Source organism: Agrococcus sp. Ld7 (assembly GCF_045064095.1).
Classification (GTDB): domain Bacteria; phylum Actinomycetota; class Actinomycetes; order Actinomycetales; family Microbacteriaceae; genus Agrococcus.
Map to the genome: position 1 here is coordinate 1 of NZ_JBISGY010000009.1, position 54,719 is coordinate 54,719.

Here is a 54,719-nt window from a genome sequence, read left to right on the forward strand (position 1 = left end):
CGTCGACTACTACGACCACCGCAACCCCGACCAGATCAAACGACGCGCGCTCCGCAGCCTGCGCGGCCTCGGCTACGACGTCGACCTCACACCAGCAGCCGCATAGCTCACGTCACTTTCCTAGGAGACCCGCTCAGCGCCCGCAGGCCGCCCGTCGGTCGAGGAGCGGCCGCAGGCCGCGTCACGAGACCCGCTCAGCGCCCGCCCAGCAGCGGCAGCGCGAGGTCGACGCGGTCGGTGACGATGCCGTCGACGCCGAGGTCGAGCAGCTCCTGCATCTCTCGGGGATCGTTGATCGTCCACACGTGCACCTCCACGCCCGCGCGCTGGAACGCAGCGACCGAGCGCTCCGAGATGATCTCGACCCCCTTGGCCCTGCGCGGCACCTGCAGCGCAGCAACGGGCTCCAGGATCCTCGCGAGCCCACCGTGCAGGCCCAGCCGCTGCGCGGCGAGCGCCTGCACGACGATCCGCTGCGAGGCACCGGTCGCGACCTCCGGCAGCAGCTGCTGCGCTTGGCGCCGACGGCGCTCCGAGAAAGAGGTGAGCAGCACCCGGTCGACGGCCCTCGCCTCCACGACCGCGCGCACCGCGGGCACCACAGCGGCATCCGACTTCAGATCGATGTTCCATCTGGCATCCGGCAGCGCCAGCAGCGCCTCCCGCAGGCCGGGCACGTGCTCGTCCTGCCCGAGATCGATCTCGGCGAGGTCCTTCCAGAGCGTCTCCTCGATGACGACATCCCGACCGGCGACGCGATCGAGCGCTGGATCGTGTGCGAGCACGGCGACACCGTCGGCCGTCGCGTGGGCGTCGGTCTCCAGGAAGGTCGCCCCCGCGTCCACGGCCGCGATGAACGCCATCATCGTGTTCTCCGGTGCCCCCACGGCGAGCCCGCGGTGGGCGAGCGCGCGTGGGGGCCCCGTGCTCAGATAGGTCGTCACGCCTAGGAGTGCCGACCCTCGTCCGTGGGGCGTCCGTCGATGGGCGGCACGTCGACCTGATTCGGATCGATCTCGACATCCGGCGCCTCGGCCTTGGCCTCCCGCACGGTCTCGAGTGCCTCGTCGTAGGCGGCGCTCGGCGTCTCGTCGGCGAGCGATGTCGATGAGGAGACGTTGTCGGTGCGGCCCGAGTCCTTCGGGTCGATGCCGCTCGCCCGCAGCGTCTCCGCGATCGTCGGAACCTCCACGTCCGACACCGAGTCGGCCTGGAAGGTCTCGTCGAGGATCGACGGCTCCGCGCCGTCGGCCTTGCGCTTCTCGGAACCCTTTTGGAACGGCACCTCGGCACGTCCCTCGAAGAAGCCCTTGCCGACCTGCTGCAGCGCGTCGGTGAGCTCCGACGGAATGATCCACAGCTTGTTCGAGTCCCCCTCTGCCAGCTTCGGCAGCGTCTGCAGGTACTGGTAGGCGAGCAGCTTGTTGTCCGCGTCACCCTCGTGGATGGCGGCGAACACGCGCTCGATGGCCTCCGACTCGCCCTTGGCGAGCAGGACCTGAGCCTCGGCGTCACCCTTCGCACGCAGCACCTGGCCCTTGGCCTGGCCCTCGGCACGCAGGATCTCCGACTGGCGCAGACCCTCCGCCTCGAGGATCTGGGCCTGCTTCGAGCCCTCGGCGGTGAGGATCGCGGCGCGGCGGTCGCGCTCGGCGCGCATCTGCTTCTCCATCGAGTCCTGGATCGAGTGGGGCGGATCGATCGCCTTCAGCTCGACACGACCGACGCGCAGGCCCCACTTGCCGGTCGCCTGGTCGAGCACGTTGCGCAGCTGGCCGTTGATCGTGTCGCGGCTGGTGAGCGCCTCCTCGAGGTTCATGCCACCGACCACATTGCGGAGCGTCGTGGTCGTGAGCTGCTCGACCGCCGACAGGTAGTCGGCGATCTCGTAGGTGGCAGCGCGCGCGTCGGTGACCTGGAAGTAGACGACCGTGTCGATGGAGACCACCAGGTTGTCCTCGGTGATCACCGGCTGCGGCGGGAATGAGCGCACCTGCTCGCGCATGTCGACGTGGTACGAGACGCGGTCGATGAACGGCACGAGGAAGTTGAGGCCGGGCTGCAGCACCTTGTGGAAGCGACCGAGTCGCTCGACCACGCCGGTGAAGCCCTGCCGGATGATCCTGATCGACCTGAAGAGCGTGACGAGCACGAACAGGACGACGAGGATCACGAGGACGAGCAGGAATGCCCCGAGGATGAATTGTCCGTCGATCGGCATGAATGAGCTCCTTGCGCTAGCGCTGTGCGGGGACGACGATGGCCGTCGCCCCCTCGATGGATGTGACGACGATCCGCTCGCCGACGTCGGGGTCGCGAGGCTGCACGACGGGGGAGAGGCGCGCGGTCCAGACGTCGCCGTTGGCGAGCGTCACCTCGCCGGCGCCGCGCAGGAACGAGCGCGTCACCTCTCCATCCATGCCGAGCAGTGCTTCGATGCCCTGCTTGTTGACCTCGCCCGACTCGTGCAGACGGTTGAGCAGCTTCGGCCGCACCAGGAACAGCAGCATCAGCGCTGCAGCGGCGGCGACCAGCACCTGCACCCACCACGGCAGCCCGGTGATGCTGGAGACGAGGCCGACGACGGAGGAGAGCCCGATCATCAGGAACGTGAACTCGAGCGTCACCATCTCGATGATGAAGCACACGAGCGCGACGACGAGCCACACGATCCATGCGTATTCGACGAGATCCACGTCCTCAGCATATGGAGAAGCGGCTGTGCCCGAGCACAGACTCGCGCGGATCGTGCACCTCGCGCACAGTAGGGTCGTCGAGAACGAAGGAGCAACCGTGTCAGACACCTCCACTGCCCCCCTCGAGCCGGGCTCGCTCAGCGGGCGCACCGCGCTCGTCACCGGCTCCAGCCGAGGCATCGGCGCCGCGACGATCGATCTGCTGGCGCGTGCCGGTGCGGATGTCGTGGTCGCCTACCGTGCGAAGGCGCCGCGTGCGCAGAAGGTGGTCGCCGCCGCCGAGGAGCAGGGGGTCAGCGCCATCGCCGTGCAGGCCGACCTGACCGATGTCGCCAGCCTGCAGGCCATGTTCGAGGCGGCGAGCTCACGCTTCGGCGGTCTCGACATCCTGGTGATGAACGCGTCGGGCGGCATGGAGAGCGGCATGGGCGAGGACTACGCGATGCGACTCAATCGCGATGCGCAGGTGGCGCTGCTCGAGGCGGCGCTGCCCGTGCTCAACGACGGCGCGCGCGTGGTGTTCGTCACCAGCCACCAGGCGCACTTCATCCGCACCACGCCGACGATGCCCGAGTACGAGGCGGTCGCGCTGTCGAAGCGCGCGGGGGAGGACGCCCTGCGCGAGCGCATCCCGGCCATGACCGAGCGAGGCATCGAGTTCGTGGTCGTCTCCGGCGACATGATCGAGGGCACCATCACCGCGACGCTGCTCGAGCGCGCCAACCCCGGTGCCATCGCGAGCCGCCGCGAGGACGCCGGCAGGCTCTACAACGTGGAGGAGTTCGCGCTCGAGGTCGCGCGCGCTGCCGTCGAGCCCGTGCCCGCTGAGCACACCCGACTGGTCGGCGACATCGCTGGCTTCGGCGCCGCAGAGGGAGCCTCGGCCTGATGCGCGCGGAGGACATCGAGCATCTCGTCTCGCTCTCTCGCCCGGCCGTGCACCGCAGCGGTGCGTTCGCGGTGGTCGCGACGTCGCGCCCGAGCCTGCGCGCCAACCGGAACGTGGGACAGCTCTGGAGGGTCGATCTGCAGGACGGCGCGCGTCGCCGGCTCACCGGTGGCACCTCGGACCGCAGCCCGCAGCTGACGCCGGACGGCGCGACCGCGCTGTTCCTGCGCGCCGATGAGCACGACAAGCCGCAGGTCTGGGCCGTGCGCGTCGACGGCGGCGAGCCCGTGCAGGCGACGGCGCAGCCCGGGGGCGTCATGGAGTTCGCGGTGTCGCCACGGGGTGACCGCATCGCCTTCACCTCGGCGGTCGTCGAGCGCGGCCGCTACGGCTCGGTCGATGGCGTCTCCGCCTCGCAGGAGTCGCCGCGCCTCATCACGGGCAACCGCAGCCTGGCCAACGGCATCGGCAGCCTCATCGGCCGCCGCACGCACCTGTTCTCGGCAGTGCTGCCCGACCTGGACGCCGAGCCGCGCTACGCGCGAGCGGCGCAGCCGCACGACGACGAGACCGTGGGCGATGACGAGCCCATGGCGCCGGAGTCGGTGCAGCTCAGCCACGGCGACTTCGACCACGTCGCGCCCGCCTTCTCTCCCGACGGCGACCGCGTGCTGTGCATCACCGCACGGCACGACACCCGCGACGACGACCTCGTCAATGCGGTGGTCGAGTTCGACGCCACCGCTGCCGAGGGCGAGCCGCACATCGTGCTCTCCTCGCGCGCCGGTCTCAGCGTGGGCCAGGTGCTCGGCACGCCGGATGGCGGGTACGTGCTGCTCGCGAGCAAGCTGGGGGAGTCGGGTCGCGACTTCGTCGCGCGGTCGACGCAGCTGTTCGTGCTCGAGCACGCGGGTGCGCATCCTGAAGATGTCACGGATGAGGACACGGTGGATCTCGGCGAGCCCGGCAGCCACGCGACCGTCGTGGACGACGGCGTGCTGGTGCAGGAGCGTCGCCGAGGGCGCAACCGCCTCGTGCACGTCACCGGTGGCGGCTCCAAGGAGCTCATCGGCGGCGACTTCGAGGTCATCGGGCACGGCGTCGGCGACGGCGTCACGGTCGCGACCGTGCAGACCCCGACGTCGATGGGCGAGGTGGCGGTGCTCGACGAGCGCGGCCTCACGGTGCTGACCGACTTCGGCGCGCGGCTGGTCGACGCCGGCATCGTCGAACCCTCGGAGCACGAGTTCACCACTCGTGACGGCTCGGTCGTGCACGGCTGGGTGTGGGTGCCGGAGGGCGAGGGCCCGCATCCGGTGCTGCTGAACATCCACGGTGGGCCGTTCGCGCAGTACGGCGTCGGCGTGTTCGACGAGGCCCAGGTGGCGGTCGACGCCGGCTACGCGGTCGTGCAGTGCAACCCGCGCGGCTCGGCGGGCTACGGCCACGAGCACGGCGCGGCGATCAAGCAGGCGATGGGCACGGTCGACATGCACGACGTGCTCGACTTCCTGGACGCGAGCCTCGCGGCGCATCCGCAGCTCGACGCCGAGCGCATGGGCATCATGGGCGGCTCCTACGGCGGCTACCTCACGGCGTGGACGATCGCGCACGACCATCGCTTCACAGCAGCGGTCGTCGAGCGCGGGTTCCTCGACCCGGAGTCGTTCGTCGGTACGAGCGACATCGGCTGGTTCTTCTCCGGCGAGTACACCGGCACCGACGCGGAGGCCGTGCGCGCGCAGTCGCCGATGGCGCATGTCGACGCCGTGCGGACACCGACGCTCGTGGTGCACTCCGAGCAGGATTGGCGCTGCCCGCCGGAGCAGGGCCAGCGCTACTTCGCGGCACTGCAGCGCCACGGCGTCGAGTCGGCGCTGCTGCTGTTCCCGGGCGAGGACCACGAGCTGACGCGCGCGGGCCAGCCACGGCACCGGCTCGAGCGCTTCGAGCACATCCTGGCCTGGTGGGCGAAGCACCTGCCCACGCCGAAGAACCACGCCTAGCGAGCCGTGGACGACGACGCGCGACCCGAACGCATCCGCCGCTCGGCGCGCGTCGTCTGCGTCGACGACGAGGGTGCGGCGCTGCTGCTGCTGCACCGATGGTCGGCACCTGCGGTGCCGCCGCGCTGGCTGACGATTGGCGGAGGCATCGAGCCCGGCGAGACCGAGCGCACGGCCGCGCTGCGCGAGCTGATGGAGGAGACGGGGCAGCGCGCGGTCGACGGGGATCTGGTCGGGCCCGTGCGCCACCTGCGGCAGGCGACGCCGCCGGGGCACCGGTACGACCGGCTCGACATGACCACGTTCGTCTGGCGCACGCCCCGCTTCGCGCCGGATGCCGCCGGTCGGGAGCCCGGCGAGCAGCGGGCGATCGTGGATGAGCGGTGGTGGACGGCGGCAGAGATCGCCGCGAGCGATGCGCCCTTCGATCGCGAGGATGTCGCGGGCACGCTCGCGCTGCTGGCGCGCGAGGAACCGCTGCCCGGTGAGTGCGTGCGCGTGCGCGCAACGAAATGGGATGGCAGTCCGCACTGGCAGTACGACGCGATCGCGCTCGGTTCCGACGCCGCCGGGCACTGGCTGGGGGTGGACGGCGCGTCCACGACGTTCCGCCGACCCGGCCGCGAGCCGTTCGTCGGCGATGCGCGCAAGGTCACGCTCGTGCCCCGGCGACCGCTCGCCATGCTCGATGGCACCTGGGCGCTGCTGCACTGGTTCGACGGGCGGCAGCAGATCCTCTACGCCGACATCGCGACGCCCCCTGAGCTCAGCCGCCGGGCCGACGGCTGGTACCTGGAGTACTGCGACCTCGACCTGGACGTCGTGCGCGACCCGGGCCGGCTCGCCTGGATCGATGACGAGGGCGAGTTCGCCGAGCATGCCGCCTCGATGCAGTACCCGTCGTGGGTGCGGGAGCGAGCGCGCGCGACCGCAGATGCCCTGCTCGCGAGCACCCAGGCGGGCACGGCCCCCGGCGAGCACGCGCGGCACGGCTGGCTCGCGGCGCTCGATCGGCTGCTGCGCCGAGGCGACTGACGGCTGGCGGCCGTCAGGTCATCATCCCGCTGGCCTCGTCGACGGCGCGCACCACGGCATCCCGTCCGGCACGGTCGATGAGCCCCAAGCGGTGTGCGACGCGCGCTGCTTCGTCGTACGAGGAGTGGAACTGGATGCCCGCCTGCTCGAGCCTCGCTCGCTCGGGTCCCGTCACGGGCACGACCTCGTGGATCAGCACGGCGACGACGAACTCACTGCCGCGCTGCAGCATCTCGGCACCCACGTGCGCGTCGGCCTGCCCGCTGTCGCCCAGGAACACGAAGCGGCACTCAGGGAACAGCGCGCGCTCGCGCTCGAAGTTCTGGAGCTTGCGCGCCTTGATGGAAGCCTTCGTGAAGATGTTGAGGACCGAGCCACCCAGCACCGCGTGCGGCGGCAGGCCGAGCCCCGAGAGTGCATTGCGCGTGTACTGCTCGACCAGGCCCCTCGGGCCCTCCGGGCGAGCAGTCACGAAGGTGAGGTCACCGGGTCGCGACGGATGGGCCGCGCTGCCGTCGTCCAGTGCGTTGAGCAGCTCGACGACGCCCGGGTAGATCGTGCCGATCGGGTAGCGGCGCTCGTGCAGCATCGCCCGCAGCGTGTCGTCGATGTCGCACAGGATGCGCAGGTCGTTCGACGGCGCCGCGGCCGCCTCGGTCGCGATGTGCGCGAGCACGGCATCCCGGTCGGCGGGGGAGAGTCGCTCGTAGACCACGTGCTCGAGGTCGTGCCGGTCGCCGGTGGCGTTCAGCAGGTACTTCATGTCGCGGAACGGCTCGCCGGTGAGCGACAGCAGCATCGATCGGATCCCCGCGGAGACATCCGCGCTGGGGGGCAGCCGTCGCAGCGCGTGCACGACATCCGCTCGCATCTCGGGGCTGAGCTCCGCGGCGCGATCGATGCACAGCAGCTGCACGAGCTGCCTGCGCTCGTCGCGATGCCAGAGCCCGGTGAGCACGGTTCCTGCGATCGCCGAGACGGTGCCCGTGAGGTCGATGCGGCGCAGCACCGCCTCGAGCTCGCCCTGCGGGGTCGCCCGCAGCTGCTGCAGTGCGTCTCGAGGGTTCACGTCAGCGATTCTGTCACCCGCACCCTGAGCGCCGCGCGGTCGATGCGCGCGTCGAGACGAGCAACGCGTCCGGCGGCGTCACCGTCGATCTGCACCGGCAGCAGCCCGTCGACCCGGCCGAGCGTGACGCGCTCCGCGGTTCGATGCTCGAGGATTCCCTCAGCCCTCGCGATGCCCGCACCAGCGGCGGCGATGCGACCCCAGTGGGCGAGGCGGCGCGGGCTGACCACGGCGATGTGCAGCGTGCCGTCATCGAGCCGCGTGCCGGGCAGCACCTGGAAGCCGGCGGGGATGCGCGCCGCGTTGTGCACGAGCACGCTCCACGCATGCGTCGACTCCACGGCACCGCCGTCGAAGCGGCCGCGCACCGCGAAGCCGGGGCTCGTGAGCCGGTGCGCACCCAGCGCGACGTACCCGGCCCAGCCGAGACGGCGCTTGTCGCGCAGCGATCCCGCCTCGATCGCGAGCGCGTCATTGCCGATGCCCGCCACGACGAGGAACACGCGCTCGGGCTCTGAACCGTCACCGCCTCGCGTGAGGGTGACGCGACCGAGGTCGACGGAGGTCTCCGTGCCGCGCACGGCGGCGCGTGCGGCGGCACGGGGGTCGCGCAGCGGCAGCCCGAGGTTGCGAGCGAAGAGATTGGCTGTGCCGGCCGGCATGATGCCGAGCGGCACAGCGCCATGCGCGAGCTCGGCCGCCACGTCCCTGACGGTGCCGTCGCCGCCCACGACGATCACCGCATCCGCGCCGTCCGCGAGCGCCTGGCGGGCCTGTGGGCCGCCGGTCTCGGCGACCGTGGTGGGGATGACCCGCGCGTCGGCGCCGACACCGACCGCTTCGCGGAGCACGGCGTCAACCGCACGCTCGAAGCCGCGCGCGGTGGGGTTGCCGATGACGACGAGCGAGGCCACCAGGTCAGCGTAGCCGCGGTGCTCGCGGAGCAGCGCGTCAGGGCATCGCCGCGCGCAGCGAGAGGAACCCGGCGAGCCTCGCGACCTCGTCCCCGACCGCATCGGCCAGGCCTGCGCGCGGCTCGACATCCCAGTGGATGCGATGCACGCGCAGCACCCCGGACTCGCGATCTGACGTGGCATCGACCTTGCCGACGAGCGCATCGCCGTCGAGGATGGGCAGCGCGAACGCACCCCAGCGACGCTTCGCGGCGGGCGTGTACTGCTCGAGCGCGTAGTCGAACGGCCACAGCTGCCGCATGCGCGTGCGATCGGCGATCAGGCGGTCGAGCGGCGAGAGGAGCACGACGCGGCCCACGAAGCCCTCGGCGCTGGCGTCGGGATCCAGCCGCCAGAGCCCGCGCACGCCGTCGATGCGTACGGACTCGCCGACCTCGCCGAGGTGCGTCGCTCGAGCGATGCCGCAGGCGCGCAGCCAGCGCTGCCGCCAGGTGCGCCAGGCATCGACGAGCGTCGACGGCTCGACCGGTGGCAGCACGCGCTCGGCCAGATCCCAGACCCGCGCGGTGCCGACGCGTTCGGCGACCACAACCTCTCCGCGGATCTGGAGCAGCTCGAGCATCATCGCCACGTTGCGATCGGTGTTCCAGCCGCTCGATCTGAACGGCATATCTGCCGCGTCATCGATCTCCGACTGGGGGAGCGGGCCATCCTCCTGCAGCTGCCGCAGCACCCGATCGCGGAATCCCGCATTGGCATCGAGCCACGCCCGCGACGAGGCGTGGATCGACTCCGTGTCCCTGCCGATCGCCGTCAGCCACGGCAGATCGGTGGTCGCACGCAGTCCGATCGCCCATGCCTCCATGGGGTGGCGGTGCGGCCCGAGGTGCTCGACGAGCGTCAGCTCGCGCTCGACCGCGTCGCGCACCTCGCGATGCTCGAGCACCGGGATGCGGGTGTGCGCGATCTGCTCGGCGGAACGCGCCACGATGTCGGTCGGGTTGAGCGGCAGCAGCGTGAGCTGCTCGACGACCGCAGGCAGGTCACCGGCATCGCGCTCGGTCGACGGCGAATCCAGCCACTGTGCCCGCACCGCGATGCGCCGAGCGGCTTCGACCGAGATCGTGCGGGCGTCGCTGGTCGACATGCGGCGATGGTACGCCGTCGCGCTCGGCATCCGGCGGAGTGCCGCGCACATCTCATCTGCCCTCTGCAGCAGGCGGGGTGCCAGGATGCTGCCATGGGGGATGAGCTCCGCGTGGTGCCGGCGAACTGCGCGACGCCTGCCGACCTCGACGCGATCTTCGGCACCCGCGGCAACGGGCAGCGGTGCCGCTGCCAGCGCTACCGATTGGCGCGCGGCGAGACGTTCGCGGACGTGCCGGTCGAGGAGCGCGCACGGCGGCTGCTCGAACAGACCTCGGCAGGCGACATCGACGCATCGACCACCAGCGGTCTGGTCGCGTATCTCGGCGAGCGGCCGGTCGGGTGGGTCGCGGTCGCACCGCGCAGCGACCACCAGGGGCTCGTGCGCGAGTACGCGGTGCCGTGGCGGGGCCGGGACGAGGATCGGGCGGATGCGTCGGTGTGGGCCATCTCGTGCCTGTTCGTGCGTGCGGGGCACAGGAAGCAGGGCATCAGTCGCGAACTGGCCGCAGCGGCGGTGGCGTTCGCGCAGGAGCGCGGCGCACGGGCGGTGGAGGCATACCCGATCACGACGACTGCCGCGATCGACGAGGAGCGGCACGTGGGCACCGTGCCGATCTTCGAGGCCGCGGGCCTTTGCGAGGTGGCACATCCGACGAAGCGGCGGAAGGTGCTGCGCGCCGAGCTGACGGATCGGTGACTCGTCGGCTGCACCGCGCGGGCGCGGCACGGTGAGAGTGCCACACTTGGCGCATGTCTGACACGTCGCGCCGTCTCGAGACCCTCACCGTGACCGCGGGCCGTCCGCCGCACGTGCCGGGTGCTCCGCTGAACGAGCCCGTGACGTTCGCGAGTTCCTTCGTGGCCGGTGGCGACCTGGAGTACGCCCGCTACGGGAACCCGTCCTGGACGGCGCTCGAGGAAGCGCTGGGAGCGCTCGAGGGCGGCGAATGCATCTCGTTCGCGAGCGGCATGGCGGCGGTCAGCGCGGTGCTCGCGCAGGTGCCCGTCGGGGGAGCGGTCGTGGTGCCGCGGCACTCGTACCAGCACACGCTCGCGCTGCTCGACGACGGCGCGAGCGCCGGCCGCTACGAGGTGCGTCGCGTCGACGTGGCGGATGCGGCAGCTGTGGAGGCGGCGCTGCCGGGCGCGGCGATGGTATGGCTCGAATCGCCCACGAATCCCGCGCTCGAGATCGCCGACCTGCCGCGGTTGACCGCAGCGGCGCGTGCCGCCGGCGTCGTGAGCGTCGTCGACAGCACCTTCGCGTCACCGCTGCTGCAGCGGCCGCTCGAGCTGGGTGCCGACGTCGTGGTGCACTCGGCCACGAAGCTCATCGCCGGGCACAGCGACGTGGTGCTGGGTGCCGTCGTGACGGATCAGGCAGCGCTCGCGGCGCGCATCCGCCACCACCGCGGGCTCCACGGCGCGATCCCCGGCCCGATGGAGGCGTTCCTCACGCTGCGCGGACTGCGCACGCTCTCGGTGAGGCTCGGGCGCGCGGAGGCCAACGCTCGAGCGCTCGCGCGAAGGCTGGCGACGGCGTCGGGAGTGCTGGAGGTTCGCGACCCCGGGTTCGGCACGGTGCTCGCGATCGTGCTCGTCGATGCTGCTGCAGCGGACAAAGTGGTGCAGCGCGTGCGGCTGTGGATCCCCGCGACGAGCCTCGGGGGAGTGGAGTCGACGCTCGAGCGCCGGCGCCGCTGGGCCACCGAGGCTGCGACCATCCCGGAGGGGCTCATCCGCCTGTCGGTCGGGATCGAGCACATCGACGACCTCGCCGACGACCTGCTCGCTGCGCTGGCCTGAGCCAGCAGGGCACGGTTCAGCGGGCGATCACCGGAGACGCCTCCGGGCACTCCGCCTGCACCGCGGTCTTCGCGTCGGCGAGCGTCTCGTGCCTGCCGAGGCCTGCGCCCTCGCCGCCGACGGCGACGAAGCCGTCGAGGCTCTGCTCCACGAAGCCGAGGAAGCGCACACCCTGCGCATCGAGGCTCGACGCCACCCACAGATCGGCGCTCGGTGACGTCCACGTCACGCTCGACGGAGTCTCGACTGCCAAGGATGGAGCCTCGGTGATCAGCGTCTGCGACATGCGAGCTCCTGTGTTCGTTAGTTCGACGATCGAAATGTATCACGATCGAACGGTAGGGTGACACCGCTGCTGATGACGGACGCTGGAAGGGGTCGCGATGCACGCTTCGGCCGAGGGCGAGGCTCTGAGCTCGGGCTACTGGTATCCCGAGCACGAGGTGCCATCCAGCGTCGAGGTGCTGAACCTGCTGCGGCGGTACCGTGCCGCGGAATCGGCGATGCGCAAGCGCACGCGCTCGTCCATGGGGATGGGCGAGACCGATCTGCTGGCGCTGCGGCGGCTGCTGCAGGCGCAGCGCAGCGGTGAGGTGCTCCGTCAGCGCGATCTCGCGGCCGCGCTCCAGCTCGCATCGCCATCCGTGACGGCGCTGGTCGACCGGTTGGTGAAGAGCGGCCACGTGCGCCGAGAGCCGCATCCGGATGACCGCCGCGCCACGATCGTCGTGCCGACCGTGGAGACGGATGACGAGGTGCGAGCGACGCTCGGATCGATGCATCGCAGGATGATCGACGTCATCGACGGCATGGACGACGACGGGCGTCGAGCCGTCGCGAGCTTCCTCGGTGCGATGTCGTCCGCCATCGAGCAGATCGACGTGCACACCGCGGCTGAGGGATCACCGGCACCGCTGCACTGACGAGGCTGACGAGGCATCGCCGCCACAGGCAACGCAGTCCCTTCCTGACGCTTCTATATCGCCGATAATGCACATTATGTCGGAGTACTCGGCGAACCGCTCCTCGACCGCGCGCACCGGGCACAGACGGCTAGCGTTGAGTCTTCGCACAACGGCGGCCGATGTGAGGATCCCATTCATCCCGAAGGCGTCCACGAAAGAAGAGCTCGGCGTGGAAGACGCCCGCCTGCGGTTCACGGCTGACAGCAAGGGTGGGAGCGCCTTCCTGTTCGCTGGCGCAGCGTTCTGGCTCATCGGCGCTCTAGTCTCGCTCACGCTCCCAGCCATGCGGGTCGAGTGGATGCTCTACGCCGGGCTCGCCGTCCCGGTCCTCGGTCTGCTCATCGCCAGGCTGCAGGGTGCGAGACTCGGGGGCCATCCGGGATACGCGTCCCTAGTCGGGTTCGCAACGATCACGGAGCTCGCAGCACTTCCCACGATGTTCTACCTCCGCGGCGATCACCCTGAAGCGCTCCCCGGTGTCTTCCTCGTCGCAGACGGGGCCCATCTGCTGATCCTGATGTGGCTTCACCTGGACTACACCTACTTCTTGGCCGGTCTCGGCAAGGCGATCCTCGGCTCACTGTTCCTGTTCGGTGTGCTGTGGGATGGGTCCTACCCCTTGCAGATGCTCGCCGGCGGGGTGATCTCCTTGGTCGCGGCATGCTTCGTCTGGCGCGACAGTGGGCGCACGCTGGCGCTGTACCTTCGCGCAGCCGATGACGAACCGGCGCGGGGCGCCTAGTACGGCCACATCGCGCGGCCGGCCGGGCCAGCGTCCAGACGCTGTCGACACCCGCCGCGCAAGCAAGCAACGCGCCAGGCCCCGGGTCGTGCCACCGAGGCTCGCGGCGCACGACCCGGCCACGCTGACTTCAGTGACCCTTGCGCGGCTTCAGAAATGCCGTCTCGGTCTTCTCGCGCTTGGCTTCACGCTTTTCCTTCAGCGTCTGCTTCGGCAATTTCTTGGACTTGTCTCCCCGAGCTGCCTTTTCTCGCATTGCTCCCACGCTTCCCTTCTTCAGCTGGCGCAGTCACAGCGACCATAGCGGATTTCTGCCGAACCGGCTCGAGCTAGAATTCTGTATCGACAATGACTCCGCTTCCCGCCCTGGCTGGAACGCAGATCGAAGGGCATTGCAAGCGCATTCCTGTGCGAGAACGGCTACGCTGGGGGTACCAGGAGGATCGTGTCCGCATATGCACGAAGGGATTGATCAATTCGCGGAATCGCATGCTTCGTCGCCAAGTGCGAGAGATGCGCACCATTCCAGGGAAGGAGGTCCGGGTGTGCAATTCTGCGCAAGAGACGCGTGCAACGGCGCGCGAGCAGCGGCCGGTCTCTCGTGAATACGCCGAACGCATCGCGCAGTGGATCGGTGAGGGTGGAGCCATCGACCCAGCCGGCCCTCCGGCGCTCATCGACATCCCGCCTGTCGGAGGTGAGCCTGCGGGTTCCGATGTGACAGAGCAGTCGGATCGCTCGAGCTGATCATTCCCTGACGCCTCATGAGCCGGGCGCGAGAGCCGACGCTGCGGTCACCCGTCGCGAGAGCTCCGTGTCGGCCGCTGCGAGCCGCTCAACGGTCGTGAACACGAAGTGCTGCATCGCGGTGCTCGCCGCCGACGGCTGGACGTCGGCCCGGCGCGCGAGGTTGACCGTGCGGCACAGGCTCGGCCGCACCAGCCGAGCGCTGCGCAATCCTGGGCGGTCGACGACCACCATCGCCGGCACCACCGCCACACCGATCCCGCGCTCGACGAAGCGCAGGACCGCATCCATCTCAGCCCCCTCCACCGCGATCGCCGGCGTCAGCCCAGCCGCCGCGAACGCCGCATCGGTCGCGACGCGCAGATCGTAGCCGCGGTTGAAGGCCACCTGCGGCACCCGCGCGAGCTCCGCGAGGCTGACCTCGTGCTGCAGGTGATGCCCCTCCCCCGACACCACCACGAGTTCCTCCGACAGCAGCGGCACGACCTCGATGGCTGCGGGCACCGGACGCGCGTCGCGGGTGACGACGAGCGCCAGGTCGAGCGCGCCCTCCTGCAGCGCCTCCATCAGCAGCCCGGACCCGCCTTCGGTGATGTGCAGGTCGACGCCCGGGTGCGCGCCACGGAACGCAGCCAACACGTCGGCGACGAGCGAGACGCACAGTGTGGGTGGCGCGCCCAGGCGCACGCTCCCCCGCCGCAGGCCCGCGAGCTCATCGAGCTGCTCGTGCGCCACGCGCTCCTCTGCGAACATCCTGCGCGCGATGGGCAGCAGGAGCTCGCCCGCGGCGGTCAGCGCCGCGCCCGCGGCGCCGCGGCGGAACAACGGGGTGCCGAGTTCCGCCTCCAATGCCGCCACCTGGCGACTGAGGGATGGCTGCGCGATGAACAGCTGCTCCGCCGCGCGAGTGAAGGTGCCGGCGCGGGCGATCGCGTCAAACGCGCGCAGGTGCTCAAGCTTCATTGCCATGTCAATACGCTATCGGTAGCGCGGTAAATATGCATTGGACGTATCGCTCGCGGCTTCCTACGGTGGAAGCATGACCGCACACCGAGCTCCCGAACGCCTCATGTCCACGTCCGTCCTCGTGATCGGCACGGGTGGCGCCGGACTGCGTGCGTCGATCGAGCTCGCCGAGCGCGGCGTGCAGGTGCTCGCGGTGGGCAAGCGGCGCAAGCACGACGCGCACACGACGCTCGCCGCCGGCGGCATGAATGCCGCGCTCGGCACCATGGATCCCGAGGACTCCTGGGAGCAGCACGCGGCCGACACGCTGCGCGAGTCGTACTTCCTCGCCGACCCCGCCATCGTCGAGACCGTCGCGCGCAACGCGCCGCGCGCGATCGAGGAGCTCGAGGCCTGGGGCATGCCCTTCGCCCGCGAGGATGACGGCCGCATCTCGCAGCGCTTCTTCGGCGCGCACACGTACCGTCGCACCGCCTACGCGGGCGACTACACGGGCCTCGAGCTGCAGCGCACGCTCATGCGCCGTGCCTCCGAGCTGCAGGTGCAGATCACCGACACCGTCTACATCACCCGACTCCTGGTCGCCGACGGCACGATCTTCGGCGCTTACGGCTTCGACATCGTGGACGGCACACCGGTGCAGATCCACGCCGACGCCGTGATCCTGGCGGCCGGCGGCCACACGCGCATCTGGCGGCACACCTCCTCGCGCCGCGACGAGAACACCGGTGACTCGTTCCGGCTGGCCGCCCTCGCCGGCGCGAGAATCCGCGACGCCGAGCTCGTGCAGTTCCACCCCTCCGGGCTGCTGGAGCCGTCGGAGGCGGCCGGCACGCTGGTGTCGGAGGCCGCACGAGGCGAGGGCGGAATCCTCACGAACGCGCTGGGCGAGCGGTACATGCAGCGATACGACCCCGCGCGCATGGAGCTCTCGACGCGCGACCGCGTGGCGCTCGCGGGCTTCACCGAGATCGCGGAGGGTCGCGGCACCGAGAAGGGCGGCGTCTACCTGGATGTCTCGCACCTCCCCCGCGAGCGCATCCTGCAGCAGCTGCCGCGCGTGTACCGCACGCTCATCGACCTGCAGATGCTTGACATCACCACCACGAAGATGGAGATCGCGCCGACCGCCCACTACTCGATGGGCGGCGTGTGGGTCGCCCCGGATGACCACAGCACCGGCGTCGACGGGCTCTACGCGATCGGCGAGGCATCCTCCGGTCTGCACGGGGCCAACCGACTGGGCGGCAACTCGCTCATCGAGCTGCTCGTCTACGGTCGCATCACCGGTGCGCATGCCGCAGCGCACGTCGCCGCGCGCACCGACGTGCACCGCGACCCCGCCGCGGTCGCGGCGGCTCGCACCGAGATGGAGGCGTTCCTCGGAGCGCAGGGCACGGAGTCCGCCCGTCGTCTGCAGCGCGACCTGCGCAACCTCATGAGCGAGCACGCCGGCGTCGTGCGCAGCGGAACGGGCCTTCAGGAGGGCCTCGAGAAGCTCGCGGTGCTGGAGCAGCGAGCGCAGCACGTGACGGCGCATCCCGACATCGCGGGCTTCGACGACCTGGCGCACGCCTTCGACCTGCTGGGGTCGCTGCTGGCCGCGCGCGCCACGCTCGAATGCGCGCTCGAGCGCCGAGAGACTCGCGGCTGCCACAACCGCGCCGACTTCCCGGAGACGGATCCCGCCATGCAGGGCAACTTCCTGTGGTCACCGGGCGCGGGCGCCACCTTCGAAGCCCTCGCTCCCGCACCGGACAGCTTCCGCGCCCTCGCAGAGGTCGAGGTCGACGACTCGGCGGCGGGCAAGCTCGTCGAGTAGCGCTCGCGCCGGTCGCCGCAGCCGCCGCGCGTCCGACATCTCACAGCGTTCGCTGGCAGGCTTGCACCATGGCGCGGCCGACACTGCCGCCGTCGCACCTCAGGAAGGCACATCATGCACCTCATCGCCGCCGCAGCGCACGACTCGGGCGTTGCGCTCGACAACCCGTTCGCGCTCCTCATCCTCGTCTCGTCGGTCGCTGTGACCGCAGCGTTCCTCGCGCTGGTCGGCGGCTTCGCGCTCGTCGTGACGGGGCACGCCGAGTGACGGTCTCGCGCAGCCGCGCGTGAGCGGCCGAGGGACGCTCCGCACGCGGCTGCTCACCGCACTCTCCGGTGACCCCGAGGGCACTCCCGCGTGGGTGCGCGAGCTCGCCGAGGGTGATGACGCGGGGCACTTCGCCGAAGACGGCGCCGCATGGACCGCCCACGCGGGCATGGCGACCCTCGTCGCCGGCATCCGAGCGCTGCTGCTGCAGGCGCTCCACCCCGGTGCGATGGCCGGCGTGCACGACTGGTCGAGCTACCGACGCGATCCGCTCGGTCGGCTCGCCGGCACCGTGCGGTGGGTCGTCTGCGTCACCTACGGCTCGACCGAGCAGGCGCAGCGCGAGACCGCGCGGGTCGCGCGCTTCCACGCGCGGGTCGAGGGGAGCTACGTCGACGGCAGCGGCGACCAGCGCTCCTACAGCGCGGCCGATCCCGGGCTCGCCGACTGGGTGCACCTCGCGTTCACGGATGCGTTCCTCACCTGCCAGCAGACCTGGGGCCCGCGCGGACCAGCGGGCCGCATCCCCGGAGGGCCCGACGCGTACGTGTCCGAGTGGGCAGCGGCGGGCCGGCTGATGCGGGTCACCGACCCGCCCACCACCGCCGCGGAGCTCCGCCGTCGCATCGACGGCTACCGGGAGCGCGGCGAGCTGCGAGGCGACCAGCGCGTGCACGAGGTGGTCGCGTTCCTGCGGCAGCCACCGATGGGCGGCGCCGCGGGCGTCGGCTACCGGCTGCTGTTCGAGGCCGCGGTCGCGACGCTGCCGCGCCCGTATCGCCGCCTGCTCGGCGTCCGCCGCTCGGTGCTGCCCGTCGTGACTGCGACCCGCGTCGTGCTCGCGATCGCCGGCCGTGCGCTCGCCTCGGGTGACGGCCGGCCTGCGCACGCGTGGGCGCGGCAACGGCTGCGGCGGCTGCACGACAGCAGCGGCCGAGACCGCTCGTGACCGCCGAGCCCAGCCTGCTCCTCCGCCACCATTCCTGAGCAACCCCGCACCACAGACCTGGAGTCACCATGCCCCGCACCATCCTGCTCACCGGCGCCTCGGACGGCATCGGCGCAGCATCCGCACGCCAGCTCACGGAGCGTGGCCACCGGCTGCTGCTGGTCGGCCGCTCCCCCGAGAAGACCGCTGCCATTGCTCGCGAGATCGGCGCGCAGCACTTCATCGCGGACTACGCGCGGCTCGACGACGTGCGCAGGCTCGCCCGAGAGGTCGCAGAAGTGACCGACCGCATCGACGTGCTCGCCAACAACGCCGGTGCACTGCTCGGTCGACGCACGGTCACGGTCGACGGCAACGAGGCGACCCTGCAGGTCAACCACCTCGCCCCGTTCCTCCTCACCCAGCTGCTGCTGCCGCAGCTGCAGGCGGGGCAGGGCATCGTCGTCAACACCTCCAGCTCCGCGGCGCATCGGCTTGCCCGCTTCGAGATCGACGACCTGCAGTGCGAGCGCTCGTACGGTCCGAACCGCGCCTACGGCAACGCGAAGCTCGCGAACATCCTTCACGTGCGCGGCCTGCAGGCGCGCTACGGCAGTGACGGCATCAGCGCCGTCGCCTTCGACCCCGGCCTCGTGCGCACGAGCTTCGCCGTCGAGAGCACGAGCATCCTGCGCCTGGCCTATCGCACGCCGCTTGCGCGCCTGCTGCTCATCAGCCCCGAGCAGGGCGGCACGAACCTCACGTTCTTCGCCGATGGCACACCCTGCACGACCTGGCAGCCGGGCAGGTTCTACACCGAGCGCTCCCCCGCGTCACTCGCGCAGACGAATCCGCTCGTGCACGCCGACTGGCTCGTGGACGAGCTGTGGGAGCGCAGCGAGGCGCTCGTCGCCGAGCAGCGCTCAGCGATCTGACCGTGGATGGGGCGCGACCGCGAGCGTGAATCCCTGCGCTCGCAGTCGCTCGACGAGCACATCCCCCATCGCGACCGCCGGGGTCAGCACGCCGCCGGCCGTCGTGCACCGATCGCCGTCGACGGCGAGCGAGAGCCCCGCCTGCCCGAGCATCACCGCGGTGGCGGCGTACCCCGGATCGCCCTGCGCGGCGACGACGGCTCGATAGACGCGTCCGCTCGATGCGCGCGTCGTGGTCTCCAGCCGGAACGAGCCCGAACTGCGCCGCTGCTCCGAGGGGCCATCGCCGGGCGCCGGCAGCACGCGGTCGACGATGCTGCCGAGCCAGGGCGTCGCCATGACTGCTGCGCCGACCACCATCCCCGCGGCGATCGCCGCGGCGCGGATCCTTCCGCCAACGCGTCGGCCGGTCGGCAGCACCTCGCGATAGCGGAAGCGATCCCCGTAGCCACCGCCCAGCGCGTCGGAGCGCCGGACCACGCGCGTGTTGTACCCCGCCATGACGAAGGGAGCGTTCCACTCCCCCGTCTCCGCATCGAGGAACGGACGCCGCACGTCGGGCTGACCCGCTGCGATCGGGGCCCCACCGCTCAGCGCTGCCGGATCCGCGACGATGCGTCCGAGCGCCGGATCCGCACCGACCCTGCGCTGCTGCAGCCGCAGGGAGTCCACCGTGCCGCCGCTGACACCGCCGCGCGCGTGCCGCACCCGCATGGTGGTGTCCCCGAGCGCTCCCGCGCCGTCCGCCCGTGCCCGGCCGTGGAGCAGGTGCACGGCCAGATCCGACGGCACCGAGTCGAAGCCGCAGGAGACGACGATCCTGGCTCCGCTCGCGCGGGCCGTCTCGTGGCAGCGCTCGATGAGCTCGCGCACGAACAGCACCTCGCCGGTCAGGTCGGCGTAGTCGGTGCCCGCCGCCGCGCACGCGGATGCCAGCGGCACGCCGTGCCGCTGGTACGGGCCCACGGTCGTCAGGACCACGCGCGAGCGCTCCGCGAGCGCCCGCAGGGAGTCCTCGTCCTCACTGTCCGCGAGCAGCAGCGGCCAGGCTGCGGCACTCGGTCCGAGCCCGTCGCGCACCGCCTCCAGTCGCTCGCGCGAGCGCCCGGCGAGCCCGACACGCAGTCCGGTGGGCGCGGCCCGCACAAGATGCTCGGCCACCAGGCGGCCGACGAACCCGGTCGCACCGAAGAGGGTGAGGTCGAGGTCGCGTTCGTGTGCCATCGGGCCAGTGTGGCATCGCGCGATCGGCCGACCTCGACCGGCATCCTCACCGGGGGCTGATAGGAGTCGCGTCTATCGTCTGCCCATGATCTCCACGCGCTCCGCCCTCGCCACCGCAGCCCTCGTCGCTGCCGTGCTGCTCTCCGGCTGCACGGGCAGCAGCCCCGACGATGCCGCGCCTGCCGCCGACAGCGCCCCCGCCGAAACCGCCGCCCCGGGAGCCAGCGGCGAGACCGGCGCGGCAGAGACGCCCGCCGATGGCACGCGGACCACGCTGATGGCCGTCGTCGGCAGCGCCGACGATCCGGAGGCATACGCGATCGGCATCCTGGACGAGACCGGCGCCCTGCGCACCTCCGTGCCCGCGGGCGACTACTCGCTCACGTTCGTCGACCGCTCGCAGCTGCACAACTTCCACCTGATGGGCGAGGGCGTCGACGTCGCCACCGAGGTGCAGGGCACTGATGAGTCGACCGTAGAGGTCACGCTCGTGGCAGGCACCTACGAGTACGTCTGCGACCCCCACTCGGGCACCATGAGTGGCGTGCTCGAGGTCACCGGCTGATCGGTCAGCCCGCGACACTCACGCACCGACGCACGGGTCGACGGTCTCGAAGCCCATCTGCGTCGCCACCTCGAGCATGCGCGCATCGTGTGACGCGACGATGAGACCCTCGATGCCCGAGCGCAGCGCCGCCCCGAGGTGGATCGCGTCGAGCGTGCGAACGTGCGGCACGATCGCCTCCGCCTCCATCAGCACGGCGTGATCGACCGGGATCAGACCGATGAAGTCGAGCACCTCGTCGCGCACGGCGAACGGCACGAGCTCGCGCCGCGCGAGGCGAGTCAGCTCGGTCTTGATCAGCCGGGACGAAACCAGCTCGTGCGCCTCCGCGGCATCCTCGAACCAGGCCACGGCAGGCGCAGACTGGCGGAGCATCGCGTGACCGGCGACCGAGGTATCGACGTAGAACGCCGTCACCACGACCCCCGCAGATCGTCGAGGATCTCATCGATGGTCTCGGCCGAGCGCAGCTCGTGCGGTGGCAGGCTCGCGAGGTTCGGACGACCGGTGCGCTTCGGCGGAGTGATCTGCGTCGACGAGCCGACAGGCTCCACGCGCGCGATCGGCCGGTTGTGCGATGTGATGGTGTAGCTCTCCCCTGCCTCGACGTCGCGCAGCATCTGAGCAGGATTCTGACGGAGCTCTCGCACCGAGACAGTCCTCATGTCGCAAGTGTAGATCACTGGTCTACTTTCCGCTGGAGTCTGAACGCACGAACGCAGCGGATCGGTCTGCGCACCACTTCGGCAGCGCCGTGGAGCAGAGGTCACTCAGGCTGCGAGTGAGCGCATGATCCGGCTGCACGCGCCCTGCCTCGGCGAGGTACGCGAGCGCATGCGGGCGCTTGCCGTTCGCCCACAGCAGCCATGCGACCACGCACAGCAGCGACGGCCTGAAGGCGACGGGAGCATGCGCCGCAACCTCGCGGAACAGGGCGATCCCGCGCCCGACTCGCGCGCGATCGGGCTTCTCATCCGCGTGCCCACGGAAGCAACACCCCGCGGGCGTGCCCGGCACCGCATCGGCCACCGCCATGCCCGCGAAGAGCTCCTCGGCGGGGCGCCGACTCCTGGCGGCGTGACGCACGACCGGCACGAGGTCGTGCACGTGCGACGTCGCCGCATCCCAGCCGAACGCGATCTGCATCGCCATCTGCTCGGGCAGCGCCGGCCAGAGCGACAGGAACAGCAGCTGCGCGAGCATCTCCGGGTCGGGGCGGCGCGGGTCCTCGTCGAGGCAGGTCTCCACCAGACCCATCGAGATCGTCAGCGCCTCGCCGTGCCTGGGCACATCGAGCAGCACCACGGCCGATCCGTAGCGTGCGCTCGTCCGGATCGAGAGCTTCGGCAGCGCGTCGCGCATCGCCTCGAACTCGTCGAGCACCGCGTTCGTCGTCGCGTCGTCGACGCGCGGGAGGTGCACACGGCCGCCGTCCGGAGCCTGCTTGAGATCGTGAAGCATGCGCGCAGTCTCATCGAGTCGGGCGAGCGCCGCGGCGCGGTGCGGCTCACCTGTGGATGGCCGTGCGCGTCACCGGCGAATTGCGCCCTTCTCGCATGGCAATGAGCCGAGCATCGCCGGTGAGCAGCGGCGCAGCCGACCCACTGCAGCGACTCACGCCGCGTCGCCGGGCTGCACATCCACCTCGAGCACCGCCCAGCCCCTGGGCTGCAGCGTCAGCTCGCCCCGGCCCAGCTCGCACTCCCCCGCGACGGCGCGCGCCGCATCCGCCGATGGCATCGTCACGGGCTCGTCCTCGAGGTTGAGCGCCGTGATGAGCCCGTGCTCGCCGGTCGCGGTGCGCAGCACGATGGAGCCGTTCGCGACGTGCACGGCATCGGTGTGCGCGGTGGTGAGCCACGGGTTGCGACGCCGCAGCGCGAGCAGCTCGCGGTGCACGTCGAGCAGGTGCTGCGCGGCTGCCTCCAGCCCGTCGCGCGCGGGCGGCTCGTCCGGGAACTCGGGCCGCACGGCGTCGTCGCCGCCCTCGCGCTCCTCCTTCACGGCCTCCCAGCCGTACTCGTCGCCCGCGTAGATCGCCGGGGTGCCGGCGACCGTGCACAGCACGGCGAGGGCGTGCGGCACGAGGTCCGGCCCGATCGCGGAGGCGATGCGCGTCACATCGTGGTTGCCGAGGAAGGTGTAGGGCACGAACGAGCGCAGCAGCTCGTTGCTCCGACCGATGGCGTGCTCGAGCTCGAACAGGTTGCCGTCGGCGATGCCGTGCCACAGCCCCTGCCACAGCTCGTACTGGGTGACGGCGTCGATCGTGGAATCCTGCACGAACGCCGGGTAGTCGCCGTGGATCACCTCGCCGAGGAACCAGGCGTCGGGATGCCGCTCGCGCACGCGCGGCAGCACCGCCGCCCAGAACGCGGTCGGCACCGCGTACGCGGCATCGAGTCGCCAGCCGTCGGCGCCTCGACCGAGCCAATGGCGCATCACGTCGACCACGAGATCCTGCACCGCTGGCGAGTCGTGATCGAGCTCGACGAGCGCGCCGTGCCCCTCGAACACCTCGACCTCGCCGCTCTCGCCCAGCCGGAACCAGGCCGCCTCGGGCGCCCCCTGCGGGTCGGCGTGTGCCGCCTGGAAGGCCGGATGCTCGCGGCCCACGTGGTTGAAGACGCCGTCGAGCAGCACGCGGATGCCGCGCTCGTGCGCCGCCGAGATCAGCCGATCGAAGTCGTCGTCGTCCCCGAGCCTCGGATCGATGCGGAAGTGGTCGATCGTGTCGTAGCCGTGCGTGCTGCTGGCGAAGACCGGGCCGAGGGCGATGCCGTTGAGCCCCAGCTCGACCACGTGATCGAGCCACGCCTCGATGCGCGGCAGCCGGTGCACGACATCCGGCTCCTGCCACTCGCGGATCGGGGCGCCGGTGAACCCGAGCGGGTAGACGTGCCACCACATCGCGCTCGCGCTCCAGTGGTCGGTGCTCTGCTGATCGGTCATACCGACATCCTGCCGCCCTCGACGGTGCGGCGCGCGCCGACGCGGCAGACTGGAGCGATGACCACCCGCGTGCTGCTGCTGAGCGACACCCACCTGCCGGTGCGAGCGAGGGCGCTGCAGGAGCAGGTGTGGGGGTTGGCGGAGGCGGCGGATGTCGTTATCCACGCCGGCGACTGGGTGGACACCGCGCTGCTGGACGAGCTCAAGCAGCGCGCGCGAGAGCTGGTCGGCGTCGCCGGCAACAACGACGGCGAAGCGCTCTGTGAGCGGCTCGGCGAGGTGGCGCGCGTCACGATCGACGGCGTGCGATTCGCGGTCACCCACGAGACGGGAGCGGCCGCAGGGCGCGAACGGCGCTGCGACGCGCGCTTCGGCCCCTCGAGCGATGAGCCCGCCGACGTGCTCGTCTTCGGACACTCGCACATCCCCTGGGACAGCACCGCGGCATCCGGCCTCCGCCTGCTGAATCCCGGTTCCCCCACCGACCGGCGGCGGCAGAGCGTCGGCACCGTCATGCTCGTCGACGTCGCTGACGGCGCAGTGCGCTCGGTCGAGATCGTGCCCACGCCGCGCTGAGGACGACGCGCTCGGCGAGCCCGTCGAGCGCTGCCGACTCCCGGACCGCACTCAGGTCGTCGTGACACGGTGAGCGACATGACCGACACCGACGCGATCACGACCGTCTCAGAGATCATGCGCTCCACCAGGATCGCCGCGCTCTCCTACATCTCCGTCGAGGGCGACCTCGTCTCCACGCCCATGGGCACGCAGGACTTCGACGAGCCCGGCACCGTCTGGTTCCTCACCGAGCGCTCCACCGACAAGGTGCGCGCGCTCGCGCAGGATCCGCGTGTCAACGTGCACTACGCCGGCAAGGGCGGCTGGGTCTCCCTGGCGGGCACGGCCCGCTACGTCGACGACCGCGAGCGGCTGCGCGAGCTGTGGGATGCGTCGGCGGAGGTCTTCATGGACGGCTCCCCCGACGATCCGGGCAACGGTCTGCTCGAGGTCACGGCGACGAGCGCCGAGTACTGGGATTCGCCCGGCGCCATCGCGACCGCGGTGCAGCTCGTGAAGGGCTTCGTCAGCGACGCGACGCCCGATCTCGGCGACAGCGGCGTGGTCTCGCTCTAGTCGCGCCACCGATCGCGCTCGTGCACGAGTCAGACCCGGGCGAGACAGTGCCCGGCCCTGTGGCACCCGATGCGGCGGGGCGCGCCGCGATCGAACGCGCGCGCGCCGTGCTGCGCGAGACTGCGGGACGCCTCGCCGACGCCGGCGCGCGCGACGAGGCGCTGGCTCGGTTCGAGCAGCCGAAGGCGCTGCTGGGTGTCGTCCCCCGCAGGCCGCGCATGCGCGCGATCGGGCGCGCTTGGCGGCTGGGCGCACTGCTGCTGCAGGCGGACGGGTCGGTCTGGGAGACGGGCATCTCCACGCGCGTCGCGGAGCCCGGCAGGCCGCAGCACCACACCGCATCGGTCGAGATCCGTCGCGCCTACCGTGCAGCGGCGATCGCCGGCGGCTTTCCCATGGGCGAGACGATCAACCACGGCATCACACCCATCGAGCTCGACGAGCGGCTGCTCGTGGGCGCCGGACCGCTCCGCATCCGCGACGGTGCGGCGTGGGTGCACTGGGGCAAGGATGCCCCGGTGCCGCTTGAGCGGTACCTCGACGACCTCGGCGACCTGCTGCTGCATCCGCCGCAAGGCGCATAGGCGCACGGCAGCCGATCGGTGCCGCGGGTGCGTCGAACTGCCGCGGGTGCGCCGAGCTGCCGCGATTCGGATGGCAGGATCGGGAGCATGACTGCCGCTCCCGTGCCCGCCCCGTTCTTCGTCGCGCTCGGCGACGGCCGCTACCGCCCGACCGAGCATGCGAGCGGTGCCTGGCAGCCCGGAGAGATGCACTTCGGGCCGCTGAGCGGATTGCTGACGCACGCGATCGAGCAGCACCGCGAGCAGGTCGGCGGCGCGCCCCTGCTGCTGGCACGGGTGAGCTTCGACATCCTCGGCTTCCTCGCGCTGGACGAGACCGCCGTGCGGGTCGAGACGCGGCGCCCCGGCCGCACGATCGAGCTCACCGAGGCCACCGCGTCGATCGCGGGACGCGATGTCGCGGTCGCGCGCGCGTGGCACAGCGTCGCGAGTGAGACCGAGGTCGTGGCCGGGGGCGCCGACCTGCCGATCCGGCCCGTCGACGAGTCGCGCGCAGCCGATTTCGGCGTGGACTGGGGCGGCGGCTACGTGCACGCGCTCGAGTACCGCGTGTGCGGCGAGCAGCAGCCGGGCCGCAACCGTGCCTGGCAGCGCACGCCGCATCCGCTCGTCGAGGGCGAGCAGGTGTCGCAGCTCGCTCGCTGGATCGGGCTCGTGGATGCGGCCAACGGCGTGGCCGTGCGCGAGCACCCGCGCGAGTGGATCTACCCGAACCTCGATCTCACGATCCACCTGCACCGGCAGCCGGAGGGCGAGTGGGTCGGCTTCGACACCACCGTGGTCTTCGGGCCCACGGGTCAGGGCGTGACGAGCACGGCGCTGCACGACGAGCGCGGCCATGTCGGGCGGGCAGCGCAGACGCTCACGGTGCGGCCGACGCCGCGCTGAGGCCCGAGAGCTGCGACGGGCTACGGCTGCGCCGCGCAGCGCTCCACCACCCAGTCCAGGAGCGCATCGCGCTGCGCCTCTGGCGAGGGAAGGACGAGATCGATCGGGTCGCCGTCGATCGCCGCCCGCAGCCGGAAGAGCGTGCCCTGCTTGTCCTCCGCGATGGCGTGCAGATCGCACCGGCCCGGTTCCAGCGGGATCGCGACCTCGGTGGGCGGGGCGCCCGGGTCGATCTCCAGCCCGATGGGCAGCTGCTCGACGCGGGCGTCGGATGCATCGACGGGGGTCAGGAGCACGGTCGCGTCGATCGCGGCCAGACCGCCGCTCCGCTCGCCCACCGGCTCGATGCGCAGCCGCACGACCGCCGGCCCGGCCCCGTCAGCCGGGATGCTGGGCTCGAGCCAGCGGATCCGCGCGACCGTCTCCGTGAACGCCCGCAGGTCGCAGGCCTGATCGTCGATGGCCTCGAGCTGACCGAGCGGATCCTCTGGCACCCGCTCGAGCAGCGTGCCGTCATCGAGCCGGAGCTCGGCGCTGTGCTCGAGCGGCTGCTCGTCGCAGGTCGCATCGGGCAGCTGCAGCCGCAGATTGCGTCGCAGCCCGGGCGGGATCTCTGCAGGGTTCTCCGTCGTCATCGGTGCCGCCCAGCGGCTGGAGGCGTACCTCGCGCGCACGATCCTGATCGGTGCATCCGACTCGTTGGTCACCCGCAGCTCGATGTGGCCCGTCGCGACGTCGCCACGCAGCTGCAGGACCTCGACGAGGACCTCCGGCGCTGCGCGCTGGGCCGAGCGGCTCGGAACTCCGCTGGGTTCGGGTTCGCCGGACGGCGATGCGCACCCGACGAGGAGCACCGCAGCGCCGAGCATCAACGCCGCGCCTCGCCCCCGAAGCCGCTGCACGCCGTCATCGTGGCATCCGGCGCGCTCGCGCGCCAGGCCGGGAGATGCAGGTGATCGCGCGTTCACACGGGCACTTCTGCCCATCGTGCCGCGCAGCGCAGGCGGCTAGCGTGATCCTCGCCGGTCACGAACTCCTGGCGCAGCTCGGAGTCGGCGCCGCTGGCGGCTGGTCTCCCCGTCGAGCCGTCGGCGGCCTCTCGACGCCTACTCGCTCAGCGCCTGCTCGATGGCCTGCTCCACGTCGTCGAAGTTCTCCAGCTCGATGCGCTGCCCGTCGAGGAAGAAGGTCGGCGTCCCCTGCACTCCGGCCTCCACACCAGCCGTGTAGTCGAGCGCGATCCGGTCCGCCACCTCCTCCGACCCCACTGCGGCGTCGTATGCGGCCATGTCCAGGCTCAGCGCTTCGGCGTACCCGCGGAAGACAGCCCCGGCATCGTCGCTCTCCGCCCACTCGGCCTGCGACTCCAGGAGGCGATCGTGCATCGCCTCGAACTCGCGCTGCTGGGCAGCGGCCTCGGCTGCGGCGGCGGCGAGCACCGCGTTCGCATGCATCTCCAGCGGGAAGTGGCGCACGGCGAAGGTCACGCGGCCCTCGTAGCGATCGCGCAGATCCTCGACGATCGGGTGGAACTGCGCGCACGTCGGGCACTGGTAGTCGAAGAACTCCACCAGCACGGGAGCGCCCTCCCCGGCGTCGTCGAGCACGTGCGTGGACTCCTCGACGAGCGATCCGGCAGCCTGCCCCTGCCCCTGCGACCCCTCCCACGGACGCACGACGAGCAGTGCGACGGCGATGATGACAACGAAGGCCCCGACAACGGCGGCGATGCTCACGAACGCGTTCTTCGACATGGTCTCCAGGCTATCGGGCGCTGAGCCAGCATCCGCTTCGCTCCAAGCGCGGACGCCAGGAGTACGCTCGCCCGCGTGGAGCTCGAGTTCACGGCCGTCGCGATCGAGTGGCGCGGGCCTGCGCCATTCGTCTTCCTGCCCGTGCCGACCGATGAGGCCGAGATCATCCGGGAGAGCGCAGGTGAGCTGACCTACGGCTGGGGCGTGATCCCGGCGCAGGCATGGATCGGCCGCACGTCGTTCACGACCTCGCTCTTCCCCCGCGACGGCGGCTACCTGCTCCCCATCAAGGTCGCGGTGCAGCGCGCCGAGGGCGTCGGCATCGGCGATCGGGTGACTGCGCGGATGCACCTGGGGCGCTGATGCTCGACCGTCAGCGGCGCCGAGTAGCATCGGCGGCGCCACGGTCAGAGGCACCGGGCGGGAGGAGGCGGGATGGGCCTCGCAGCACGGATCGGCGCTCGCGGCGCCGAGGCCTCGACGACCATCGAGCGCACCATCCACCGGCTGGCGAAGCCGGCCGCGATCGCACTCGCGCCCGTGCTGCTGCGGCAGGCGAAGCAGCTGCAGCAGAGCCTCGTCTGGCTGCCGGAGCCGGCTGGTCGACGCCACGGCACGATCGATGCGCCCGATCCCGACAGCGCGGGCACGCCGCTGCGCCTGCTGGCGATCGGCGATTCGACGGCAACGGGCGTTGGTGCCGAACGGCTCGAGGACGGCCTCGTGCTGCAGACCGCCGCGCGACTCTCCGTCAGCGAGCAGCGGCCCGTCGCGTGGCGCATTGTCGGCCTCGAGGGGTCGAGCGCCGCACAGGTGCTCGCAGACCAGCTGCCGAAGGTCGACGGCGAGTGGGACGCGATCCTGCTGCTCGTCGGTGCCAATGATGCGCTGCAGCTCGTCGGCCGTCGTGCGTTCGGCACCACCATCCGAGCGCTCCTCGACGGACTCGCGGCGCATCTCTCGCCCGGCGGTGTGATCGGCATCTCCGGCACACCGCAGATCGACACCTTCGTGTGGCTGCCGCAGCCGATCCGCTCGCTCATCGGCGGCCACGCGCGCACCCTCGACGACGTGCAGCAGCGGATCGCCGCAGCCGACGCGCGCGTGATCCACCTGCCCACCCCCGCGATCGTCGATCCGAAGCAGCATGCGGCCGACGGCTTCCACCCCTCGGCCGCCGGCTACCGCCTGTGGTCGAGCATCGTGGCACCGCGCCTCGCAGGCGCGCTCCAGCGCCGCGCCGGCCTGCTGCCGGTGCGCCACGGGATCGTGCCGCCCTACCTGCTGGAGCATCTTGCGGCGGCAGCGATCCCGACCGCCTCGATCGTCGCCGAGCGCACCCTCGGCCTCGACCTCGACATCCGCTCCGGTCGCCGAGCACAACCCGCTCCCCGCCCGAACCTCGTGCCCGACGCCCCCGCGCGCGTCCCCGGCGAGCCCGCGCCGCAGCGCGCCGTCAGCGATGCGCGCGGCTCGACGGACCTGCCGGGGCAGCTCGTGCGCGCAGAGGGCGACGCCGGGACGGGCGACACCGCCGCCGATGAGGCCTACGACGGTCTCGGCGCCAGCTGGTCCATGCTCATGGATGCGTTCGAGCGCGACTCGCTCGATGGCGCCGGCATGCCGCTGCGCGCCACGGTGCACTACGGCCAGCAGTACGCGAACGCCTTCTGGGATGGCAGTCGCATGGTCTTCGGCGACGGCGACGGCGAGGTCTTCGCCGGCTTCACCGCAGCGGTCGACGTGATCGGGCACGAGCTCGGCCACGGCGTCATCGCGTCCACTGCCGACCTCGTCTACCGCGACCAGTCCGGCGCGCTCAACGAATCGATCGCAGACGTGCTGGGTTCGCTCGTGAAGCAGCACGCGCTCGGTCAGACCGCCGATGCTGCGGACTGGCTCATCGGATCGGGCGTCTTCACCGAGCGCGTGCAGGGCAAGGCGCTGCGCTCGATGGCTGCGCCCGGCACCGCCTACGACGACCCGGTGCTCGGCAAGGATCCGCAGCCGGCGCACATGCGCGACTTCGTCGTCACCGGTGACGACCTCGGCGGCGTGCACATCAATTCGGGCATCCCGAACAAGGCCTTCCACCTCGTCGCCACCACGATCGGCGGCAGGTCCTGGGAGGCGGCGGGGCAGATCTGGATGGATGCGCTCACGGGTGGCCTCTCCCCGACCGCCGACTTCGCGGCGTTCGCGGCTGCGACGGAGGGGGCATCCGTTGCCCGCTTCGGCGACGACGCCGGCGAGACGCGCGCGGTGCGGGCGGCGTGGAGCGCGGTCGGTGTCACCGAGGACGCCTCGGGGCCGGGTGTTGCAGCCGCCGACGCGATCAGGCTGGCGCGCACCGGCGGGATGCTCGGGCAGACGCGGGCTGCGGTGCTCGAGCTGCAGGTGATCCCCGGCGACGATCGTGAGCAGCTGAGCACGCTCGTCGCCTCCGGTGTGCTCGAGGAGCTCGAAGCGCAGACCCTGCCGGACGCGCCGCTGTGGCGAGTCACGGTCGAGACGACGTGCGACGTGACCGTGGCGGAGCCGCTGCTGCCGGACGAGGTGCTCGCGCTCTTCCGGCGCCTGCTCGAGCTGGGCGACGAGCCGCCCGCGCCCTGACGCGCGCGCCGCCTGCCGCGCCTCGCGGCACGCACCGCGCCGCCGCGCTCGACGCCCTCACGCGCCGCGGGTGCCACCGCGTGTCAGGTTGTTGCACTTCCACGGCGGAGAAAGTGCAACAAGCCGACACGCGCGCCCGGCGGATGCTCGGCGGATGCGCGTTGCGGCGCGCCTCGCCAGCCGCCGCCCGCGGCGGGCGGCGGCGCGAGGCAAGCGGTCGCTGTGGAGAGCGGCGACCGCCGGCGCGGCCGCTGTGCCAAGTTGCCCGCGTGGTCGACGATCTGCCGGAAGCGCTGCCAGGCGCCGGGTTCAGCTTCCGCGCGGGGCTCGAGCACGGGCTCACGCCCGGCAAGCTGCGCGGCGCGTCGTTCGTGGCGCCGTTCCGCGGCATCCGCACGCTCAAGCGACCCGAGACCCTGGTCGATCGCGCCGTGGCGTTCGCGCCACTGCTGCGGCCATGGCAGTGCATCGGCGGCATCTCGGCGCTGGCCCTGCTCGGACTGCCGGTCCCGTGGCGGCTATCGCGTGGCGCGACGGTGGAGGTCCTCTCCCTCAAGGGCCGAGGCCACCCGAACCGTGAGGGCGTGCGCGTCGAGCGGATCCTCGGCTCCCTGGCCGAGACCTGCGACGCGGAGGGCGTTCGCGTGGTGTCCCCGGCGCTCGCGTTCGCGCTGATGGGGAAGCGCTGCACCGTGCACGAGCTTGTGAGGATCGGCGACGCGATCGTCACCACCGCCGACAACTACCCCGAGCGACGCCTGCCCGCGCCGCTCGCGACGCCCGAGGCGCTCCGTGCCATGGTCGATCGATGGGACGGCAGACCGGGAGCCGCGACGCTGCGCGAGTCGCTGCCGCGCATCCGCACTCGGGTCGAGTCGCCGCGCGAGACGGACATGCGCCTGTTCATCACGGATGCCGGGCTACCGGAACCGGAGGTGCAGATCGAGGTGTTCGACCCCGAGACCGGACGGCGGCTCGGGCGCGCTGACCTGCTCCATCGCGCCGCGCGCGTCGTCGAGGAGTACGAGGGCGAAGGGCATCGGTCGAAGGAGCAGTGGGATCGCGACATCCAGAAGTATCGCGACTTCGAGCGCATCGGCCTGCACGTCGTGCGGGCGACGAATCGCGACTTCGTGCCTACGCCCGACCGGTGGCTGGCCGATCTCGCGGCAGTGCTCCGCCGCCGGACGCCGTGATGCACGGTCGCCCTGGCCGCCCGCCGGCACTCCGCAACCCGCATGCACGCCGCCGCGCGCCCGCACGCCGCAACCCGCCCGCACCCGGCCGTGCGCCACAGCCCGGCGCCCCCGCCGCGGCATCCCGCGCCCGAGTCGGGTTGTTGCACTTCTCAGGCCTCGAAGGAGCAACAACCTGACACGCGTCGCTCGGCGCGGCGGCGCGGCGGCGCGGCGGTGCGGCGGCGCGGCGGTGCGGCGGCGCGGCGGTGCGGGGCGCGGCGGCGCGGGAGCGGGCCGCAGCAGGCGCCGGCGGCGCAGGCGGGCGCTCAGCGCGCGGCAGCGCGCATCGCGGCCTCGCGGATCTCTACCATGTAGGGCGCGACGACCTGCTGGCTCACGCGGCAGTCGGCGACGAAGACGCCGTCCGCACCGGAGGCGAGCCACGCCTCGAGCAGCTGCAGGTCGTCGAGCGATTCGATCACGGCAGCGGATGCCCCCATGCCGCGCGCGATCGCGGCGAAGTCGATCTGCTCGATGAGCATCGGCTCCTCGGCGACCCCGCGAACGGCGTACTGGTGCACCTCCGCGCCGTAGGCCGCGTCGTTCACCAGCACGATGACGCCGTGGCGCACGGTGCGCAGCACGCTGTCCAGGTCGGCGAGTCCCATGAGCGCTCCGCCGTCGCCGGAGATGAGCACGAGGGTCGTCTCGGGCATCGCGACGGCTGCACCGACGGCGCTCGGCAGCCCGAGGCCGATCGTCTGGAACGCGGTGCCGACCATGAGCAGCCTGGAGGGGTCGGCTACCGACAGGTGCGTGGGTCCCCAGCCGATGAAGTGGCCGCCGTCCTGCACGATCAGCCGGTCGGCCGGCAGCATGCGCTCCAGCGCGTGGAAGAGGCTGCGCGGATCGAGCCGGCCGTCCGCCGCGGCGCGATCGCCGGGCTCGCGCTCGAAGTGGATGCCCGTCACGTCGCCGTAGCCGGCGCGGTCCCACGCCGCGTCAGCGTCGCCTGCGCCATCGCCGATCGCGGCGAGCAGCGCCTCGGCCACGAGCCGCGCGTCGCCACGGACGAGCTGGTCGACGCGCGGGTTGGTCGCGGCCGGCTCGAGGTCGACCTGCACGACTCGCGCCGCCGGATCGAAGGCGTCGCCGAACCGGGTCTGAAACTGGTTCAGGCCCGCACCGACCACCAGCACGACATCCGCGCGCTCGATCGCGGTCGCCGCCCGCTCGGACGCGAACCCGCCGGTGATGCCCAGGTGGCGCGCGTCGGGCACGAAGATGCCGCTGCCCAGCGCGCTCGATGCCGTGCGGGCGCCCAACCGGGCCGCAAGCGCACGCAGTGCCGCGGACGCTCCCGCGAGGTGTGCGCCGCGGCCGGCGATGAGCAGCGGGCGCTCGGCGCCGCGCAGCGCCTCGGTGACCCTCGCGATCTGCGCATCGTCGATGCGCGGGGCCGGCGCGCTGGGCAGGGGCAGCGCCTCGTCGCGCTCGCCGTCGCCCTCCAGCATCGCGTGGCCGATGTCGTACGGGATCGCCAGCACGACCGGCCTGCGGTCCGTCAGTGCGAGCTCGACCGCGCGGCGGGCAGCCACGCGAGCGTCGTCGCGACCGACCACGATCGTGCGTGCGCCGACCGCGGTCGCGACCGCCGCCTGATCGATGTCCCACGGGCGCGCTCCCGCCGTCGGCTGGTCGCCCACCACGAGCAGCAGCGGGATGCGCGCCTGCGCCGCCTCCGCCAGGGAGGTCAGCGCGTTGGTATAGCCCGGGCCATACGTGGTGGAGGCGATCGCGAGGCGGCCGGTCGCACGGTAGAACGCATCCGCGGCCGCGACCGTCGCGGTCTCGTGCCGCACGGAGGTCAGCCGCATGACGCCGCGGCGCACCACGGCATGCAGGAACCAGGCGTTGCCGTTGCCCATGAGCGAGAAGACGTCGCTCGCGTGCTGCTCGAGCTCTGCGGCGATGGCGGCGGAGACGGTCGACGGCTCGCTGGCCGGGCCCCCGCCGGGCGTGCGCGCCCCGGTCAGGGCCGCGTCAGACATGGCGGGGTCGACCAGCGCGGCATCGGGCATCGCTGCGTGCGAGAGGGAAGCGTCAGACATGGGGCACTCCGGGAAGAGAGGGAGGCTCGGCGGCGCAGGCTGCTGCGACACGGCACGGAACCTCGTCGATGGGGTCCATGTGTGTCGCGCGCGGCAGCGCGTGGTCCCATTTGTCGAGACCGGCGTCGATGGACGCCTGACCGGTCAACGATAGCGAATGCGTCCGCGCGAGTTGAAGAGACGCGGACCACCGTCAGTCGCGGAAGGTCTCGCGCGCCCGCGTCGGCAGGCCCAGCTGCGCGTCGTGCGGATGCGCGCGCAGGTGCTCTCGCATGCGCGGGATGGCGAAGTCGACCTTGCCGCGCTCTGGAGCGACGATGATGCCGCCGTCGAGCAGCCGCGAGCGCTGCCGCGCGGCATTGCCGGGGATCGCGCCCATCCGCGAGGCGACCTCTGCCGTCGACGCCGGCCCGTCGTCCTCCGCCATGGCCAGTAGGTAGTCGCGATCCCTGCTCGAGAGGCCCCGCAGCGCCGGGACGATGACGCTCTCCCCCATCGCAGCGTGCGCGACCTCCACGGCGTGCTGCACCGCATCCGTCGTGATCTCGCGCGTGCTCGGGGTGTACTCCCATGCGCGAGCGCCGATCGACTGCACGAGATAGGGGTAGCCCTCGCTCGCGCGCGCAGCGCGTTCGAGCGCCTCGTCGCCGATGGCGCGCCCCCGGCCGCGGATCGGCTCCGCGAGCGCGACCCGGGTCTCGGGGAGCGTGAGCGTGTCGAGCCGCACCTGCTGCGCGCGCCGGAAGAACGTGAGGCCGTCGGCATCGAGCGCGGCGGCGATCGACGCGGGCACCCCTGCCGCGACGATCGCGATGCGACGATCCTCGCGCTGCAGGTGCTGCACCGCGATCGCGATGCGCCGCAGCTGCTCGAGCGATTCCTTGGCGACCTCGTCGAGCGAGACCAGCACGCCGGTGCCGCGTGCCTCTGCGAGCTCCACGAGCCGCCCCAGCATGCTCTCCAGCCGTGGCTCGCGCTCGTACTGCGCCTTCACCGCCGTCTGGAGCCCGCCGAGCTGCGCCACCGTGACGCCCGTGAGGTCGCGCGTGACCGCTGCCGCATCCTGCTCGGCGAGCATGGCGGGCAGCCGATCGTGCTCGAGGCCATCGATGAGGCTCGCGTGCAGCGTGCCGTGCACGACCGTCCACTCGTGGGCGAGCGCCGCATCCTCGATGGCGTTGAGCAGCACCGTCTTGCCGACGCCGCGCATGCCCGTCACCAGCGCGGCGCGGAATGGCGACCAGGCGCCCAGGCCGAAGACCTCTCGCCACTCGTCCAGCAGCGCGTCGCGCCCGGCGAGCGTGGGCGGCGAGATCCCGAATCCCGGTCTGAAGGGGTTGTCGTGCACGCGCCCACTCTGCCACTGCCCGCCCACGGCAGCGCACGACACCGCAGCCGCGTGCGCACATCCGGCCCGAGCCGTGGAACGATGGCTGCATGCCCGCGTCGTCGCTGCCCCGAGCCCTGCGCGCGGGATTCGCGATCTCCGCAGCCATGCTCGCGCTCAATCTGCTGGCCGCCGTGCTGATCGGGCTGGGCATCGGGGATGCCGGCGCGCTCAACCTCGCGCGCACCGTGCTGATGTGGCTGCTGATGCCGCCGATCGCCCTCGCACTCATCCGGGTGGGTGCGCTGCGCCATGCGGCGGGGCGGTGGCACGTCGCCGCCGTGGCGCTGTGCTGGCTGGGTGACGGCGCCGGTTCGACCAGCGGCATCACCGTGGTGCTGCTGTCGGCGTTCATGCTCGGCCATCTCGCCTTCATCGCGTCGCTGTGGCCCACCAGGAGGCGCTCGCTCGCCTGGAGCCCGGCCGTCGCCGGCTACGCGTTTGTGGCGCTGCTGGCAGGCGGCATCACGGCAGCGAACGCCGGACCGCTCGCCATCCCGGTGCTCCTGTTCGCCGTCGTGCTCGCGGCGATGGCAGCCTTCGCTGCCATCGATACGCCCGGTCTGCTGGGCGGACTGCTGGTCATGCTCACCGACCTCGTACTCGGCCTCGGCCTGTTCGTGCTCGAGATCCCCGATCCACTGCGCACGTTCGCGGTGCTGGTGCCGTACCTCGGCGCCCAGATGCTGCTCGCCATCAGCCTGCAGCAGCGGTTGCGGCTCTCCGGGCCGCACTTCGCTCTTCGCAGCGCCGCCGCACCGGTGCGCACGACCTCCGGGTATTACCGCACCGAATAGCATTCATCAGTGACACAGGCTGGACTTCTACCCAGTCCTCTGGTGAGATCGAAGCATGCAACAGCTTCCCGGTCCCATCGGCATCCTCGGCGGCATGAGCTGGCACTTGACGATCGAGTACTACCGCGCGGTCAACGAGCGCGTCGCCGCCGAGCGCGGCGGACACGCCTCGGCCCGCATGCTGCTCTCCAGCCTCGACTTCGCCGAGATTCGCGAGTGCCAGCTGCGCGAGGACTGGGATCGTGCCGGAGCCATCCTCGCCCGCGAGGCGGTCGCGCTCGAGCGTGCCGGTGCCGCATCGATCGCGATCGCCACGAACCTCATGCACAAGGTCGCGCCCGCCGTAGAGGCGAGCATCGGGGTGCCGCTCGTGCACATCGCGGATGCCGTGGCGGATGCTGCCACGCGCTCGGGGGCCCGCACGCTCGGCATCGTCGGCGCGCAGTGGGTGATGGCGGAGCACTTCTACGCCGATCGCCTCGCCGCGCACGGCATCGGCACCGTCGTGCCCGCGGCGCAGGTGCAGTCCGAGCTGGATCGCATCGTCTTCGACGAGCTCACGCAGGGCGTCACGACCGATGCCGCGCGTGCGGTCTTCCGTGAGGCGTTCGCCGCACTCGTCGCCGACGGCGCCGAGGCGATCGTGCTGGCCTGCACCGAGATCATGCTGCTGGTGGACGCGTCGGATGCCGCGGTGCCGCTGATCGATTCCTGTGAGGCGCACGCTGGCGCCCTCTCGCGCATCGCGCTCGGAGAGCTGCCCGCGGACGGCCTCGCGCCTGCGGGCGCCGCGTCAGTCGGTCGACTCAGTCCACAGTGACCGCATCGCGTCGAGCACGGTGCTGACCGCCGGCACGCGCTCTGCGCCGCTGCGGTAGCGCAGCGAGACGGTGCGCCCCGTGCTCCTGGCGAGCGGGGCCACCACGACGTCATCGCGCGTGAGCACGCGCAGCGCCATCTCCGGCAGCAGCGTCACCGATCCCGTCGCCGAGACGAAAGCCTGCGCGGCGACGAAGTCGTCGGTCTCGAACTGGATGGTCGGCATGAAGCCGGCGTTCGCGGCGAGTGTCTCGAGGTGGGCGCGACAGCGCGGGCACCCGCCGACCCAGTCGTCGCCCGCAAGCGCCTCGAGCGCGACCGCATCACCCGTGGCGAGCGGATGCCCGGTGGGGAGCACCAGGCGCGAGGCGTCGACCCCCAGCTCGACGCGAGCGAGCTGCACCTCATCGTGGAACTCGTCGTACTCGAACACCACCGCGATGTCGGCGTCGCCGGCCAGCACCGCCTCGATCGCCTCGGGCGGCTCGAGCTCGATCACGCGAGCGCGGAGCTTCGGCACGGCGAGGCCCGCCGCCGCGATCGCACGCGGGACGAAGTCGGCGAGCGCGGAGGGGAACGCGGCGATCGTGACGCTGCCTGCGCCCTCGGCGAGCGAGGCGAGCTCGGCCTCTGCAGAGCCCAGCAGTCCCGCGATGCCGTCTGCATGCCGCAGCAGCCGCTCCCCCGCCTCCGTGAGCGTGACCCCTGTGGACGAGCGCAGCAGCAGCGCCTGCCCCACCTCCTCCTCAAGCAGGCGGATGTGCTGGCTGACAGCAGGCTGCGTCCAGCCGAGCGCTCTGGCGCCACCGGAGACGGAGCCCTCGCGAGCGACCGTGCGGAAGATCAGGATGCGTCGCGGATCAAGCTGCATGCGTCAAGCATGCCGCACCCGCGCGTCGTACGGCCACGTCGCGGTCACTCGCCCGCAAGGCGCACGGGCGCGTCGATCGCTCCCGTCGGTGGCTCGTCGCGCCGCGCCGGGCGACGCGCAGCGACCAGCTCGACCGCGTACATCGCGCCCAGGATCATGCCGCCGCCGATCACGAGCCGCCACGTGAGGCCCTCGCCCCCGAACGCCACGGCGAAGGCCGTCGCCCACACCGGCTCCGCCGTCATGATGACGGCCGCGCGCGTCGCGCTGATGTGCGCCTGTGCCCAGGTCTGCACCCACATCGCGGCGATCGAGGCGAACACCACCATGTAGAGCATCGACGCCCACTGGTCGCCGCTGGCGGGCAGCGTGATGCCGTCGGGCGCGCCGCCGGCGATGCAGATGATCCCGATCACCCACAGCTGCACGACCGAGATGCCGAGCGCGTGCTCGACCCTGGCCCAGCGGGCCGTCGCGATGATGTGGAGCGCGTACGCCAGCGCGCCGCCGAGCGTGAGCGCCTCCCCGAGCCCAAAGGAGATGCCGGTGAGCGTGAGCACGATGAGCCCGGCGGCGGCGACAGCCACCGCGATCCAGGTGCTTCGCCCGATGCGCTGCCGGAACGCCAGCGACGCGATCAGCGGCGTGAGCACGACGTAGACGCCGGTGAGGAACCCGCTCACCGATGCGGGAGTGGTCTCGAGGCCGACGGTCTGCAGGATCTGCGCGGCGGTGTAGAGCACGCCGAGTACGGCGGAGCGCAGGAACAGCGCTCGCCCGAGACGGATGATCCGACGCCAGGCGATCAGGGTCATGACGGCGGCCGCAAGCAGGAACCGCACGCCGAGGAAGTCGAGCGACGGCACGTGCTCGACCAGATCCTTGATGAGGAAGAACGTCGAACCCCACACGATCGTGAGTCCGACCAGCAGCAGGGTCGCCAGACGGGAGGTCTGCGCGTCTGCCACCGCATCAGCCTAGGCGGCTACGGTGGGGCGCATGACCAACGAGCAGCAGATCGAGATCGTCGACAACACCGAGTCCAGCCGCTTCGAGGCGCACATCGATGGAGCGCGGGCCGGGCTGGCCGACTACCGCGACCGCGACGGGGTGCGGTCCTTCACGCACACCGAGGTCGACCCCTCCTTCGGCGGTCGCGGCGTCGGGTCGAAGCTGGTCGACGCTGCGCTGCGCGCGACCATCGCCGATGGCATGCGGATCAAGCCGATCTGCTCCTTCGTCGTCGCCCGCAGCGCCGCGGACGAGTTCGCGGCGCACGTCGAGCGCTGAGCGCAGCGGCGGAGGACGATCGCGGCGCCGGAGACGCCGGGGGCTACTCCCCGAAGCCGTCCGCGGCCAGCGCGTCGATCGCGCCGAGCGCCTCGGCGGCCTGCGCGCCCGTGGCCTCGAAGCGCACCGTGTCGCCCTTGCCAAGGCCGAGGCCGAGCACTCGGAGCATGCTCTTCGCGTCCACGCCGTTGACGGTGACGCGCGCGTCGTAGCCGCTCGCGGCGCGAACGAGCTCCGCAGCCGGCCGCGCGTGCAGCCCGTGCTCGTTCTGCAGCTCGATCTCGAGCACCACGGCGTCGGCGGCGGGGGCCTCTGCCGCTGCATCCCCGGCGGGAGGGTGCGCAGCGGGGGCGGCCGACGGCGCCTGCTCCTCTGCGGCGGCGAGCACCTCTGCGAGGCTCGCTCCCGACTCTGCCGCGACGGATGCCGCCACCGCACCCTCGACGATCGGCGCATCCGCGATCCTGATCCGGTCGCTCTGCTCGGCGAAGTCGAGCGCCGTCTCCGCCGTCAGCACGGCGGAGCCGAGGTCGCACAGCACGACGATGCCCGACCCGCCCTCGGCGGCCGTGAAGGCCGCCTGCACCCGGTCGAAGCTGGTGCCGATGCCCCCGTCGTCGGTGCCGCCGGCGGCCACGATCGCCACCGACGGAGCCATCTGCGCGGCGAGCTCGACGACGCCGTCGGCGATCTTGGCGGAGTGCGAGACGATCACGAGCCCGACGGTCACGGGGTGTCCGCCGCCGCGCGGAGCATCAGCGCGGACGACTCCGCGCCCGGGTCTCGGTGACCCACGGCGCGCTCCCCCAGGTAGGAGGCCCTGCCCTTGTGCGCGACCAGCGGCTCGGTTGCGATGGCTCCGTCGGCAGCTGCCGACGCGGCGGCCTCGAGCACGGCGCGCACGTCGTCGCCGGCACCGGCTGCGGCATCGACCGCGGGCGTCCAGGCATCCACCATCGTCTTGTCGTTCGGCTCGGCCTTGCCGCGGGCGACGATGCCGTCGCGCGCCGCCCCGAGCACCTCGACGAGCGCGGCGGCGTCGAGCTGCTCGCGATCACCGGCGGCCATGGCGCCCTTCAGGAACGCGGTGCCGTAGAGCGGTCCCGCAGCACCGCCGACGGTCGAGATGAGCGTGGTCGCGACGAGCTTCAGCACGGCGCCGGGGGTCGGCTCGCCGTCGAGCGAGTCGAGCTTGCCCAGCACCGCCTGGAAGCCCCGATCCAGGTTCTCGCCGTGGTCGCCGTCGCCGATCGCGCGATCGAGCGCCGTCAGCTCGCTCTTCCGTGCGGCCACCCGAGCCGCGATGGCCTCGATCCAGCGTCGCGTCCAGGCGCCGTCGAGCCCGTTCACCGGCCCCACCGCAGCGCCGCCGTTTCGACCGGCGCGTCATAGAGGTCGAGCAGCTCGTCGTCGACCTTGAGGAGCGTGATCGAGACGCCCTGCATCTCCAGGCTCGTGACGTACGAGCCCACAAGCGAGCGGGCGAGTGTGATGCCGCGCTCCGCGAGCACCTCGGCCGCGCGACGGAACACGATGTAGAGCTCGGACTGCGGCGTGCCCCCCATGCCGTTGACGAGCAGCACCACGCGGTCGTCCTCCGCGAACGGCAGGTCCTCGAGGATGGGCTCCATGAGGCGGTCGACGAGCTGGTCGGCAGGCTCGAGCGCGATCCGCTCTCGGCCCGGCTCTCCGTGGATGCCGATGCCGATCTCGATCTCGTCCTCCGCGAGCTCGAAGCTCGGCTCGCCCGCGTGGGGCACGGTGCAGGGCGCGAGCGCCAGCCCCATCGAGCGCACCTGGCTGTTCACGCGACGTGCGACCTCCGCGACCTGGTCGAGGCTGTCGCCTCGCTCGGCCGAGGCGCCGGCGAGTTTCTCCACCAGCATCGTGCCGGCGACGCCGCGGCGCCCCGCGGTGTAGAGCGAGTCCTTGACCGCGACGTCGTCATCGACGATGACCGACTGCACCTCGATGCCCTCGGCGAGCGCCAGATCGGCGGCGGTCTCGAAGTTCAGCACGTCGCCCGTGTAGTTCTTCACGATGTGCAGCACGCCCGCACCCGCATCGACCTGCTTGGTCGCCTCCAGGATCGGGTCGGGCGTCGGCGACGTGAACATCGCACCGGGCACCGCGGCGTCGAGCATGCCGTAGCCGACGAAGCCGGCGTGCAGCGGCTCGTGGCCCGACCCGCCGCCAGAGACGAGCCCGACCTTGCCGCGCACGGGGGCATCCGCGCGCACCACCACGAACGGCGGGTCGATGACGACCCGAACGAGGTCCGGGTGGGCCAGGGCGAACCCGGCGACACCTTCGTCGACGGTCTTGGCTGGGTCGTTGATGAGCTTCTTCACGGTTGGCCTCTCTCGCGCGGAACCATCGCCGGGGTGCCAGCGCCGCTGGCCCGACTTGTGCCCACGCTACGCCCCGCTCGGGAGAAACTCGATCCGAGTTGAGGAAAGTGTCATCTCACTGTCACACGATGCTGTGATCCGGGGTTACTGTGTGGCTATCGCCCGAGCGGGTGGTCCGGGCGATGAGGTCCGGGAACGAGAAAGCAGGGACCTGTGGATCTGAACATCGGTCTGGTATTCCTCTCCGAACTTGTCGGCACCGCGATGCTCGTGCTCCTCGGCTGCGGCGTGGTGGCCAACGTCGTGCTGAAGGGCAACAAGGGCTTCGGTGGCGGCTTCCTGATGATCAACTTCGGATGGGGCCTCGCCGTCTTCTCCGGTGTGATCGTCTCGATCTACTCGGGAGCCCACATCAACCCGGCGGTCACCTTCGGCCTGTTGGCCAGGGATCTCGCGACCGGCGTCGAGTACAACTGGGCGGCACTGCCCGCGTACCTCGGCGGTCAGATGATCGGTGCCGTGATCGGTGCCGTGCTCTGCTGGCTGGCCTACAAGCAGCACTTCGACCTCGAAGAGGACCCGGCCGCCAAGCTCGGCACCTTCTCGACGGGACCCGGCATCCGCCACAACGGCTGGAACCTCGCGACCGAGATCATCGGCACCTTCGTGCTGGTGTTCGTCGTGATCGGCTTCGGCGCGCAGGGCGCCGACGCTGACCTCGGCGTGCCCGCGGGCCTCGCCTCGCTCGGCGCGCTGCCGGTCGCGCTGCTGGTCGTCGGCATCGGTGCCTCGCTCGGTGGCCCCACGGGCTATGCCATCAACCCGGCCCGTGACCTCGGCCCGCGCATCGCGCACGCCTTCCTGCCCATCAAGGGCAAGGGCTCGAGCGACTGGAGCTACGCCTGGATCCCGGTCGCCGGTCCGATCATCGGCGGCGTCATCGCGGGCCTCACGGCCCCGGTACTGATCGCAACGCTGGTCGCGGCCTGATCACGAGAGGAGGGGGTCCGCGGATCCCCTCCTCTGCTTTATCCCTGCGCACACACCGCACACCACATCCATCACCCAACGAAGGAGTTCCGGTGAACGACTACGTCATCGCCATCGACCAAGGCACGACCTCGACTCGCGCCATCCTCTTCGACCACTCCGGCAGCATCGTCTCGAGCGGCCAGCTCGAGCACGAGCAGATCTTCCCGCAGGCCGGCTGGGTCGAGCACGACCCGAAGGAGATCTGGAACAACACCCGCGAGGTCATCGGCCAGGCGCTCTCGAAGGCGAACGTCACTCGCCACAACGTGAAGGCCATCGGCATCACGAACCAGCGCGAGACTGCCGTGGTCTGGAACAAGACCACGGGCGAGCCGGTCTACAACGCGATCGTCTGGCAGGACACCCGCACCCAGAAGATCGTCGACCGCCTGGCAGACGGGGACACCGACCGCTACAAGCAGCAGGTGGGCCTGCCGCTGGCGACCTACTTCTCCGGCACGAAGATCGTCTGGATCCTCGAGAACGTCGACGGTGCCCGCGAGGCCGCGGAGGCTGGCGACCTGCTCTTCGGCACCACCGACACCTGGGTGCTGTGGAACCTCACCGGTGGCGTCAACGGCGGCGTGCACGCCACCGACGTGACGAACGCCTCGCGCACGCTCTTCATGGACCTCGAGACGACCACGTGGAACGACTCGATCCTGGACGACTTCGGCGTGCCGAAGTCGATGCTGCCCGAGATCAAGCCCTCCTCGGGCGAGTTCGGCGTCGCATCCACCGACTCGCTGCTGCGCGAGACGCCCATCACCGGCATCCTGGGCGACCAGCAGGCCGCGACCTTCGGGCAGGCCGCCTTCGACAAGGGCGAGGCGAAGAACACCTACGGCACGGGCAACTTCCTGATCTTCAACACGGGCACCGAGATCGTGCACTCGAAGAACGGGCTGCTCACGACCGTCGGCTACAAGATCGGCGACGAACCCACCCACTACGCGCTCGAGGGATCGATCGCCGTGACGGGCTCGCTCATCCAGTGGCTGCGCGACAACCTCGGCCTGATCAAGGACGCCCCCGCGGTCGAGGACCTGGCGAAGACGGTCGACGACAACGGCGGCGCCTACTTCGTGCCGGCCTTCTCCGGTCTGTTCGCACCGTACTGGCGCTCGGATGCGCGTGGCGCGCTCGTGGGCATGACGCGGTTCGTCAACAAGGGCCACATCGCTCGGGCGGCGCTGGAGGCCACGGCCTTCCAGACCGCTGAGGTGGTGGACGCGGTGAACGCCGATTCCGGCGTCGACCTGACGGAGCTGAAGGTCGATGGCGGCATGATCGCCAACGACACCCTGATGCAGTTCCAGGCAGACCTGCTGCGGGTGCCGGTGATCCGCCCGGTCGTGGCGGAGACGACAGCGCTCGGCGCGGCGTACGCCGCGGGTCTCGCTGTGGGGTTCTGGGGCTCGCTCGACGAGCTGCGGAACAACTGGCAGGAGGACAGCCGCTGGGAGCCGCAGATGGAGCAGGAGGCGCGCGACCGCACCTACCGCAACTGGAAGAAGGCGGTGCAGAAGACGCTCGACTGGGTGGACGAGGACGTCGACTGACGACTGCACGGCAGAGGGGGGCGGCTGCGGCCGCCCCCCTCTGCCGTGCGCCTCACGTCGCGCGCTGCGTCGGGTCGCTGACCCAGACTGCGACCGCGGCGATCGCGACGATCACCATGACGATGCGAGCGGACGAGACGGCGAGCACGATCGATGCCCACCAGTCGTCCTCCGCCGCGAGGCGCCCGCGCGGATTGGGCTGCTTCGCAGAGATCGCGATGGCGATCGCGACGAGGTCGAGCCCCACGAGCATCGCGGCGACCGCGAAGCGCCGGCGGGGTCGCTCCCCGGTCCGCGACGCGCGGCCGGACGCGTGCGGCTCCGCGACGTCGGCGACCGGCAGGAGCGCACGCATCCAGCCATCGAGCCACCAGCCGAGCAGCACGAGCCCCAGCAGCAGCAGCAGCATCACGCCGCGAGTGACGACCTCGTCGGCGACGGTCGCCGCCTCCTCCCAGGGGTTGCCGGCCACGGCCTCGCGCACCGACGGGAACGCGCGGGCGTAGTAGGCGGCGGCCGCCGCGGCATAGCCGAGGGTCACCGTGATGATCGTGAGCGGATGTCGCATCCGCACCAGCATCCAGGCGATGATGAGCGCCGCCCCGGCGACGAGCTGAGCCGCGCTCAGGGCGCCGTATGTGGTCGGACGCAGCAGCGTGGTCGACTGCATGAGGACGATCACCGTCGTCGCGGCGGCGTAGAGCACGATGCAGTACGCCGCTGCGATGCGGTAGCCGCGGGACGCCGGAGCGACGACGGCTGCGAGCAGCAGCAGCGGCAGTCCGATGGCGTGCAGCGTGAGCGACGGCGTCAGGGACGGCGGTCGGTGCAGGAGCAGGGTCAGGCCCCAGGAGGCCAGCAGGCCGCCGAGCGCGAGCGCGATGAGCAGCAGCGATCGCGAAGCCCGGTCGGCCCAGCGCAGCGGCCAGGCCTGCCAGACCTCCTCGCGCGACCAGCCGGACTGCCGCTGGCCCCCGGGCTGCTCGACGACGCTCACGCGGGCGTCGGGCTCGCGGCCCTGCGCCACGCCTCGAGCGTGCGCACGGCAGCGCCCGAGTCGATCGCCTCGGCGGCGACCGTGAGCTCCTCGGCGATCCGCTCCTTCATGGGGCGATCCTTCTGCCTCGGATCGCCATCCAGGCGCCAGGCCACCAGAGCGGCCGCCGCATTCAACAGCACGATGTCGCGCACCGCGCCGGACTCGCCGGCGAGCGTGCGCCGCAGGATCTCGGCGTTGTGCTCCGGGGTGCCGCCGCGCAGGTCGGCGAGCGACGCACGAGCGATGCCGAGCTCGCGGGGATCGATGTCGTGCTCGACGATGTCGCCGCGCGACACCTCCCACAGCTCCGAGTGCCCGGTCGTGGTGAGCTCGTCGAGCCCGTCCTCGCCGCGCACCACGAGCGCGGTCGCGCCGCGGGTGGCGAACACGCCGACGTACTGCTCGATGATCTGCTTGTCGGCGGCACCCACCAGCGAGACCTCCGGCCGCGCCGGATTGACGAGCGGACCGAGGTAGTTGAACACGGTCGGCACGCCGAGCTGCGCCCGGACGGGTCCCGCGTGCCGGAAGCCCGGATGGAAGCGCGTCGCCCACGCGAACGAGATGCCCGCCTGCTCGAGGATCTGCCGCACGCGCGCGGGGTCCTCGTCGGCCGGCACCAGCTGCAGTGCGTCGAGCACATCCGAGGCACCCGACGAGGAGGAGACGGCGCGGTTGCCGTGCTTGAGCACCGGCACGCCCGTCGCGGCGACGACGATGCTCGCCATGGTCGAGATGTTGACGGTGTGCTGCCGATCTCCGCCCGTGCCGACGATGTCGACCACGCGGGTCTCTCCCGGCAGCGGCACCGCGACCTCCAGGATCGCGTCGCGGAAGCCCACGAGCTCCTCGGCGACCACGCCCTTCGCGCGCAGGGCGATGAGGAACCCGGCGATCTGGGCCTCGGATGCGCGGCCCGCGACGACCTCCGCCATCGCCCACTCCGCCTGCCGGATCGCGAGGTCCTCGTCGTCCAGCAGGGTCTCGAGCACGACTGGCCAGGTCAACAGACGATCCATGGCCCCAGCCTATCTTTTTGCGGCACGCTGGCCTCCGGGTCCAAAACAGGGCCCGATCTGTCACTAGGATGGATCTCGTGTCCACTACTGCGCTTCCCATGTCGCCAGCCTCGGCGCCGCTGATCAGGCGGCCGAACACCGTTGCGGTCGGCACCATCGTCTGGCTCGGCAGCGAGGTCATGTTCTTCGCCGGCCTGTTCGCGATCTACTTCACGCTCCGCTCGATGTCTGGCGACCTCTTCGCCACCGAGGCCGAGAAGCTGAACGTCATCTTCGCGACCATCAACACGATGATCCTGCTGGCATCGAGCTTCACCTGCCAGGCGGGCGCCAACGCCGCCGAGCACCACCAGTCGCGCAGGAGCGGCGGGGCCTTCGAGTTCTCCAAGTGGGGCATGATCGAGTGGTTCTACCTGACCTACGCGATGGGCTCGATCTTCGTCATCCTGCAGGTCTTCGAGTACTTCGAGCTCATCCACCACGGAGTCACCCTGTCGTCGAACTCCTACGGCTCGGCCTTCTACCTCACCACGGGCTTCCACGGCCTGCACGTCTCCGGCGGCCTGTTCGCGTTCCTGTTCGTCATCGGGCGCGCGTACGCCGTGAAGCGCTTCAGTCGCAAGGAGGCGACGAGCGCGCACGTGATCTCGTACTACTGGCACTTCGTCGACGTGGTCTGGATCGGCCTGTACCTCGTCATCTACTGGCTCAAGTAACGGTTGGGTGAATAACGTTGGCAACACGCAAGAAGTCCGGACGCCGGCATCCGCTCGCAAGCGCGGCGATGCTGCTCATCGGCCTGGTCGCGGCGGGCGGCGCATCCGCCGCCGTGAGCACGGTCGCGAACGCTGAGCCCACCGGCGGTGCGGCGCACGCGCAGTCACTGACGGTGGAGGACGGCGCTGAGCTCTTCCGCGCGAACTGCGCCTCCTGCCACGGGCTGAACGCCGAGGGCACCGACAAGGGCACGAGCCTGATCGGCGTCGGCGCCGCATCGGTCGACTTCCAGGTCATGACCGGCAGGATGCCGATGACCTACACGGGCCCGCAGGCGCTGCAGCGCGACCCGCAGTTCACGCAGGAGCAGTCCGACGCCATGGGCGACTGGATCGCCACGCTCGCTCCCGGCCCGGAGCGCCCCTCCGAGGAGCTGCTCGACACGGCGGATGTCTCCGGCGAGGAGCTCGCCGAGGGCGGTGTGCTGTTCCGCATCAACTGCGCCATGTGCCACAACGTGGCCGGTGCCGGCGGAGCCCTGACCGAGGGCAAGTTCGCGCCGCACCTGCAGGACATCGACGCCGCGCACATCTACGAGGCGATGCTGACGGGCCCGCAGAACATGCCGGTCTTCAACGACAACAACATCACCCCGGAGCAGAAGACGCAGATCATCGCGTACCTCGAGTACCTCGATGACAACCCGTCGGTCGGCGGCTTCGACCTCGGCAATCTGGGCCCCGTGTCCGAGGGCCTCTTCATCTGGATCTTCGGTCTCGGCGGCATCGTCGCGATCACGGTCTGGCTCACGTCGAGAGCGAACTGAGCCATGGCGCAGGACACGGAGAGGAACAGCATGTCGGCGGATGACCGGTCGGGCCAGCCCGATCAGGAGGTTGCTCCCTACGACCGCGGCGCAGCCGTGGAGCAGTCGGACGCCTTCTCGAACCCGGGCCTGCCACCGCACCGCCCGCGCCAGACCGATCTGCACCCGCACAAGGAGCGGCGTGCAGAGCGCCAGGTGGTCGCCTGGTTCCTGGTCTCGGTGCTCGGCTCGGTGCTGGCGATCGTCGCGTACCTGACGGTGCCGATCGAGATCGGCAACCTCGAGAGCGTGCGAGCGAACAACCTGTTCCTCGGCCTCAGCATCGCGCTCGGGCTGCTCGGCATCGGCATCGGTGGCATGCACTGGGCCCGCCAGCTCATGAGCAGCCACGAGGTCGTCGAGGAGCGCCACCTCTCGCGCGGCTCGGTGCCGACGCGCGAGCGTGCCGTCGAGATCTTCCAGCTCGGCGACGAGGAGTCCGGCTTCACGCGTCGCTCGCTGATCCGCAACACCCTCATCGGCGCCGTCGCGATCCTCCCGCTGCCTGCCGTCGTGCTGTTCCGCGACCTCGCGCCGGAGCAGGACGCGGTCGAGGCGATCTCGCACACCATGTGGGAGCCCGGCATGCGCCTCGCGCTCGACCCGACGGGCGTGCCCATCAAGGCCGCAGAAGTCACGATGGGCTCCGTCTTCCACGTCATCCCGGAGGATCTCAAGGACATCGGCCACAACGAGGGCTACCTCGACCAGAAGGCGCTCGCCGCCGTGCTGCTCGTGCGCCTGCCCACCGACCGTCTCAAGGAGGCCGAGGGGCGCGAGGGCTGGTCGTACGACGGCATCGTCGCCTACTCGAAGATCTGCACCCACGTCGGCTGCCCGGTCGCTCTGTACGAGCAGCAGACGCATCACCTGCTGTGCCCCTGCCACCAGTCGACGTTCGACGTGACGGAGCACGCGAAGGTCATCTTCGGTCCGGCCAAGCGGCCGCTGCCGCAGCTGCCCATCACCGTCGACGACGAAGGCTACCTGGTGGCGCAGCGCGACTTCACCGAGCCCGTCGGCGCATCCTTCTTCGAGCGCTTGCATCACGTCGACCCCGAGCACGTGCCGGTGTCGGGAGTTGAGATGGAGAACCGCACATGAGTTCCACCACCACGAGGCCCTCGCTGACGTCGAAGGCATCGAACTACCTCGACGAGCGCACCAGCATGTCGACGATGGTCGCGGCCCTGGGCCGCAAGGTGTTCCCGGACCACTGGTCGTTCATGCTCGGCGAGATCATCCTGTACTCGTTCGTCGCGATCCTGCTGTCCGGCACGTTCCTGACGTTCTTCTTCGAGCCCTCCATGACGGCGGTCGAGTACGACGGCTCGTACATGCCGCTGCGGGGCCTGGAGATGTCGGCGGCGTACGCCTCGGCGCTCGACCTCTCGTTCGACATCCGCGGCGGCCTGCTCATGCGGCAGCTGCACCACTGGTCGGCGCTGCTGTTCATCGCCGCGATCGGCCTGCACATGCTGCGCGTGTTCTTCACCGGCGCGTTCCGCAAGCCGCGCGAGATCAACTGGGTGATCGGCTTCGTGCTCTTCATCCTCGCGATGGCCGAGGGCTTCACGGGCTACTCGCTCCCCGACGACCTGCTCTCGGGCAACGGTCTCGCCATCATCAATGGCATGGTCAAGGGCATCCCGATCATCGGCACGTGGATCTCGTACCTGCTCTTCGGCGGGATCTTCCCGGGTGACGACATCGTGCCGCGACTGTTCGTGCTGCACATCATGCTGCTGCCCGCGCTCGTGATCGCGTTCATCGGCGTCCACATGGTGCTGCTGATCGTCAACAAGCACACCCAGTTCGCCGGCCCCGGCCGCACGAACGACAATGTCGTGGGCGCGCCGATCATGCCGCTGTTCGCCGCGAAGGCCGGCTCGTTCTTCTTCATCGTCTTCGGCGTGCTGGTGGCGATCGCTTCCACCTTCACGATCCTGCCGCTCTGGGAGTACGGACCGTACGATCCCTCCCCCGTCTCCGCAGGCACGCAGCCGGACTGGTACATCGGGTTCGCGGATGGCGCGCTGCGATTGGCGCCGGGGCTCGAATCCGAGATCTTCGGACTCACGCTCTCGTGGAACATCCTGCTGCCCATGGCGGTGCTCGGCGCGTTCATCGTGCTCGTGATGTTCTATCCCTTCATCGAGGCGTGGATCACGGGCGACAAGCGCGAGCACCACATCGCCGAGCGCCCGCGCAACAACCCGACGCGCACCGCGATCGGCTCCGCCGGCGTCTGGTTCTACGCGATCCTGTGGGCTGCCGCCTCGTCCGACCTGATCGCGACGCACTTCCGGCTGAACGTGTTCCAGGTGACCTGGGCGCTGCAGGCGCTGCTGATCGTCGGCACGGTGATCGTCTACCTGCTGGCGAAGCGCATCGCCATCGGCCTGCAGAAGAAGGATCGCGACATCCTGCTGCACGGCTACGAGACGGGCAACATCCGCCGCCTCCCCGGTGGTGCCTACATCGAGGTGCACGAGTCGCTCGACGAGTACCAGTCATGGAAGCTCAAGGCCTTCGAGAGCTACGAGCCCGTGATGGTGCGCCCCAACGCCGACGGCAAGATCACCGCTGGCACCAGGGTTCGCGCAGCGCTCACGCGCTGGTTCTTCGAGGACCGCATCGCGCCGGTCACGCGGGGCGAGCTCGAGGCGACGAAGCACGCCGACCACTAGCGGCGGCCGACGCGTCAGCGAGGAGGGGCCCGGGGCAGCCCGGGCCCCTCCTCGCGTCCCGGTCGTTCAGATTGCAAGGAATAGTGCCGACCGCGGTGCGTTGTGTTGCAGCGGAGAGGACACACCATGAGCATCGAGTTCGGCGCCCACACGTTCGCCGCGGTCCCGCAGATCGACGGCCGCCCGCAGAGCCACGCGCAGGTGCTGCGCGACGTCGTCGCGGAGGGCATCGCCGCCGAGCGCGCGGGCCTGTCGTTCTTCGGCATCGGCGAGCACCACCGCGAGGACTTCGCGGCCAGCGCGCCAGAGATCCTGCTGGCTGCGCTCGCCACCGTGACCGAGCGCATCCGACTCGGCACCGCCGTGACCGTGCTCTCCTCCAACGACCCGGTGCGCGTGTTCGAGCAGTTCTCGACCATCGACGGCATCTCCGGCGGCCGAGCAGAGATGATCGTGGGCCGCGGCTCGTTCGTCGAGTCGTTCCCGCTCTTCGGCTACCGGCTCGAGGACTACCAGGACCTGTTCGAGGAACGGCTCGAGCTGCTGGCCGCACTGGTGCGCGAAGAGCCGGTGACGTGGTCGGGCCGACTGCGCACGCCGCTGGCCGAGCAGCAGGTCTTCCCGCGCTCGCATGCAGCAGAGCACGGCGGGCGGATGCCCGTCTGGGTCGGCGTGGGCGGCTCACCCGAGTCGGTCATCCGCACCGCGAGGCACGGCTTCGACATGATGCTCGCGATCATCGGCGGCTCCCCCGCGCAGTTCGCGCCCTTCGCCGGTCTGTATCGCAAGGCGATGGAGCAGTTCGGCCACGTGGACGACGCCGGCATGCCGCTCGGCCGCGTCGGCATGCACTCCCCCGGGTTCATCGCCGAGACCGACGAGGAGGCGAAGCGAATCCTGCTGCCGAATTGGCTGCGGTTCCGCAATCGGCTCGGGCGAGAGCGCGGCTGGGGCGAGGCCACCGAGCGCGAGTTCGACGCGCAGATCGCCGAGCACGGTGCGCTGTTCGCCGGTAGCCCCGAGACGGTGGCGCAGAAGATCGCCTGGGCGATCGAGACGCTCGGTGTCGAGCGCTTCGACCTGAAGTACGACGCGGGCACCTCGCACGAGGAGAACCTGCGGTCGATCGAGCTGTTCGGCTCGGAGGTCGTGCCGCGCGTGCGGGCGCTGCTCGGCTCCTGACGGCCGCCGCGGGGCTCCGCGCCCGCCGGAGGGCAGGCTGGCATCAGGCCAGCACGGCCTCGGCGCGCTCGAGCAGCCGCTGCGCGGCGGCTGCACCGCGATCGTCATTGCGGCCGGCGTTGGCCAGCGCGTGGCCCAGCAGGTGGGTGGCGGCGATCGCCGTCACCCGCTGGTCGCCCTGCCAGCCCGCCTGCAGCTCGTCGGCGAAGGCCGCCAGCGCGCTGCCGGCCTCGACGGACGGGGCGCGCTCGATGGATGAGACGACCACGTGCCCGAACAGGGCACCGCGATCGTCGGCCGGGTCGCCGAGGCCCGCGGTGTCGATGTCGAGGATGCCCGTGATGGCCGACGGGTCGTGCTCGTTCACAAAGATCTGACCGAGGTGCAGGTCGCCGTGGATCGTGACGGGCCGCGGCACCGCGGTGGCCGCATAGCGCTCGCGCACCACCCGCGCGAGCCTCGAGGTCTGTCGCGCGAAGACCGGCGCCGTCTCCTGCATCCGGTCGGCGTACCAGTCGACTCGCCGTGCGAGCGACTCGCGCGCGCCCACCGTCACCGGCACGCTCGCGATGTGTCGCGTCAGCTCGTCGAGGCCGCGCGCGAAGCGCGCTCGGTCGACGCGCTCGAAGACATCGATCGCGGGCACCCCGGGCAGCGCGCCCAGCAGCACGAGCCCGGCATCCGAGAATCCCAGCGAGCGCGGCACGGGCACGCCCGCGTGCAGGAACCGCTCGTGCAGATCGTGGATGGTGGCGGCGAGCGAGGGGTGGACGACCTTTGCGAACCAGCTGTCGGTCCCGGTGTCGACCCGCAGCACGGCCCGCTTGCCGGGGCGGTACGACTCCATGCGCAGGCTCGCGCCGTCGGCCGAGATCCCGAACTTCGAGAGCACGACGCCAGCCGCCTCCGGGTACGAGACCGCGGGCAGCGACGGCAGCGAGGGGTCCTGCGGATACACCCATGCCGTGAGGCGGTCGCCGGCTGCATCCGTCATCTCGACGGTGTGCTCATCGGTCACCGCGGTCGGCGAGGTGTTGACGTAGATCGTCACGCGCTCGATCTCGTCCTGCTGTGTGCGGACGCCGCAGGCATAGCCGACGATGAACCCTTCGTTGACCGGCTCGACGTCCTTCTGGGTGAAGTCCACGAGCTCCCGCCCGCTCTCCGCCAGGAGGCGCGTCAGCACTGCAGCGGCGTTGTCGAGCATGGCCACCATCCAACACCCCCGGACCGTGATCGGGCGACGGCGCGCGTATCGTTGATCCATGCGATGGCTGGGCAGGCTCCTCACCGAGCAGCAGAACTCCTGGCTGCAGGTGCTCAAGGTCGTGATCGCGATCGCCGTCTCCTGGGTGGCGAGCCAGCTGCTGCTGGGGATCGAGCTGCCGGTCTTCGCCGCCATCGCGGCGCTGCTCGTCGTGGCACCGAGCATCAACCAGTCGCTCGGCAAGGGCATCGAGCGGTCGTTCGGCGTGCTCGGTGGGGTGGTGCTCGCCTGGCTGGCGAGCCTGGTGCTGCCGGAGGGACCGCTCATGGTGCTGATGGTCACCGCCGTCGCGGTGGTCGTCGCCCGGCTCCTGCGCCTCGCGCCGATGGCAGCCAACCAGCTGCCGATCAGCGCCATGATCCTGCTGGCGCTGGGCGCGGGCAGCGGGCCGCTGCTCGGCGTGGAGCGGATCGTCGAGACCGTCATCGGCGCCGTCATCGCCCTCATCATCAATCTCGTCGTGGTGGCGCCGGTGCATCACGAGCCCGCGGAGCGAGCGATGCGGGAGCTCGCGCACGCGCTGGCGGACGCCTACGACCGCGTGGACCGCTCGCTGACCTCCGGGGTGCCCGTCGAGCACCTGCTCGAGGACGCCAGGGCGCTGCGAGGGCACGTGCAGTCGGTACGGGCGGCGATGGATGCGCTGGAGGACTCCACGCACCTCAATCCGCGCGCGAAGCGCCTGCGCGCCAGGCTCGAGCGCGATGAGCGACTGCTGCTCACGCTCACGGTGCTCTCCAACCGCGTGATCGGCATGTCGCGATCGATCGCCGATCGTCTGGATGCCTCGGCGGCCGACGACCCGACGGTGGTGCGCATCGCCTCGGAGGCACGCAGGATCGCGCATGAGACTCGGGCGCTCGTGGACCTGCACGCGCATGACGACGGCCGGACCACCACGATGCCGCGGCTGGACGGTGAGATGCTCACGACGCCGATCGCGGTACCGCAGCCGCATCCGGTGCACTGGGTGCTGATCGGCGCGCTGCTGGAGGACGTGCGTCAGGCCAGGGAGTCGCTCGAGGCCGAGGGCGAGGCCGTGTAGGGCACGAGCCACTGCAGCCGCCAGAACTCATCCGCGCTCAGCTCGAAGGAGTGGGTGTCGATGGCGACGGAGCGCCGCACCTGATCGGGCTCGAGATGAGGCCGCGCCAGGATCGAGACGGCCGATTGCCGCAGCAGCGTCGACTTGCCGTAGTGGATCGCGAGGATGTCTGCTGTCGCCGGGGTGTCGGAGACGACGTACGCGCTCGCCAGCAGGCGCGAGCGGCCGAGCATCCGCCACGAGAAGTGCCGGCCCGCCCACAGCGCCTCGGCGATCACCTCGCGGTCGCCCTTGTCGGGTCGGTGGTACTCGTACACCTCACGCAGCTGCAGGGGCGAGTTGCGCACCAGCTCGAAGGTGACGCGCGGGTTCTTGCGCGCCGCGTTCGTCCAGTACGGGAACGTGGTGGCGCGGATCGCCCAGGAGCCGCGGAGCAGCCGAGCGAGCTCGGCGGGATCTGCGACGCGTGACATGCCCTCAGGATAGCGATTCGATACGCTCGCGTCATGGCGACTGTCGACCTGGAACGCGCGATCGCGGTCGCGACGAAGGCCTACGACGGCCGCGTCGACCGCCAGGGCGAGCCCTACGTCGCGCATGCCATCCGGGTGATGCTCGCGGTCGAGACCGACGACCTCCGGGCGGTCGCGATCCTGCACGACGTCTTCGAGTGGGGAACGATCACGCTGCGCGAGTTCGCCAGCGCGAAGTTCCCCAAGCGCATCGTCGACGCCGTCGACGCGATGACAAAGCGCTACGGCGAGACGACGGCCGAGCACATGGAGCGCATCCGAGCGTCGTCGCTCGCGAGCTCGGTGAAGCTCGAGGACCTGCGCGACAACGCGCT

Annotated in this window: 58 protein-coding genes (1 of these 58 running past the window's edge); 31 read left to right on the forward strand and 27 right to left on the reverse strand. The window is 71.1% G+C overall.

The window, feature by feature from the left end:
• Positions 1-194: 194 nt before the first annotated feature.
• The 3 genes from ACJJVL_RS02200 to ACJJVL_RS02210 are packed head-to-tail and all read right to left on the reverse strand — an operon-like array spanning position 195 to position 2,696.
• Positions 195-944, reverse strand: a complete 750-nt coding sequence (locus ACJJVL_RS02200) for a glycerophosphodiester phosphodiesterase family protein (RefSeq protein WP_405216543.1) — start codon at positions 942-944, stop codon at positions 195-197.
• Between the two features lie 2 nt (positions 945-946).
• The gene (locus tag ACJJVL_RS02205) at positions 947-2,221 is read right to left on the reverse strand and encodes an SPFH domain-containing protein (RefSeq protein WP_405216545.1); all 1,275 of its coding nucleotides are present in this window, start codon (positions 2,219-2,221) and stop codon (positions 947-949) included.
• A gap of 16 nt (positions 2,222-2,237) precedes the next feature.
• On the reverse strand, positions 2,238-2,696 hold the full coding sequence (locus ACJJVL_RS02210) for an NfeD family protein (RefSeq protein WP_405216547.1): 459 nt from the start codon (positions 2,694-2,696) through the stop codon (positions 2,238-2,240).
• 97 nt (positions 2,697-2,793) lie between these two features.
• On the opposite strand from ACJJVL_RS02210, the gene ACJJVL_RS02215 reads away from it, so the two are divergent.
• The 3 genes from ACJJVL_RS02215 to ACJJVL_RS02225 are packed head-to-tail and all read left to right on the forward strand — an operon-like array spanning position 2,794 to position 6,626.
• Positions 2,794-3,585: an SDR family oxidoreductase gene (locus tag ACJJVL_RS02215; RefSeq protein WP_405216549.1), complete on the forward strand. Its 792-nt coding sequence runs from the start codon at positions 2,794-2,796 to the stop codon at positions 3,583-3,585.
• Positions 3,585-5,591, forward strand: a complete 2,007-nt coding sequence (locus ACJJVL_RS02220) for a prolyl oligopeptidase family serine peptidase (protein WP_405216551.1) — start codon at positions 3,585-3,587, stop codon at positions 5,589-5,591. The genes ACJJVL_RS02215 and ACJJVL_RS02220 overlap by 1 nt, the downstream gene beginning before the upstream one ends.
• Before the next feature lie 6 nt (positions 5,592-5,597).
• Positions 5,598-6,626: an NUDIX domain-containing protein gene (locus ACJJVL_RS02225; protein ID WP_405216553.1), complete on the forward strand. Its 1,029-nt coding sequence runs from the start codon at positions 5,598-5,600 to the stop codon at positions 6,624-6,626.
• A gap of 13 nt (positions 6,627-6,639) precedes the next feature.
• On the opposite strand, the gene ACJJVL_RS02230 is transcribed toward ACJJVL_RS02225, so the two are convergent.
• Genes ACJJVL_RS02230 through ACJJVL_RS02240 form a run of 3 tightly spaced genes read right to left on the reverse strand, consistent with a single transcriptional unit; the run spans position 6,640 to position 9,756 of the window.
• The gene (locus ACJJVL_RS02230) at positions 6,640-7,695 is read right to left on the reverse strand and encodes a phosphatase domain-containing protein (RefSeq protein WP_405216555.1); all 1,056 of its coding nucleotides are present in this window, start codon (positions 7,693-7,695) and stop codon (positions 6,640-6,642) included.
• Positions 7,692-8,609 carry a diacylglycerol/lipid kinase family protein gene (locus ACJJVL_RS02235; protein WP_405216557.1) on the reverse strand — a complete coding sequence of 306 codons (918 nt, stop codon included), beginning with the start codon at positions 8,607-8,609 and terminating at the stop codon, positions 7,692-7,694. The genes ACJJVL_RS02230 and ACJJVL_RS02235 overlap by 4 nt, the downstream gene beginning before the upstream one ends.
• 37 nt (positions 8,610-8,646) lie before the next feature.
• A complete protein-coding gene (locus ACJJVL_RS02240; RefSeq protein ID WP_405216559.1) occupies positions 8,647-9,756 on the reverse strand; it encodes a DNA glycosylase AlkZ-like family protein in 1,110 nt (369 codons plus the stop codon).
• 93 nt (positions 9,757-9,849) lie between these two features.
• Between ACJJVL_RS02240 and ACJJVL_RS02245 the strand changes: the two genes are divergently transcribed.
• The gene (locus tag ACJJVL_RS02245) at positions 9,850-10,455 is read left to right on the forward strand and encodes a GNAT family N-acetyltransferase (protein ID WP_405216561.1); all 606 of its coding nucleotides are present in this window, start codon (positions 9,850-9,852) and stop codon (positions 10,453-10,455) included.
• Between the two features lie 53 nt (positions 10,456-10,508).
• Positions 10,509-11,564 carry a trans-sulfuration enzyme family protein gene (locus ACJJVL_RS02250; RefSeq protein WP_405216563.1) on the forward strand — a complete coding sequence of 352 codons (1,056 nt, stop codon included), beginning with the start codon at positions 10,509-10,511 and terminating at the stop codon, positions 11,562-11,564.
• A 16-nt stretch (positions 11,565-11,580) separates the two neighbouring features.
• Here the strand turns inward: ACJJVL_RS02250 and ACJJVL_RS02255 are convergent, their stop codons facing one another.
• Positions 11,581-11,850 (reverse strand): hypothetical protein, encoded by a 270-nt coding sequence (locus tag ACJJVL_RS02255; RefSeq protein WP_405216565.1) that lies wholly within the window; start codon positions 11,848-11,850, stop codon positions 11,581-11,583.
• 97 nt (positions 11,851-11,947) lie between these two features.
• On the opposite strand from ACJJVL_RS02255, the gene ACJJVL_RS02260 reads away from it, so the two are divergent.
• A complete protein-coding gene (locus ACJJVL_RS02260; RefSeq protein WP_405216567.1) occupies positions 11,948-12,487 on the forward strand; it encodes a MarR family winged helix-turn-helix transcriptional regulator in 540 nt (179 codons plus the stop codon).
• A gap of 211 nt (positions 12,488-12,698) precedes the next feature.
• Complete coding sequence (locus ACJJVL_RS02265) at positions 12,699-13,271, forward strand: DUF7010 family protein (RefSeq protein ID WP_405216569.1); 573 nt, start codon at positions 12,699-12,701, stop codon at positions 13,269-13,271.
• A 130-nt stretch (positions 13,272-13,401) separates the two neighbouring features.
• Here ACJJVL_RS02265 and ACJJVL_RS02270 read toward each other — a convergent pair whose 3' ends face one another.
• Together ACJJVL_RS02270 and ACJJVL_RS02275 are read right to left on the reverse strand one after the other, a co-directional pair.
• Positions 13,402-13,536, reverse strand: a complete 135-nt coding sequence (locus ACJJVL_RS02270; protein ID WP_405216571.1) for a hypothetical protein — start codon at positions 13,534-13,536, stop codon at positions 13,402-13,404.
• A 497-nt stretch (positions 13,537-14,033) separates the two neighbouring features.
• Positions 14,034-14,987: a LysR substrate-binding domain-containing protein gene (locus tag ACJJVL_RS02275; protein ID WP_405216573.1), complete on the reverse strand. Its 954-nt coding sequence runs from the start codon at positions 14,985-14,987 to the stop codon at positions 14,034-14,036.
• A gap of 70 nt (positions 14,988-15,057) precedes the next feature.
• Here ACJJVL_RS02275 and ACJJVL_RS02280 point away from each other — a divergent pair, with 70 nt between their 5' ends.
• The 4 genes from ACJJVL_RS02280 to ACJJVL_RS02295 all read left to right on the forward strand — a co-directional run bounded on the left by ACJJVL_RS02280 (position 15,058) and on the right by ACJJVL_RS02295 (position 18,936).
• Positions 15,058-16,806, forward strand: a complete 1,749-nt coding sequence (locus ACJJVL_RS02280; RefSeq protein ID WP_405216575.1) for an FAD-binding protein — start codon at positions 15,058-15,060, stop codon at positions 16,804-16,806.
• A gap of 114 nt (positions 16,807-16,920) precedes the next feature.
• Entirely contained in the window at positions 16,921-17,073 is a 153-nt protein-coding gene (locus ACJJVL_RS02285) for a hypothetical protein (RefSeq protein ID WP_405216577.1), read from the forward strand.
• Between the two features lie 19 nt (positions 17,074-17,092).
• On the forward strand, positions 17,093-18,022 hold the full coding sequence (locus ACJJVL_RS02290; RefSeq protein WP_405216578.1) for an oxygenase MpaB family protein: 930 nt from the start codon (positions 17,093-17,095) through the stop codon (positions 18,020-18,022).
• A gap of 68 nt (positions 18,023-18,090) precedes the next feature.
• A complete protein-coding gene (locus tag ACJJVL_RS02295; protein ID WP_405216580.1) occupies positions 18,091-18,936 on the forward strand; it encodes an SDR family NAD(P)-dependent oxidoreductase in 846 nt (281 codons plus the stop codon).
• Here the strand turns inward: ACJJVL_RS02295 and ACJJVL_RS02300 are convergent.
• Positions 18,925-20,160: a saccharopine dehydrogenase family protein gene (locus ACJJVL_RS02300; RefSeq protein ID WP_405216582.1), complete on the reverse strand. Its 1,236-nt coding sequence runs from the start codon at positions 20,158-20,160 to the stop codon at positions 18,925-18,927. The two genes, ACJJVL_RS02295 and ACJJVL_RS02300, sit on opposite strands and share 12 nt — an antisense overlap.
• A gap of 85 nt (positions 20,161-20,245) precedes the next feature.
• Here ACJJVL_RS02300 and ACJJVL_RS02305 point away from each other — a divergent pair, with 85 nt between their 5' ends.
• Positions 20,246-20,725, forward strand: a complete 480-nt coding sequence (locus tag ACJJVL_RS02305) for a plastocyanin/azurin family copper-binding protein (protein ID WP_405216584.1) — start codon at positions 20,246-20,248, stop codon at positions 20,723-20,725.
• Positions 20,726-20,743: 18 nt separating this feature from the next.
• Here ACJJVL_RS02305 and ACJJVL_RS02310 read toward each other — a convergent pair whose 3' ends face one another.
• The 4 genes from ACJJVL_RS02310 to ACJJVL_RS02325 form a co-directional block, all read right to left on the reverse strand.
• On the reverse strand, positions 20,744-21,145 hold the full coding sequence (locus ACJJVL_RS02310; RefSeq protein WP_405216586.1) for a PIN domain-containing protein: 402 nt from the start codon (positions 21,143-21,145) through the stop codon (positions 20,744-20,746).
• Entirely contained in the window at positions 21,139-21,390 is a 252-nt protein-coding gene (locus ACJJVL_RS02315; protein ID WP_405216588.1) for a type II toxin-antitoxin system Phd/YefM family antitoxin, read from the reverse strand. Before ACJJVL_RS02315 ends, ACJJVL_RS02310 begins: the two co-directional genes overlap by 7 nt.
• 22 nt (positions 21,391-21,412) lie before the next feature.
• The gene (locus tag ACJJVL_RS02320; RefSeq protein ID WP_405216590.1) at positions 21,413-22,186 is read right to left on the reverse strand and encodes a DUF4192 family protein; all 774 of its coding nucleotides are present in this window, start codon (positions 22,184-22,186) and stop codon (positions 21,413-21,415) included.
• 153 nt (positions 22,187-22,339) lie between these two features.
• Positions 22,340-23,677 (reverse strand): alpha-amylase family glycosyl hydrolase, encoded by a 1,338-nt coding sequence (locus ACJJVL_RS02325; RefSeq protein WP_405216592.1) that lies wholly within the window; start codon positions 23,675-23,677, stop codon positions 22,340-22,342.
• A 57-nt stretch (positions 23,678-23,734) separates the two neighbouring features.
• Between ACJJVL_RS02325 and ACJJVL_RS02330 the strand changes: the two genes are divergently transcribed.
• The 4 genes from ACJJVL_RS02330 to ACJJVL_RS02345 all read left to right on the forward strand — a co-directional run bounded on the left by ACJJVL_RS02330 (position 23,735) and on the right by ACJJVL_RS02345 (position 26,283).
• Positions 23,735-24,253 carry a metallophosphoesterase family protein gene (locus tag ACJJVL_RS02330; RefSeq protein WP_405216594.1) on the forward strand — a complete coding sequence of 173 codons (519 nt, stop codon included), beginning with the start codon at positions 23,735-23,737 and terminating at the stop codon, positions 24,251-24,253.
• Between the two features lie 78 nt (positions 24,254-24,331).
• Complete coding sequence (locus tag ACJJVL_RS02335) at positions 24,332-24,811, forward strand: pyridoxamine 5'-phosphate oxidase family protein (protein WP_405216596.1); 480 nt, start codon at positions 24,332-24,334, stop codon at positions 24,809-24,811.
• Positions 24,812-24,870: 59 nt separating this feature from the next.
• Positions 24,871-25,395 (forward strand): hypothetical protein, encoded by a 525-nt coding sequence (locus tag ACJJVL_RS02340; RefSeq protein WP_405216598.1) that lies wholly within the window; start codon positions 24,871-24,873, stop codon positions 25,393-25,395.
• A gap of 87 nt (positions 25,396-25,482) precedes the next feature.
• Positions 25,483-26,283, forward strand: a complete 801-nt coding sequence (locus ACJJVL_RS02345) for a thioesterase family protein (protein WP_405216600.1) — start codon at positions 25,483-25,485, stop codon at positions 26,281-26,283.
• Between the two features lie 20 nt (positions 26,284-26,303).
• Here the strand turns inward: ACJJVL_RS02345 and ACJJVL_RS02350 are convergent, their stop codons facing one another.
• On the reverse strand, positions 26,304-27,152 hold the full coding sequence (locus ACJJVL_RS02350) for a hypothetical protein (RefSeq protein ID WP_405216602.1): 849 nt from the start codon (positions 27,150-27,152) through the stop codon (positions 26,304-26,306).
• A gap of 237 nt (positions 27,153-27,389) precedes the next feature.
• Positions 27,390-28,037: a DsbA family protein gene (locus tag ACJJVL_RS02355; protein WP_405216604.1), complete on the reverse strand. Its 648-nt coding sequence runs from the start codon at positions 28,035-28,037 to the stop codon at positions 27,390-27,392.
• Positions 28,038-28,112: 75 nt separating this feature from the next.
• Between ACJJVL_RS02355 and ACJJVL_RS02360 the strand changes: the two genes are divergently transcribed.
• The 3 genes from ACJJVL_RS02360 to ACJJVL_RS02370 all read left to right on the forward strand — a co-directional run bounded on the left by ACJJVL_RS02360 (position 28,113) and on the right by ACJJVL_RS02370 (position 31,846).
• On the forward strand, positions 28,113-28,400 hold the full coding sequence (locus tag ACJJVL_RS02360; RefSeq protein ID WP_405216606.1) for a DUF1905 domain-containing protein: 288 nt from the start codon (positions 28,113-28,115) through the stop codon (positions 28,398-28,400).
• 72 nt (positions 28,401-28,472) lie between these two features.
• Positions 28,473-30,650, forward strand: a complete 2,178-nt coding sequence (locus ACJJVL_RS02365; RefSeq protein ID WP_405216608.1) for a protealysin inhibitor emfourin — start codon at positions 28,473-28,475, stop codon at positions 30,648-30,650.
• A 269-nt stretch (positions 30,651-30,919) separates the two neighbouring features.
• Positions 30,920-31,846: a hypothetical protein gene (locus ACJJVL_RS02370; protein WP_405216610.1), complete on the forward strand. Its 927-nt coding sequence runs from the start codon at positions 30,920-30,922 to the stop codon at positions 31,844-31,846.
• A 308-nt stretch (positions 31,847-32,154) separates the two neighbouring features.
• Here ACJJVL_RS02370 and ACJJVL_RS02375 read toward each other — a convergent pair whose 3' ends face one another.
• Both ACJJVL_RS02375 and ACJJVL_RS02380 read right to left on the reverse strand, forming a co-directional pair.
• Positions 32,155-33,939 (reverse strand): thiamine pyrophosphate-binding protein, encoded by a 1,785-nt coding sequence (locus ACJJVL_RS02375; protein ID WP_405216612.1) that lies wholly within the window; start codon positions 33,937-33,939, stop codon positions 32,155-32,157.
• Positions 33,940-34,132: 193 nt separating this feature from the next.
• Entirely contained in the window at positions 34,133-35,287 is a 1,155-nt protein-coding gene (locus tag ACJJVL_RS02380; protein WP_405216614.1) for an ATP-binding protein, read from the reverse strand.
• 89 nt (positions 35,288-35,376) lie between these two features.
• Between ACJJVL_RS02380 and ACJJVL_RS02385 the strand changes: the two genes are divergently transcribed.
• Complete coding sequence (locus tag ACJJVL_RS02385; RefSeq protein ID WP_405216616.1) at positions 35,377-36,123, forward strand: lysoplasmalogenase family protein; 747 nt, start codon at positions 35,377-35,379, stop codon at positions 36,121-36,123.
• A gap of 55 nt (positions 36,124-36,178) precedes the next feature.
• Positions 36,179-36,943 carry an aspartate/glutamate racemase family protein gene (locus ACJJVL_RS02390; protein WP_405216618.1) on the forward strand — a complete coding sequence of 255 codons (765 nt, stop codon included), beginning with the start codon at positions 36,179-36,181 and terminating at the stop codon, positions 36,941-36,943.
• On the opposite strand, the gene ACJJVL_RS02395 is transcribed toward ACJJVL_RS02390, so the two are convergent.
• Together ACJJVL_RS02395 and ACJJVL_RS02400 are read right to left on the reverse strand one after the other, a co-directional pair.
• Positions 36,917-37,813 carry a LysR substrate-binding domain-containing protein gene (locus tag ACJJVL_RS02395; protein WP_405216620.1) on the reverse strand — a complete coding sequence of 299 codons (897 nt, stop codon included), beginning with the start codon at positions 37,811-37,813 and terminating at the stop codon, positions 36,917-36,919. The two genes, ACJJVL_RS02390 and ACJJVL_RS02395, sit on opposite strands and share 27 nt — an antisense overlap.
• Positions 37,814-37,857: 44 nt before the next feature.
• Positions 37,858-38,781 carry a DMT family transporter gene (locus ACJJVL_RS02400; protein WP_405216622.1) on the reverse strand — a complete coding sequence of 308 codons (924 nt, stop codon included), beginning with the start codon at positions 38,779-38,781 and terminating at the stop codon, positions 37,858-37,860.
• 31 nt (positions 38,782-38,812) lie between these two features.
• Between ACJJVL_RS02400 and ACJJVL_RS02405 the strand changes: the two genes are divergently transcribed.
• Entirely contained in the window at positions 38,813-39,103 is a 291-nt protein-coding gene (locus ACJJVL_RS02405) for a GNAT family N-acetyltransferase (protein ID WP_405216624.1), read from the forward strand.
• A 43-nt stretch (positions 39,104-39,146) separates the two neighbouring features.
• On the opposite strand, the gene dhaM is transcribed toward ACJJVL_RS02405, so the two are convergent.
• Genes dhaM through dhaK form a run of 3 tightly spaced genes read right to left on the reverse strand, consistent with a single transcriptional unit; the run spans position 39,147 to position 41,454 of the window.
• Positions 39,147-39,833: a dihydroxyacetone kinase phosphoryl donor subunit DhaM gene (gene dhaM / locus ACJJVL_RS02410; RefSeq protein WP_405216626.1), complete on the reverse strand. Its 687-nt coding sequence runs from the start codon at positions 39,831-39,833 to the stop codon at positions 39,147-39,149.
• Entirely contained in the window at positions 39,830-40,453 is a 624-nt protein-coding gene (gene dhaL, locus ACJJVL_RS02415; RefSeq protein ID WP_405216628.1) for a dihydroxyacetone kinase subunit DhaL, read from the reverse strand. Before dhaL ends, dhaM begins: the two co-directional genes overlap by 4 nt.
• A complete protein-coding gene (gene dhaK, locus ACJJVL_RS02420; protein ID WP_405216630.1) occupies positions 40,450-41,454 on the reverse strand; it encodes a dihydroxyacetone kinase subunit DhaK in 1,005 nt (334 codons plus the stop codon). The genes dhaL and dhaK overlap by 4 nt, the downstream gene beginning before the upstream one ends.
• Positions 41,455-41,673: 219 nt before the next feature.
• On the opposite strand from dhaK, the gene ACJJVL_RS02425 reads away from it, so the two are divergent.
• A complete protein-coding gene (locus ACJJVL_RS02425; protein WP_405216785.1) occupies positions 41,674-42,444 on the forward strand; it encodes an MIP/aquaporin family protein in 771 nt (256 codons plus the stop codon).
• 92 nt (positions 42,445-42,536) lie between these two features.
• Positions 42,537-44,048, forward strand: coding sequence for a glycerol kinase GlpK (glpK, locus tag ACJJVL_RS02430; RefSeq protein WP_405216632.1), 1,512 nt, complete (start codon positions 42,537-42,539; stop codon positions 44,046-44,048).
• 52 nt (positions 44,049-44,100) lie between these two features.
• Here the strand turns inward: glpK and ACJJVL_RS02435 are convergent, their stop codons facing one another.
• Both ACJJVL_RS02435 and trpD read right to left on the reverse strand, forming a co-directional pair.
• Positions 44,101-45,075 carry a hypothetical protein gene (locus ACJJVL_RS02435; protein ID WP_405216634.1) on the reverse strand — a complete coding sequence of 325 codons (975 nt, stop codon included), beginning with the start codon at positions 45,073-45,075 and terminating at the stop codon, positions 44,101-44,103.
• Positions 45,042-46,106, reverse strand: coding sequence for an anthranilate phosphoribosyltransferase (gene trpD / locus ACJJVL_RS02440; protein ID WP_405216636.1), 1,065 nt, complete (start codon positions 46,104-46,106; stop codon positions 45,042-45,044). The genes ACJJVL_RS02435 and trpD overlap by 34 nt, the downstream gene beginning before the upstream one ends.
• Before the next feature lie 68 nt (positions 46,107-46,174).
• Between trpD and ACJJVL_RS02445 the strand changes: the two genes are divergently transcribed.
• The 5 genes from ACJJVL_RS02445 (at position 46,175) to ACJJVL_RS02465 (ending at position 51,560) form a co-directional block, all read left to right on the forward strand.
• A complete protein-coding gene (locus tag ACJJVL_RS02445) occupies positions 46,175-46,822 on the forward strand; it encodes a heme-copper oxidase subunit III (protein ID WP_405216638.1) in 648 nt (215 codons plus the stop codon).
• Positions 46,823-46,890: 68 nt separating this feature from the next.
• On the forward strand, positions 46,891-47,649 hold the full coding sequence (locus ACJJVL_RS02450) for a cytochrome c (protein WP_405216787.1): 759 nt from the start codon (positions 46,891-46,893) through the stop codon (positions 47,647-47,649).
• A 30-nt stretch (positions 47,650-47,679) separates the two neighbouring features.
• The gene (locus ACJJVL_RS02455; RefSeq protein WP_405216640.1) at positions 47,680-48,792 is read left to right on the forward strand and encodes a Rieske 2Fe-2S domain-containing protein; all 1,113 of its coding nucleotides are present in this window, start codon (positions 47,680-47,682) and stop codon (positions 48,790-48,792) included.
• The gene (locus tag ACJJVL_RS02460) at positions 48,789-50,378 is read left to right on the forward strand and encodes a cytochrome bc complex cytochrome b subunit (RefSeq protein WP_405216642.1); all 1,590 of its coding nucleotides are present in this window, start codon (positions 48,789-48,791) and stop codon (positions 50,376-50,378) included. The genes ACJJVL_RS02455 and ACJJVL_RS02460 overlap by 4 nt, the downstream gene beginning before the upstream one ends.
• A gap of 126 nt (positions 50,379-50,504) precedes the next feature.
• Positions 50,505-51,560, forward strand: coding sequence for an LLM class flavin-dependent oxidoreductase (locus ACJJVL_RS02465; RefSeq protein ID WP_405216644.1), 1,056 nt, complete (start codon positions 50,505-50,507; stop codon positions 51,558-51,560).
• 43 nt (positions 51,561-51,603) lie between these two features.
• Here the strand turns inward: ACJJVL_RS02465 and ACJJVL_RS02470 are convergent, their stop codons facing one another.
• Positions 51,604-52,767 carry an aminoglycoside phosphotransferase family protein gene (locus ACJJVL_RS02470; RefSeq protein ID WP_405216646.1) on the reverse strand — a complete coding sequence of 388 codons (1,164 nt, stop codon included), beginning with the start codon at positions 52,765-52,767 and terminating at the stop codon, positions 51,604-51,606.
• Positions 52,768-52,825: 58 nt separating this feature from the next.
• Here ACJJVL_RS02470 and ACJJVL_RS02475 point away from each other — a divergent pair, with 58 nt between their 5' ends.
• Positions 52,826-53,872, forward strand: coding sequence for an FUSC family protein (locus tag ACJJVL_RS02475; protein WP_405216648.1), 1,047 nt, complete (start codon positions 52,826-52,828; stop codon positions 53,870-53,872).
• Here the strand turns inward: ACJJVL_RS02475 and ACJJVL_RS02480 are convergent.
• On the reverse strand, positions 53,830-54,345 hold the full coding sequence (locus ACJJVL_RS02480; RefSeq protein WP_405216650.1) for a hypothetical protein: 516 nt from the start codon (positions 54,343-54,345) through the stop codon (positions 53,830-53,832). The two genes, ACJJVL_RS02475 and ACJJVL_RS02480, sit on opposite strands and share 43 nt — an antisense overlap.
• 33 nt (positions 54,346-54,378) lie before the next feature.
• Between ACJJVL_RS02480 and ACJJVL_RS02485 the strand changes: the two genes are divergently transcribed.
• Positions 54,379-54,719, forward strand: partial view of a phosphohydrolase gene (locus tag ACJJVL_RS02485; RefSeq protein ID WP_405216652.1) — the 5' portion only. 124 nt of this gene lie beyond the right edge of the window; 341 of the gene's 465 nt are visible here — the first part of the coding sequence; its start codon is at positions 54,379-54,381; its stop codon lies beyond the right edge, outside the window.

Excerpts from the sequence above, each read along its gene's own strand:
- ACJJVL_RS02350 (WP_405216602.1), bottom strand. The coding sequence starts at position 27,152 with ATGCTCGGCGCTGCGGTGCTCCTCGTCGGGTGCGCATCGCCGTCCGGC.
- ACJJVL_RS02330 (WP_405216594.1), top strand. The coding sequence starts at position 23,735 with ATGACCACCCGCGTGCTGCTGCTGAGCGACACCCACCTGCCGGTGCGA.
- ACJJVL_RS02295 (WP_405216580.1), top strand. The coding sequence starts at position 18,091 with ATGCCCCGCACCATCCTGCTCACCGGCGCCTCGGACGGCATCGGCGCA.
- ACJJVL_RS02250 (WP_405216563.1), top strand. The coding sequence starts at position 10,509 with ATGTCTGACACGTCGCGCCGTCTCGAGACCCTCACCGTGACCGCGGGC.
- ACJJVL_RS02355 (WP_405216604.1), bottom strand. The coding sequence starts at position 28,037 with ATGTCGAAGAACGCGTTCGTGAGCATCGCCGCCGTTGTCGGGGCCTTC.
- ACJJVL_RS02455 (WP_405216640.1), top strand. The coding sequence starts at position 47,680 with ATGTCGGCGGATGACCGGTCGGGCCAGCCCGATCAGGAGGTTGCTCCC.
- ACJJVL_RS02470 (WP_405216646.1), bottom strand. The coding sequence starts at position 52,767 with ATGCTCGACAACGCCGCTGCAGTGCTGACGCGCCTCCTGGCGGAGAGC.
- ACJJVL_RS02320 (WP_405216590.1), bottom strand. The coding sequence starts at position 22,186 with ATGCTTCACGATCTCAAGCAGGCTCCGGACGGCGGCCGTGTGCACCTC.
- ACJJVL_RS02475 (WP_405216648.1), top strand. The coding sequence starts at position 52,826 with ATGCGATGGCTGGGCAGGCTCCTCACCGAGCAGCAGAACTCCTGGCTG.
- ACJJVL_RS02450 (WP_405216787.1), top strand. The coding sequence starts at position 46,891 with ATGCTGCTCATCGGCCTGGTCGCGGCGGGCGGCGCATCCGCCGCCGTG.
- ACJJVL_RS02465 (WP_405216644.1), top strand. The coding sequence starts at position 50,505 with ATGAGCATCGAGTTCGGCGCCCACACGTTCGCCGCGGTCCCGCAGATC.
- ACJJVL_RS02345 (WP_405216600.1), top strand. The coding sequence starts at position 25,483 with ATGACTGCCGCTCCCGTGCCCGCCCCGTTCTTCGTCGCGCTCGGCGAC.
- ACJJVL_RS02395 (WP_405216620.1), bottom strand. The coding sequence starts at position 37,813 with ATGCAGCTTGATCCGCGACGCATCCTGATCTTCCGCACGGTCGCTCGC.
- ACJJVL_RS02220 (WP_405216551.1), top strand. The coding sequence starts at position 3,585 with ATGCGCGCGGAGGACATCGAGCATCTCGTCTCGCTCTCTCGCCCGGCC.
- ACJJVL_RS02260 (WP_405216567.1), top strand. The coding sequence starts at position 11,948 with ATGCACGCTTCGGCCGAGGGCGAGGCTCTGAGCTCGGGCTACTGGTAT.
- ACJJVL_RS02255 (WP_405216565.1), bottom strand. The coding sequence starts at position 11,850 with ATGTCGCAGACGCTGATCACCGAGGCTCCATCCTTGGCAGTCGAGACT.
- ACJJVL_RS02305 (WP_405216584.1), top strand. The coding sequence starts at position 20,246 with ATGATCTCCACGCGCTCCGCCCTCGCCACCGCAGCCCTCGTCGCTGCC.
- trpD (WP_405216636.1), bottom strand. The coding sequence starts at position 46,106 with ATGGATCGTCTGTTGACCTGGCCAGTCGTGCTCGAGACCCTGCTGGAC.
- ACJJVL_RS02285 (WP_405216577.1), top strand. The coding sequence starts at position 16,921 with ATGCACCTCATCGCCGCCGCAGCGCACGACTCGGGCGTTGCGCTCGAC.
- ACJJVL_RS02365 (WP_405216608.1), top strand. The coding sequence starts at position 28,473 with ATGGGCCTCGCAGCACGGATCGGCGCTCGCGGCGCCGAGGCCTCGACG.
- ACJJVL_RS02375 (WP_405216612.1), bottom strand. The coding sequence starts at position 33,939 with ATGTCTGACGCTTCCCTCTCGCACGCAGCGATGCCCGATGCCGCGCTG.
- ACJJVL_RS02445 (WP_405216638.1), top strand. The coding sequence starts at position 46,175 with ATGGATCTCGTGTCCACTACTGCGCTTCCCATGTCGCCAGCCTCGGCG.
- ACJJVL_RS02275 (WP_405216573.1), bottom strand. The coding sequence starts at position 14,987 with ATGGCAATGAAGCTTGAGCACCTGCGCGCGTTTGACGCGATCGCCCGC.
- ACJJVL_RS02280 (WP_405216575.1), top strand. The coding sequence starts at position 15,058 with ATGACCGCACACCGAGCTCCCGAACGCCTCATGTCCACGTCCGTCCTC.
- ACJJVL_RS02205 (WP_405216545.1), bottom strand. The coding sequence starts at position 2,221 with ATGCCGATCGACGGACAATTCATCCTCGGGGCATTCCTGCTCGTCCTC.
- ACJJVL_RS02385 (WP_405216616.1), top strand. The coding sequence starts at position 35,377 with ATGCCCGCGTCGTCGCTGCCCCGAGCCCTGCGCGCGGGATTCGCGATC.
- ACJJVL_RS02240 (WP_405216559.1), bottom strand. The coding sequence starts at position 9,756 with ATGTCGACCAGCGACGCCCGCACGATCTCGGTCGAAGCCGCTCGGCGC.
- ACJJVL_RS02480 (WP_405216650.1), bottom strand. The coding sequence starts at position 54,345 with ATGTCACGCGTCGCAGATCCCGCCGAGCTCGCTCGGCTGCTCCGCGGC.
- ACJJVL_RS02405 (WP_405216624.1), top strand. The coding sequence starts at position 38,813 with ATGACCAACGAGCAGCAGATCGAGATCGTCGACAACACCGAGTCCAGC.
- ACJJVL_RS02335 (WP_405216596.1), top strand. The coding sequence starts at position 24,332 with ATGACCGACACCGACGCGATCACGACCGTCTCAGAGATCATGCGCTCC.
- ACJJVL_RS02245 (WP_405216561.1), top strand. The coding sequence starts at position 9,850 with ATGGGGGATGAGCTCCGCGTGGTGCCGGCGAACTGCGCGACGCCTGCC.
- ACJJVL_RS02390 (WP_405216618.1), top strand. The coding sequence starts at position 36,179 with ATGCAACAGCTTCCCGGTCCCATCGGCATCCTCGGCGGCATGAGCTGG.
- ACJJVL_RS02460 (WP_405216642.1), top strand. The coding sequence starts at position 48,789 with ATGAGTTCCACCACCACGAGGCCCTCGCTGACGTCGAAGGCATCGAAC.
- ACJJVL_RS02325 (WP_405216592.1), bottom strand. The coding sequence starts at position 23,677 with ATGACCGATCAGCAGAGCACCGACCACTGGAGCGCGAGCGCGATGTGG.
- ACJJVL_RS02315 (WP_405216588.1), bottom strand. The coding sequence starts at position 21,390 with ATGAGGACTGTCTCGGTGCGAGAGCTCCGTCAGAATCCTGCTCAGATG.
- ACJJVL_RS02300 (WP_405216582.1), bottom strand. The coding sequence starts at position 20,160 with ATGGCACACGAACGCGACCTCGACCTCACCCTCTTCGGTGCGACCGGG.